We start from the raw sequence: 57,671 nt of genomic DNA on the forward strand, positions 1-57,671 counted from the left end.
ATACCTTGGGTAAAAGATTTTCAGCCACCTTGTGATGCACCAGTAAAGTGTCCAGGGCATTACACACTGTCGGTCTCTGCACTTTGGCATTGTAAATTACTTCAACCGCTTTTTCAATATTGGCAGTTTCATCCACAAACAAGTGACAAATTCCGACACCACCGGTGATTACCGGTATCTGACTATTCTCCTTGCAAAATTGATGTAGTTTTGCACCACCGCGTGGAATAATTAAGTCCACATAAGTATGTAATTTAAGCAAGTCTAGGACATAGCGGCGCTCAGGGCTGTCAATAAATTGAACTGAATGAAGTGGCAAACGATGCCGGTCTAACGCTTGCTGAATGATTTCCACGAGCGTTCGGTTACTTTCGATCGTTTCACTACCTCCTCTTAATATAACCGCATTTCCAGATTTCAGCGCCAGGCAGGATACATCTATAGTTACATTTGGTCTGGATTCATAAATAACCCCCAATACTCCTATGGGAACACGTTGTTTGTGAACCCTCAGTCCGTTTGGCAACGTTTGTTGTTCAAAAACCTCACCGATTGGATCGGGTAGCTCTACAATCTTTTGAATATCGGCTGCCATTCCACGCAGCCGTGAAGGTGTGATCAATAAACGGTCAATCATCGCTTCGGAAAGTTTCTGCTGCGAAGCGCTTTCAACATCTCTGGCATTGGCTGCTAAAATTTTCGCCTCGTTTTCTATTAGCAATTGACCAATTTCCAGCAAAACATCATTTCGTTGGCGGGAAGAAGCTATCGAAAGAGATCTTGCACTGGTTTTGGCATTTCTTCCAATTACACTTAAGTCAATCATCACAATTCCTCTCGGCAGATTGAATCATCACCAGATTATTTCGATGGACAACCTCATCTCCATAGGTATACCCTAAAATGGACTCGATTTCAAAAGATTGACGTCCAATCAATTGCCCCAAATCTCGCGCCGTGTAATTAGTGATGCCCATTGCGACCAGTTTTTCGTGCCCGCATACAATTTCAACCGCATCCCCTCGCTCAAAATCCCCTGCTACGCCGGTAATACCAATCGGCAGCAAACTTCTTCCCCGTAAAAGCGCTTTTTCTGCACCCGCATCTATAAAGATCTGCCCGTTGCGCCTTCCGGCAGTCAATATGTAACGTTTTCTTGCTTCGATTTTATTGGAAATAGGTGAAAAAAATGTACCTGTTGATTCGTTATTGGCTATACGCATAATATTAAATGGATCGGTACCCGATGCAATCACTACCGCACAACCCGATCGCCTTGCCAGATCTGCGGCCTGAAGTTTGGTAAGCATTCCACCCGTGCCAACTCCACTTACACTTCCGCCGGCTGCCGCCCACATGGAAGACGGTATTTCACTACTGTCCACTCGATGATAGAGATTAGCCTGTGGATTTTGCCGCGGATCTTGATCATATACGCCATCCTGGTCAGTCAGTAAAATGAGTAAATCCGCCTCAATCAGGCTGGCTACCTGGGCAGAGAGGTTATCGTTATCTCCAAAGCGGATCTCCTCGGTTGCTACGGTGTCGTTTTCATTGATTATGGGAATTACCGATTGGCTGAGTAATGCTTCGAGGGTGCTGCGGGCGTTCAAGTAACGTCTTCTGTCAGTTAAATCTGCTCTTGTAAGCAATACCTGCGCCACCTTTTCCTCATAAATGGCAAAAAAGCGCTCGTACATCTCCATCAGACGGGGTTGTCCAATTGCAGCCAGCATTTGTTTGGCAGGAATAAATTTTGGTAATTCTGGGAAACCCAATGCCTCTCTGCCTGCAACAATTGCTCCCGAAGAAACCAGTAAAACCTGCACACCGCTCTGCTTCAACTGACAGAGCGCCTTGACAAGATCCACAACCCGCGGGAGTGAAATGTGCCTTCCCCCAGCTGTCAGGGTAGAAGATCCTACTTTTATCACGACGCGTTGATAATTCATTCTTGTTCGGGTATTACGAGATCAGGTCCAACAAGGCGCGGGCAGCCAGAATGGGCCCTTCATGTTCCTTACCGGGCACACCCAATTGCGTTCTCAATTCTCCAACAAAAACATTCTGCTTAAACAACTGATCGAAATAACAAACAGCCAGCTCCTCATGTAAATCCTGATATTGGGGTGGGCCAAAGATATTGGCGAAGTAACTGTGCACCAGTCCTTTGGTGTTGGTGGTTCCTTTGCTCATCACAGCCCCGGAACGGAAGACTTCGAGGGCATCTTGGGCATTTTCAAAACGGCGGATAATCGGGTAATCCTGATCAACGACTTCGTAGTTATTGGCGTACAACAGAATATCAACAGGATAGCCGCGCATTACCTCATCATAGGTGGTAATCGGAATGACCACCCGGGCATTCGTCTGATCCGGGTTCATGATGATCGTTCGGTCAATTTGTCCCCATGCATAGCCGGATTGCAGGTCATCCAGCCGAACAAATGCGCCAATCTCGGTTCCATACCCCAACACCTTCCCGTTTGGATCAATCTGGAGGGAACCCATATCATCCGCAATGGGAATTAATTCTTCCACATCGTCTCCTGCAATTTGACGCAAAGCCTCCAACGTTTCAGATTTACCGGCGCCTGTATCACCAATGATCAGAACATTTGATTCTTTACCCGTGCGCATCCGAATATGGAAATAAGCCCCATGATATGGCAGCCGCCCTCTCTTCATCACAATGATATTGTGAAGGGTAAGTACCATCTTTTTGAGATAGCCGAAATAGCCAAATTCCTCACGATATGGTATAGCAGCCACCAGCATGTGATTTTCTTCATCGTCATAAAAGATGGTCTGACTTTGTCCTTCCAATAAACCAGGAATCTCCGGAACGCCAAACAAATAAACTGCATCTGGTTGTTGAAGAATTTGATCGCTCTCCGCTAGCTCAAAGAGATTACACAGCGAGAAACCCAATTCAAAAAAGCGCATTGAAAAATAAATCATAATAATCAGATCACCCACTTTAGCCGGGTAACACACCCATTCTTCTGGATCCAGATGCAATCCTCGCACCGGATTGAAATTCACACGCTCGAAGATTCCCTTTCTCTTATTGGAAGGTGAGTTAAAAATCATCGGCGGATAAATCATGATTTGTCGGATAAGAGATATATTTTTTAAAGCTGCATAATCGCCGTTCGGATAAGGTATAGGCGCCGGCAAAGCAATCGCTCCAATTTCAACCCCAGCGCTGACCTGCCGATACACACGCGGGTGAGTGCCGGTAATGTTTTCTTGAATGTCCCGGTAGGTACTCCGCACCACATGCATTAAGCGTTCCACCGTTTCTGCAAAAGTCCTGTAAGGACGCCGGTCCATCTCATCCAGGGTTCGATCACAGATCAGAACCCGGTGCAGACTGCGCCAGTAATTATATAAATTCTCCACAAAGTCATATATGAGGTCTTTGTCTGTTAAGAATTTTTTTGCTGGCTCATTCACCTTGATCACCAGCTCAGCCGGTAACTTGACCAAAAAGCGAAAGGTGTCGATCAACTCCGTGACCGCTTTTTCGGAAACCTGACGATTTGGGAAGATATTCAAAAAGCGGGAATCCCTTTTTTGCAAGTTGCGAATAAAATCCCATAACACATCCCGAAAAAGAGAACTTGTCAACAATTCTTCCGAATTCTCACAAATCTTTCCCCGCAATCGCAATACAACTTTGCCGTCATACATTTGATAAGTTAAAGCTTCCATTTTTTTCCTCGCCTGATAAGTTTAACCGTTGAATTTTACGGCTCGGTTTGAATAATTCCTACGCGTTCTTCTAACATACGGGTAGTCAATGACTTCGGACGCTCGATCGGCTTACCTAATGCGCGCGCCCAAACTGCATGAGCAGTCAAGCCAAGTATACGGCTCACACCAAACAGAACAGTATAAAAATCAACTTCCCGCACTCCGTAATAATACTGCAGACAACCATTGATTGCATCCACATTTGGTCTGGGATTCTTGATTTTTCCATTCTCTCCCAAAATCGAAGGCGCTAACCGGTAAACCTGTTTGACTAGTTGAAACAATGGATCGTTGGGTAGATAGCGTTCCGCAAACTCCATTTGAGCTGTAAATCGCGGGTCCGTCACCCGCAGAACAGCATGTCCATAACCCGGAATCACATATCCTGCAGATAATTGAGTGCGAATATATCCTTCTAATTCCTCATCGGAAGGCAATCTTCCAAAGACTTCATACACATTGATTAGCCAACGAATACACTCCTGATTAGCAAGTCCATGCAAAGGGCCCGCCAATCCGTTCATACCCGCAGCAGAAGACAGGTAGATATCCGAAAGTGCTGAACTGACCAGATGAGAGGTGTGTGCGCTGACATTGGCTCCTTCGTGATCGGAGTGGATGACCAAATACAAACGCATTAATTCCTGATATTGCCTGTCCGCTCCTTTTCCAATCATTTGGGCAAAACGGGCGCTCCAATCCAAATCTGGATCGGGCGATTCAATCTCCCCATTTTTATACTTCCAGCAGAAAATAAAGGCAGCAATTTTCGGAATTTTTGCGGTCAGGTTCAGGCTGTCCTCCAAATAATATTCCCAATATTGCGACTTTGGCAGCCCCTCAAGGTAGGCTTTTGCAAAAAGGGATTGTGGCTGAAGCGCCATGATTGCCTGACTGAACAGCGTCATTGGATGGGTTTCACGCGGCATTGCGCGAATGACATCCCATACATATTGCGGAACATCCGAACGGCTTCGCCAGATGTCTTCGACTTCTTCGGCTTCATCCCGATTGGGTAATTCACCCGTCAACAACAAATAATACAACCCGCCTGCCAACGGCATTTCAGAATTTTTCGCTTTGGGTAATAACGACAAAACTTGAGGGATTGTATAACCTCGCAAACGAATTCCCTCATAGGGATCCACATATGAAATATCGCTGATACTGATTTGCACGCCGCGAATACCGCTCAGGATCTGCTCAATCGTAACTTCCCCGACTACAAAATCACTATGATCCTTTTTCAAGCGCTGAATGCGTTCCATCCATTGCGGTATTTGTTCTCGGATTTTCTCCCTGATTTTCATTTCGAATCCATCCCCTCCTATTCTTAATGACTCAAGATTTGTGAAAGAAATGCTCGGCTGCGCTCGTGCGCCGGCTGATTAAAGAACCTCTCCGGCGTAGCCCGTTCAACAATTTTTCCGTAATCCATAAAAATTATCTCATCTGCTGCTGCGCGGGCAAATCCCATTTCATGAGTCACAACAACCATGGTTATCCCATCATCAGCCAGCGCCAGCATGACATCCAGCACCTCTTTAATCATTTCCGGGTCAAGCGCACTGGTAGGCTCGTCGAACAACATGATCTTCGGATCTTGAGCAAGTGCGCGGGCAATTGCCACCCGTTGCTGCTGCCCGCCCGAAAGTTGAGCTGGGTAGGAACGCGCTTTATCGGCAATTCCTACTCGTTCAAGGTGTTGCATAACAATCCGTTCGGCTTGGGATTTTGGAATTTTTCGCACAATTCTTTGCGCCAGCGTTACATTCTCTAAAACGGTTAAATGTGGGTAAAGGTTGAAGTGCTGAAATACCATTCCAATTTGCGAACGAATAGAATTCAATTGTTTTTGATTGCCGGTAATCTTTTGCCGCTCAATCCATATTTCACCTTCTGTAGGCGTTTCAAGATGATTAATGCATCTCAACAAGGTGGATTTTCCAGAGCCGCTTGGGCCAATAATGACGATGACCTGACCTTTGCGAACAGTCAAATTAACTCCATCTAAAGCCACCAAACGCCCAAACCTTTTTCTAAGATTGATTACCTGAATCATTTCATGTGCTTCGTTCATCTTGCCTCACCCTTCTTTCCAGCCATTTGACCAGAGCCGACAAGACCACCGTCATCATCAGATATAGTACAGCCAGCGTTACGTAGGCCTCCTGATATTGAAAAGACCTGCCGGCATATAATTTGGCAATTTGAGTGATATCTCTCACGGCCAGTACAGAAACAAGTGACGAATCCTTCAGCATTGATACGAAATCGTTGCCAAGAGCCGGCAGAACATTCCGAATTGCTTGCGGTAATATGATATAGCGCATCGCCTGCCAGTAAGTCATCCCCTGTGCGCGAGCCGCTTCCATCTGACCGCGCCCGATGGATTGGATCCCAGCCCTGAAAATCTCCGCCTGAAATGCTCCGTAGGTCACTGAGAGGGCAATGATAGCCCGGGTAGTCATGGGGACGGCATTATTTTCAATCTGGATCAGCGGCTGGGCAATAAAAAGTAATCCCAACTGCAAAAACCATTCACCAAGGCGATTCAGTAGACTGACCCCGGCAGGAACACCAACAAAGGCAATAAAAAATATCAACACCAGCATTGGTACGCCACGAATCAGTTCCACATATAACGTTCCTAAATTTTGAATCACAACATTATGTGAAATGCGCCCCAAACCGGTCAACAAACCAAGAATTAATGCCAGCCCGTACGCAATCAGCGTAGTCTGAACCGTAACCCCAATTCCAGCACGGATAAAATTAAAAGCGTCCTGATAACTGGGGCGAGTCAGAATGAGATGAGCTGTTAACACAAAAACACCCACCAACCCAATAATCCACCATGGGAAAAGACGGAGTTTTTCCTTAAAGTCCGTCCCAGCCAATGACGGAGAAGCAATATGTTGTTTCGCTTCTAGAGTTTCTTTCACCGCCATACCTGTTTCCTCTCGTGGGCTTTGGCCATCACCCAAATGGGGTAACAGCCAAAGCCCCCAAATCCCGAATCATTTAATGTCTTCTTCGGTTAAGCTGAACGATGGTCCAAAATATTTTTCGTTCAAAGCATCCAGGGTGCCATCCAATTTCATGGATTCCAGGGCTTTATTTACCGGCTCGACCAGTTCGCTGCCTTTTGGAAAAACAAACCCAAGCTCATCACTGGAAATCGAAGGACCGATCAATTCCAACTTTTCTGCGTTTTGACCCGAATAACCCATTCCAACAATCTCATCAATGATAACTGCATCCACGTCACCAGCGAGTAAGGCCTGAATGGCAAATGGAAATTGTTCAAAAGCCTTGATCCGTGATTCGGGTAAAAACTTAACCGCAGTTTCGTAATTTGTGGTGCTGACCTGTGTGCCCATAATCAGGGAATCGTTCTGGGCAAACTCCTCAATGCTTGAAAAGCGGTTCTCCCCTTTGCGCACTAGCAGCCGTTGTTGAATCTGGATATAACCAATTGAAAAATCCACAATTTTCTGCCGTTCAGGTGTATTGGTAATACCATCCGCAGCAACATCATACTGGCCGTCAGAAACCGCCTGAATCATCCCATCCCAAGCGGCTTCAACGAAAACAGGCTCACAATGCAAGCGGGTACATATTTCACGCCACGCATCGTAATCCCATCCACCCGGTTCTCCCGTTTGGATTGAGATATAGTTGAAAGGAAGATAGGCGTTTTCAACGGCAATAGTAACTTTACGGCAGCCCAAATCAACAATTGCAGTTTCTGCTGAACCCAAACAACCTTCAGCTTGGGAGGTCGGACTCGCGGGTGATGTCACATTTCCGCTTTCAGTTGAGGGTGTGTTCGTTTCCGAAGGGCTCGTACATGCGCTGACCAATAAAACAACGCTGATCACAACAATTCTTAATAATCGATTTCTCATTTCTGCCTCCTTTGGTCGAATAATTTATATTATGATATTTTTTGTCAAATTTCAATCACATATTTTTGTTAATTTCACACCTCCAGAATTAATGGGGTTGGGTTATAAAAAACCCTCCCGGTTTGGGAGGGTTTTTAGTTCTTGAAAAAGATGGAGTTAACCATGAACACTAAGCGCCAAAAACCGCTCCCTGTGGGCAGGTTCGGTTCTTTGGGTTACGCTTAGTAATTGGCTGGAAAAACATAGCAATTTTATAGCACCTTTGATAGGATATGTCAAGAACAAATTTCCGCCATTTTTCAAAAAAATCCCTTACACCTTTATACCCTTTCGTTAGAATTGTCAGGAATAGAATTTTCCTTGACTGATCACCAACATACGGCTAAAATAATCCCTCGGTTGTCTAACACAATATTCTAATTTATAGAGCGAGGGTAACCTGATAAAGGTGAGAGGCGCTCGAGGATGGAAATAAAAATGGAAAAGCTCGTAATTCAAGCAACCCGTCGATCGGTGACCGGCAAAAAAGTCGGAGCACTCCGAAGAGATGGCAAGTTGCCCGGCATTCTTTACGGCTATCAAATCGATTCCACTCCAATTCTTATGGAGTTACGTGAAGCCAGTCGGGTACTCGCCCATGCTTCTTCTTCTCAATTGATTACTATCAATTTGGATGGAAAAGAATTTGCCACTCTGGTTCGCGAAAAGCAACGTGATTTTATCAAAGGCACCTTGCTGCATGTGGATTTCCAGGTCGTTTCGTTGACTGAAAAAATCCGAACAAGTGTAGGCATTGAACTTAGTGGAACCTCTCCTGCCGTAAAAGATTTCAATGGTGTCATCGTACAGGAATTGGATGAGGTTGAGGTTGAAGCTCTTCCGCAGGACTTGCCGGATAAGTTTGTTGTGGATATATCCGGTTTGACAAAAATTGGCGACGCCGTTTTTGTGCGGGATTTGAATGTACCCAGCAGTATTGAAATTCTAAACGAGCCCGATGAGGTTGTCGTCATTGTTACCGGCGCTGCGCCAGAAATCAGCGAAGAGGAAGTATCTGAAGAAATTTCCGAGCCAGAAGTAATTGAACGGGGCAAGAAGGAAGAAGAGGAAATCGAAGACTGACACTTCTTTTTGTCGGGAATTGGAGCAGCACAAATCCATTTTTGTGCTGCTCTTTTATTAAACCGCTTAAATTACGGCACAATCCTTGCACCTTCACAATCATCATAAATCATATATATTTTAGGTTTTCACAAATGTCTCATCAAAGCCCGTACCCAACCCTAATTGATCTGCTCCTAAAAGTAAGTGATGATGCTGTTTTGATCTTTTCGCCATCCAACAAAAAACTCATTGGCTTTAATCACAAAGTAGTTGATCTGTTTTCTGGAGAATCGGTTGACGAAAACCTCCTCGAGCGATTGTTTTTCTTTGCTCCTTCTAGTCGTGATGTGATTACTTCTCGGAGCGGCAGCATTATCCGATTGAGAAATTTCAAAATCGGCAAACAATACTGCCACCTTGAAATGCGACTAAAAAATATTGAAGATAAAAATCTTGGTACGGTAACGATTGCAATCATAAAAGATCTAACCCAGCAGTTTAAGTGGCAAAAAATGCAGGAGGCGCTCGTCAAGATTTCCGAAAGTGTTGCGTCCAGCAAAGACCTATCGGAATTGTTAGTGGAATTCCATCAGATCATCAATCAAATTATGCCTGCCAGCAACTTTTATGTAGCGCTCTATAATCCTGATCAAAACCAGATTTCTTTCCCCTACTATGTCGATGAATTTGATTCCCCTCCTCCACCCCAGCCGCTTGGCAGAGGATTGACTGATTATGTAATTCGTCGAAAAACACCGCTTCTGGTGACTCCAGAAATTTTCGAAGCACTCATCAAAACCGGTGAAGTAGAATCAATTGGCGCGCCTTCAATAGACTGGTTAGGGGTACCTCTCCTTGCCCGGCAAGTAATTATTGGAGCAATGGCAGTACAAAGTTATCAGCATGATGTCCGCTACACTCAGGAAGACCTGCAATTTCTGACCTTCGTTGCTCCACATCTTGCCAATGCTATTCTGATTAAGCAATCAGAAACGGAACAGCGAAAGCAACACGAACTAGTCAAAAGTATTTTTGAATATTCACCGAATGCAATTGTATTGACCGATCTGAACGGGAACTTCATTGATTGTAATTCGGCTTTAATCTCCTTGCTGGGAGTTCAGTCCAAGGATGAAATCATCGGAAAAAATGCCCTGGAATTTATCGTCCCGGAAGATCAGAAACGCGCTATTCGATACTTCGATGAAATCATTGCTTCTGCTAATTCATTGGAAGATGAATTCACGGCAATGACTCCGCATGGAAGTAAATTGATTTTGAAAATTTCAGCTTCGCTAATTAAGAATGAAAATCAGCAGCCTCAATATATTGTTGGTATTTTCAACGATGTAACCCAACAACGAACCTCGGAAACTGCCTTGAAAATAAGTGAAGAAAGATACAAACTGGCCTCCGAAGGAGCGAATGATGGTATCTGGGATTGGGACTTGCTCGCCAATCGCATTTATTACTCGCCCCGCTGGAAAAAATTACTCGGTTTTTCTCCCGAGGAAATCTCTGACTCGCCCGAAGAGTGGTTTACCCGGGTTCATCAGGATGACCTCCCCAATTTAAAATCGAATTTAGAAGCTCATTTGTCTGGTTTGATTCCCCACTTTGAGTGCGAACATCGCATTCGTCACAGCGATGGCGAATTCCGATGGGTTTTAGCACGCGGAATGGCGGTTAAAGGCGAATTCGGAAATCCACACCGCATTGCCGGCTCTTTGACTGACATCACCCGTCAAAAGGTCAACGAGGATCAACTGATTCATCAAGCACTTTACGACAGACTGACCGGATTGCCGAACCGCATCCTCTTCATCGAAAGGCTTGACCAGGCAATTAAGCGTTCAAAACGACATGAACAACCCACCTTTGCCATTCTGTTATTGGATTTGGATCGGTTCAAAATCGTAAATGACAGTCTGGGGCATCGGATAGGCGATCAGATGATTGTTGAAATAGCCCAGAGATTGGATAATTGTCTGCGGGCTGAAGATACCATTGCTCGTCTGGGCGGTGATGAGTTTGCTGTCTTGCTCAGCGACCTCCACGACCCCTACGAAATCATTCAAATCATCAACCGCATCCAAAGAGAAGTCAATCGTCCGGTACTTGTTGAAGGAAATAAAGTGTTCACCACATGCAGCATTGGGGTTGCCATGGCTAATCCCGAAACAGAATCCCCCGAAGCCATGATGCGGGATGCCGATACAGCCATGTACGAAGCAAAAGCCCAGGGTGGGAATGGGTATATGATTTTTGACAAAATAATGCATGCAAAGGCTGTCTCTTTGTTGAATTTGGAAACCAATTTACGACAGGCACTTTCCAAAGGTGAACTGGTTGTCTATTATCAGCCCATTGTAGATGCGTTCACACAAAGGGTGGTTTATATTGAAGCCTTACTCCGTTGGAATCACCCCCAACATGGTATAGTTCTACCCAATCAATTTATCGACCTCGCCGAGGATACCGGTTTAATCCTGCCAATTGGAGAATGGGTTTTGCGGGAGGCATGTACCCAGCTCAAAAAATGGCAAGCTGCTGGAATGAGAAACCTGAAAGTCTCGGTAAATTTTTCGGCTCGTCAATTTCAGCAGACCGATCTGCCATCCATGGTTCGAGATGCCCTTCTTCAAACTCAACTTGATCCCGCCTCATTGGTCATTGAAATTACCGAAAGTCGAAATTTTTCTCAATTCGAGAAATTTGAAACGATGTTATGGGAACTGCGTGGATTGGGTGTAAAAATTTCGATTGATGATTTTGGAACCGGTTATTCTTCCTTGAGCACAATTCAACGCTTGCCCGTTCACACCATCAAGATTGGCCAGAATTTCATCTCTCAAATTGGAATTCATAAAGAAAATGACCTGATCATCCAATCCATGATCGAAATGGCACATCGTCTCGGTTTGAGTGTCATCGCAGAAGGTGTTGAAACCGAACAACAGTTGAGCATCTTAAGAAAGTTTCACTGCGACATGATTCAAGGCTTCCATTTCAGCAAGCCCGTAAAGGCTAATGAGCTTGAGTTTTTCCTGAAACCATCCGATTCTTAGGTTTGGTTGGGGATCAAGCCAAGTTTTTCCAGTAAATCTAACAGGATGCGAGCGGAAATCCCCCATAATTGCTCGCCATCATAGGGTCTGTAAAATACAACACCCTGACGAATACCAAAAGGTGAAAGCCAGTCACGAATGTGATAATTTTCTTTGCGGATAAGCCAGTCTAATGGGATCGTAAAAACCCTGCTAACTTCTAGAGGATTTATTTGAAGAACAAAAGGCCATTCGATCTGTGCAACGACAGGAAAAATGGTGTAACCGGTTACCGATTCGTGGGGGTGCATTGCACCCAAAACATGGACATACTCTGGTTTCAAACCGATTTCTTCATATGCTTCTCGCAAAGCAGTCGTAATTGGGCTCTCATCGGAAGGCTCAATTGCTCCGCCAGGGAACGAAACCTGCCCTTTATGATCATTAACTGATTCGGACCTGCGGGTAAACAGCACGCTCCATTTATTTTGGTCCAGGATCAAAGGCACTAAGACTGCCGCCTGTTTTCCCTTACCAGTGGGATTTATTTTTGGAAGTTCCGCCCTGTAGTTTAGCAAACTTTTAATTTTTTCGGCTGTTAATGAAATTTCCATTTGGGCCAAATCACCAACAAATCAGTCTTCGCTATCATTTTCCAATTCGTCAGTTTCTTCCAGTTCATTAATTTGCTCGTCTCCATTTTCAATCAGAACCGGACGGGCAAAAATTAAAAATCCGGTGTGAGCAACCATTCGGTCAACCGGTCGAAGGCGGTCCGGTTCAGGTTTGTAATAACGCAACAACACTTCACAAACATCCACAAACGCAAAATCAAATTGTCTCAATGCCAGTAATAATTTTGATACCTGATTGGCTGTTGGCAGAATACAACCGAAAAAACCGCCCATCTTCAGTGCTTTTCGGGCATGATGAATGTAATCATAGGGGTTGGGTAAATCAAGAAATAGTGCATCCACCCCCTCCTCATCAAATCCTTGCTCCTGAGTCAGTTCTCTTAACTTAAAGTCAACCCGTTCTTCAAGCCCCAGGCGACTGATGTTCTTTCGTGCCAGTTTTTGCATTTCTTCCCTGGCTTCATATGTAATCACTTTTCCCCGACTGCCAACCGCAAATGCCATTGCTGAAGTCAACGATCCCGAACCCGTACCAGCCTCAAGAACAACCTGTCCTTCTCCAATACCCATTTGAACAAGAATAAAACCAATATCTTTTGGATAAAGGATTTGGGTATTTCGAGGTAATTCTTTAAGCAAGTCTCCCAGTGCAGGCTGCAATACATAAAAGGGATTTCCCATGTGACTTCTGATTCGGCTGCCCCATGGTTTACCGATGATGTCATCAAATTTAACAACCCCTCGATGAGTCTGCAACTCACCGCCTTGTTTTACTCTTACAATGAAACTCTTATGGCGAAGCCCAACCAATTGGGCTAGATCTCCATCGTTGACGGTTGTACCGTGTAAATTCCAGCTCAAAGTGCCCTCACAATTTTTTCCCGGCCTTACGTTCTGGCTCAACCTGCACCAGGCTTAACCAATATCCAATACCCATAACGATGATACTTCCAATGGTTGCTGTCCCAAGATTCAATTGCCCTACCTTTATAAATTCCCATCCAATCAGATTCCCCAGCCAATGACCGCCCCAAAAACCAGTCCAGGCAAAAACAAGATAAAGCCCAAAGCGCATGAAACTCCCACCTCGCCAGAGGTGAAACGCCGCCCCATATAAAGTTGCGATAACCATCCCAAATAAAACAGATTGAAGAATCATGAGAATGTCTCCTCTCCGTTCAAAACCGGAATCGCCTTGCGAATCATTCCTCCGCCAATAACTTCCTCGCCATGGTACAATACCGCTCGCTGTCCGGGAGTTACATCTCGCAGGAATTGCTCAAATTGAACCCTTATGGTATGGGTATCTATCACCTCTATAGAAGAAGGAACCAGGCGTGCCTTATAGCGAATCTTGACATCTGCTTGAAATTGGGAAGCGGGTGGTGTTCCTGCTATCCAGTTTACACCATCAGCAATTAAACCACCAAAGCGCAATTCCGATTCTTCACCCACGATCAAAACATTTTCTTCGACATTTTTACCGACAACATAGAAGGGACGAGGAGCCTGCATCCCTAAGCCCTTCCGCTGACCGATTGTGTAAAACCCTAATCCCTGATGCTCTCCCACCACCCGGCCATCGGTCGTTATTACCTTTCCCGGACGAATAACATCAGGCGCGTGCTTTCGAAGAAAATCCCGATAATCTTGACCGGCAAGGAAACACAGATCCTGACTGTCTTGCCTTTCTGCAACAGGCAAACCAAACTCTCTGGCCATTTGACGTACTTGCGGCTTCGTGAACTCCCCTACAGGCAATAGGGTATGCTGTAATTGATCCTGACCTAAAACACTCAATACATAGGACTGATCCTTATTCTCATCCAGACCTTTAAGAAGTTTCACAAGCCCATTATTGGCTACACGAAGTCTGGCATAATGTCCGGTAGCCATCTTCTCAGCACCCATTGCCTGGGCATGTTTCAACAAATAATCCCAGCGGATGAACCGGTTACAAAGGAGACACGGATTTGGAGTAATACCTGTCCGATACCCCTCAAAAAAATGCTCTACAACTACCTGTCTGAAAATTTCTTGGGCATTTACCGCGTAAAAAGGGATTTTTAACTGCGCTGCAACACGCCGGGCCTGTGCCATTGCATCGGGTGTACAACAGCGATTGCTCTCCTCTTTGCCCGGCTCGCTCCACAACCTTAACATTACCCCAAATACCTGAAAGCCCTGCTCCACGAGTAAAGCTGCCGCAACCGAACTATCTACTCCGCCGCTCATCGCTACCGCAACTGTCGCACCCTTCATCTTCAACGCTTCCCAATTCCTTCATTCAACTTTCTAAAGTTTTGAATTACCACCGGTAAGGAGTTGACAAAGTTTTCGACCTCATCAGGAGTTGTATATTTTCCCACCGTAACCCGCAAAGAACCCAGCGCTAATTGTGAAGAAATGCCCATCGCCAACAACACATGCGAGGGTTTGGGATCACCAGTCTTACAGGCAGAGCCGGATGAGCATGCAAAACCAGCAGCATCAAGGTGAATCAGCAATTGGTTGCCATCCACCCCTTCGAAAACAAAACTGGCGTGATTGCTCAACCGATCAACAGGATGCCCAGTTAAATACGCCCCTTTAATAAATTCTTGCACCGAGACAATAATCTTATCCCGCAATTGCATCAGGAAGGGTTGCATATTTTGCAATTCCATTTGAGCCAGCTCAAAGGCCTTTGCCATTCCGACAATGTAGGGAACATTCTGTGTGCCTGCGCGCAATCCAAATTCCTGCCCACCGCCGGTTTGTATTGGCAGGATAGATGTGCCTTTCCGAATAAATAAAGCCCCCACTCCTTTTGGCCCATAAAACTTGTGCGCCCCGAAGGATGCCAGATCGCACCAGTTACCGAGTCCTTTCATTGAAAGGTGAGCTGCTGCCTGTACGGCATCTGTATGAAATGGTATTTCGTTTGCCCTGCAAATCTGCCCCAATTCCTCTACCGGGTTGATGCTGCCAATTTCATTGTTTCCATAAATTACCGATACGATAGCCACATCCCGGTCTATCTTTCTACGCAAGTCATCAGGATCAACTATCCCATAAGAATCCACTTTCAAATATTCCAAGCGAAAACCAAAATGATCGGCTAATTGCTCAGCAGTATGACTAACCGCATGATGTTCAACCGGTGAAATGAGGATGCGGTCAGCCCTGGTTTTAGATTTTCGAGCCAGTGCCACACCCCGCAAAGCCAGGTTATCACTTTCTGTGCCACATCCGGTAAATACTATTTCACTGGAATGAACACCCATCTGTTGAGCAATGATTTCCCGGGCATCCTCAAGCGCTGCCTCTGCTTCCTGGCCATACAAATGAATTGAGGAGGGATTGCCAAATTGACCGCTGAAATAGGGAAGCATCGCTTCAAGCACCCGTTCATCAACCGGTGTTGTGGCGGCGTAATCCATGTAAATCTTTTTCATTGATGGTTTCATCAATCAAATCCTAATTCAGACAATCCGTGTAGATTATAGCACGCTTATTCTTAGACATTCATTTTGTGTCTGATTAATCACCTGTTATAATTGAGGAAGATTGTTATTATTCTCACATGCTTGATTCGGGAGGAGAACTTCATGCCGCAAAAAATCAAGTTCGGAACCGATGGTTGGAGAGGTTTTATTGCCGAAGATTATACCTTTGCTAACGTGCGTCGCTGCGCACAAGGATTTGCCCGTTACTTAATCGAAAAGGGCAAGCAAGGGCAATGGGTCGTAATCGGTCATGACAAACGGTTTTTATCAGAGAACTTTGCTCTCGCAGCTGCAGAAGTGCTTTGCGGAAATGGTCTAAAGGTTTATCTGACGCAATCAGCCACTCCGACACCAGTGATTGCTTTTTCGGTTGTTAATAAAGGGGCTGCAGGAGCAATTAACATCACCGCCTCTCACAACCCGCCTACAGACAACGGATTCAAGGTCAGAGACCAAAACGGCGGTGCAATTGATCCTGAAGGCCTCAAACAAATTGAGGCACTTATTCCAGATTCGGAAGCAGAAGTAAAGCATCTTTCTGCCGAAGAGGCCGAAAAGAACGGTCAACTCCTGCGCTTTGATCCTGCCCCAAATTACATCAAGCATCTGCAATCCTTAATTGATCTACAGCCCATTCGCGATGCCGGCTTGAAAATTCTCGTTGACCCCATGTGGGGAAATGGCGCAGGTTGGTTCACTCACCTCCTAAGCGGCGGTAAGACTCAGGTAATCGAAATTCACAACCAGCGCAATCCCATTTTCCCGGAAATGACCCGCCCGGAACCAATCCCGCCGAACATTGACGCTGGATTGAATGAAACAGTCAAACAATCTGCCGATGTCTTGATTATTACCGATGGCGATGCAGACCGGGTTGGGGTTGGTGATGAAAAAGGTCATTTCATCAATCAGTTGCAGGTTTATGCGCTCCTCGCCTTGTACTTATTGGAGGTTCGCGGAGAGCGCGGACCAATCGTCAAAACACTTTCGACCACCAGCATGCTCGAAAAGCTGGGGAAGATTTACGATATTCCCGTATATGAGACCGGTGTTGGGTTCAAGTATGTTGCCCCCAAATTTCTTGAAACCAATGCCTTAATTGGGGGTGAAGAGTCGGGCGGTTATGCCTTTCGCGGTAATGTCCCCGAAAGAGACGGGATCCTTGCCGGTTTGTACATTTTAGACATGATGGTACGCTTGAATAAAAAACCATCTGAATTAATTGACATGCTCTTCTCCAAAGTGGGTGCACACTACTATGACCGGGTTGACTCACGTTTTACTGGCGACCGATCCGAAAAGGAAAAAATGATTCTCGAGGCCAAACCTCAAACCATTGGAGGCCTGAAGGTCACAGGCTTAAACACAATGGATGGCTTTAAGTTTATGTTGGAGGATGGCGGCTGGTTATTAATTCGTTTTTCCGGAACAGAACCCATTATCCGTGTTTATTGCGAGACCACCCATCAAGATCGTGTAAAACCGATTTTGGAAGATGGACTCAAGCTGGTTGGATTGCGAAATTGATTGCCTACCAAGATACTCATTGTCATCTGAACCTTAACCAATTCGAAAATGACCTGGAGCAGGTCATCTACCGCGCTCAACAGGAAGGCGTTGATCGAATTCTGGTTCCGGGAATTGATTTAGAAACCAGTCGGAAGGCAGTTGAAATCAGCGAGAAATATGAATTCGTGTACGCGGCAGTAGGTGTTCACCCTAACAGTGCCTCCACCTGGCAAAGCAATAGTATCGAAAATTTGAAGGAACTTATCGGCCACCCAAAGGTGGTTGCAATTGGAGAAATTGGTTTGGATTACTATCGGAATTACGTAGAACCGGCACTTCAAAAGGAAATTTTGGCGGCTCAAATGGCGCTGGCTGCCGAAAGTTCAAAACCGTTGGTGATTCATAACCGAAATGCTCTGCCCGATTTAATGCCGCTTCTCGAAGAATGGGTAAAGTCCTTACAGAGAACGGGCAATAAACTGGCAAACAAGCCGGGAGTCCTTCACTCTTATGAGGGCGACGTAGTTGCTGCCAATCAAGCGATTCAGTTGGGATTTTATATCGGGGTTGCCGGTCCGGTCACTTTTAACAATGCAAAAGAGCGCCAGAAAATCACGCGGGAAATTCCTTCCCAGGCAATGATCGCAGAAACCGACTCTCCATTTCTCGCTCCGCACCCTCATCGAGGTCAACGAAATGAACCGGCATGGGTCAGTCTGGTTGTTCAAAAAATCGCAAAACTTAAAGCACTTTCATTGGAAGAAATTGCAAACACGCTAACAAATAACGGTAATCAATTATTTGGATGGAGATCGTCCGATTGAGCACTACAACATCCTTTTTCATACCCGTACAGGAGGAAATTCATCAAGTTGAGAACTTGATGCAATTTCAAGCAGAAGGTCACCACGTTGACTTACAGGCAGCCCTCAAACACTTGCTGGCATCCGGAGGAAAACGTATTCGGCCAACAGTAACTTTATTGGTGGGCAGAATGCTTGGAGCACCTCAGGAAAAATTAATTACACTGGCTGCAGCCATCGAATTACTGCATACAGCCACCCTCGTCCATGACGACTTGATTGACGGTGCATTGCTCCGGCGTGGGATTCCGACCCTTAATTCTCAGTGGTCACCCGGCGCAACTGTACTGACTGGAGATTTTCTCTTCGCCAGGGCTGCAAAACTAGCTGCCGATACCGAATCGATACCGGTAATGAGTCTGTTCTCCAATACGCTAAGCGTCATTGTTAACGGAGAAATTTCCCAATTGTTCTCCAGCCGTTGTCAGGCTGACCGGGAAGGCTACTATCAGCGCATATACGCCAAAACCGCTTCCTTATTTGAAACTTCGGCCACTTGTGCCGCGCTGATCAGTCCAGTTTCGGCAGATACGATTCAAACCATCCGCTCGTATGGGTTCAACATCGGTATGGCATTCCAGATCATGGATGATGTTCTGGACTTTATCAGTGATCCTTCCAAATTAGGCAAACCCGTTGGCAGCGACTTACGACAGGGATTGATTACCCTGCCAACTCTGTACTATATAGAAGAACATCAAGAAGATGAACTGGTTCAACAAATTCTGGAAGGGAATTGCCCACATTACGAAGAGGATATCAAAAGACTGGTTGAGCGCATCCGCAACAGCCATGCTATTGAGCAATCCATTCTGGAAGCGGAACGTTATGGTCAAGAAGCATTTCACTGCTTGCAAAAACTCCCGCATTGTCCTGAAAGAACCCATCTCGAAGAACTGACCCTTTACATCACCCGGCGGGAAGTATAACCCGAGAATGAAAAAAGCCACCTAAAACTAGAGGTGGCTTGTGCGCTGGGTGGGAGTTGAACCCACACGCCTTTCGGCACATGGCCCTCAACCATGCCTGTCTGCCAATTCCAGCACCAGCGCAATCGGCTTCGATATTATAATCTGCTCTGGTGGTATGTCAAGAAATCCGCCAATAAACACCCAACCCAACGGAGGAAGCTATGACCATAATTTTGGATGCAATGGGCTCAGATCAATTCCCACATCCGGAAATTCAGGCGGCTGTCATTGCAGCTCGAGAATTTTCAGAAGAAATTATTCTGGTTGGAGATGAAAATTTAATCACACCCAGATTGAAGGAGCTGAATGCGGCAAATCTTCCTATCCGAGTCGAACATGCCCCCGATTTAGTGGAAATGGGGGAAAAACCAGTTGAAGCTGCCAAACGTAAACCTCGAAACTCGATGGCAGTTGGGCTTAACCTTGTCAAAGAAGGTCAAGGAGATGCATTTGTCACTGCCGGCAACACTGGAGCAGCAATGTTCAACGCGTTGCGCACACTTGGCCGAATCAAAGGTGTGGCACGCCCGGCACTGACCGCCTTATTTCCTGTAAAAGGTGGGCATTGTGTAGTATTGGATATTGGCGCCAACGCGGATTGCCGTCCCGAGTTTCTGCTTCAGTTTGCAGTCATGGGCAGCATTTACGCAGAAAAGGTACTCAAGAAACAGAATCCGCGAGTTGGGTTGTTATCCAACGGAGAAGAAGCAGGCAAGGGTAATCAATTGATCAAAGACACCTATCCAATTTTGGAAAAATCCGGTCTCAACTTCATTGGTAATGTCGAGGGCAAGGAACTTTTTGGTGGTGGTGCCGATGTAGTTGTTACGGACGGATTCACAGGCAACATCCTCCTAAAATCCAGCGAGGCCGTTGCCAAATTACTCACGGATACTTTGAAAGAAGAATTGATTTCCTCTCCAATAACCAAAATCGGCGCTTTGTTAGCCAAACCCGCCTTCCAAAAACTAAAAGCCATGATGGATCCGTCCGAAGTTGGCGCTGCCCCACTCCTAGGCATTGATGGACTGGTTTTTGTGGGTCATGGACGCTCCGACAGCCGCGCCATGTACAGCGCCATTCGAATTGCTCAACAGGCTGTCCAATCAGATCTGTTACCTGCTTTACGTTCCGCAATCCAGGAACGCCTTGAAATGGTCGAAATTATTTCCAGAAATACTTTGAACCAATCCTGAATCGAGGTTTATCCATGAAGATAGTTTCCAACACCAAGTTGATTAAACGCAACAAAAAAATTGGACAGTTTTTGACCATAGGAGCCCTATTGGTACTTGCCATCGGCTTGTACTTTTCTTTCACCCAACCCGAACAAATTACCATAACGTTTGGGGCTCTTTTATTCGGCTTTCTGATGACCCAAATCGGAATCTACTTTGGCAATCGGTGGGGAAGATCCCCCCGTCCGGATGAATTACTCACCTCTGGATTAAAGGGTCTTGAAGACAAGTACACCCTCTATCATTATGTCACCGATATCCCGCACGCACTCATCGGCCCGGCCGGTATTATTGCGCTGATTCCTGTTTCGGTTGGGGGAACAATTATTTATGATGAAAGTAAAAACCGCTTTCGTCAAAAGGGTGGCAACCTTTACCTGAAAATTTTTGGTCAGGAAGGATTGGGAAGACCCGAGGTGGATGCTCAATACACCACGAGCGATTTAGCCAAATTCCTCAAGAAAAAATTTCCCGAGTTGGAAATTCCAGAAATTCAACCCATCCTGGTTTTCACCAACCCCAAAGCCAAATTAGAAACCAGCGATTCTCCAATTCCCGCCCTGTCATTAGAAAAACTCAAAGATTTCATTCGTAAAAAAGGGAAGGAAAAGCCGGTTGTACTTTCTCTTATCCAGCAAATTCAAAAAGGTTTACCAGAGGAGGATTTGGACTGAGTCTGCTTTTTTTCTCTCGTAAATTTGTATTTCGGAGATCCCTCTTTTTGGGGGATTTCTCGTCTTTGTTGAATGGTTCCAGTAAGTTCTCTCACCTCAGCCGGGTTGAGGTATCGCCATTCGCCCGGTTTGAGATTTCCCAACTTCAGGTTGCCAATCCGAACCCTGAGAATCCGATTCACAGGCAAACCGATGGTTTTCCCGATTTCGCGAATCTGTCTCTTTTTACCTTCACGCATGATTACGCGCAGCCAGACCCCTTTTCCTGCTTCCCCTTCAACAGTAACCTGCGCGGGAGCGGTACGGCTTCCATCCGGGAGAACAACCCCTCGTCGCCAGATTTCCAGCTGCTCTTCATCGGGTTTAGTGAAAAGCAAAACCCGGTATTCTTTTTCATGTCCGTATCGCGGATGAGTAAGCCGATTGGCCAATTCACCATCATTGGTTAAGAGAATCAATCCCTCGCTGTCGTAATCCAGTCTCCCCACCACAAATAAATGTTCCGGCAAAGGAACAAGGTCAAACACCGTCTTTCTTTCGGTACCCTTTACATCATCCGAGAGCACTCCGCGCGGTTTGTGCAGGGCAATGTAAATTTTCTTTCCACTTGGTTTTGGAATTGGTTGTCCATCTACAGTAATTTCATCTTTTTCAACATCTGCTTTTGCACCAAGCGAAATCAATTCTCCATTGACCTTTACTCTACCATCGGCAATTAATACCTCACAGGCTCTCCTTGATCCGAAACCTGCTCTGGATAAAATTTTTTGCACTCTTTCTTCCGCCATTGATTAATCCTTCAACAATCTTTGTTCTTCTGGACTGACACCTTCTTGCTCAAGCAGCTCGAAGGGAGGTAAATCATCTAATGAATTCAAACCAAAGTGCTGCAAAAAATCCATCGTCGTGCCGTAAAGAATCGGGCGTCCTGGACCTTCTGCCCGGCCAATTTCTTGGACCAGCCCTTTTGAAAGCAGACTTTTCAACACACCATCGCTGTTCACCCCTCGCACTGCATCGATTCCCGGACGTGTAATTGGCTGACGGTAGGCAATGATCGCCAGGGTTTCTAAGGCCGCCCTGCTAAGGCGACTGGTTGCCTCTAAACCTAAAAATCGCTCGACTAAGGATGCCAGATCCGCAGCTGTCGTCAGTTGATACTTTCCTTGAAAAAATTGAATACGCAACCCACGCCCTTGCTGAAAAGTTTGCGACAACCTTCGTAAACCCTGTTCCACTTCTTCTGTGCTTACCCCAATCGCCTCAGCAAGCTGATGGACATTCACTGGCGAAGGTGCAACGAACAACAAGGCTTCCAGTTTGGATTCCAACGGATATTGATCCTTGGGTAGGTTCGCTTCACTCATGCTATAATATGCCTGTTCAATTAATCTTGGCTGATTATACTTGAATCAGATAAAAACGAATACGATTGCCAGTCTTGTGACCAAAACTCAACTCAACAGAGGGCTGAATTATTTCCTTTTCCACTTCTTCGGAGTGGTAGTTACGCTATTTTCCTTGACGGCCTGTAACTCACCTCAAACCAATGCCGCTGATAGGGTTTCGGTTACGGTTGTGGACATCAACAATCGCATTGAAGCAGGTGTTCCATTTGGGTCATCTGTTTTAGACGCCTTGCAAATTGCAAAAATTGAGCTGGGTGCACTGGATCGAACTGACCCGCCTTCATTTTCACTTATAACTGAACCGGTGACCATCACAATTACCCGCGTTCGCGAAGAATTTGAGCAGGAAGAAATTGTTATTCCGTTTGAACGGCAAACCGTAAAAAATGAAAACCTCCCGGAGGGTGAATCCTTATTGGTTCAACCGGGTGAAAATGGCATTCAGCAAGTAACTTATCGTCGTTTGATTGAAAACGAGGTAGAAACCTCTCGTTCCATCTTTAAGATCGAAATTATCAAAGAAGCCAAACCAGAAATTTTAATGATTGGCATTCAATCACCATTCGTTCCAATAGAAATTCCGGGAAAACTTGCCTACCTGACCGCAGGTAATGCCTGGCTCATTGAACGAGACACTCGTCAACGGCGTCCCATTATAACCTCTGGCGATTTAGACGGACGGGTATTCAGCTTATCCCCGAATGGGGAATGGCTTTTATTTACCCGTAAATCAAACACAGAAAATGAAATTAACTCTCTCTGGGTAATCAATTTAGACCAGGAAAATGCCCAACCCATTAATCTCAATGCAGCAAATATCATTCACTTTGCGGAATGGCTGCCTAATCGGACGGCTACTATCTTGTACTCTACTGTTGAACCCCGCCCAACCGCACCCGGCTGGCAGGCCAACAATGATTTGAGACGATTGGTGTTCAACGCTTCTGGCAGGGTAGTTCGTGATGAAAGCATCATCGAAACAAATGCAGGGGGTATTTACGGATGGTGGGGTACTTCTTTCCATATTTCTCCGTCGGCAAATTCAATTGCTTATTCGCGGCCAGATGCTGTTGGACTGGTTAACGAATCCGATGGCACCCTCGACCCTCTCATCACCCTATTACCTTTTCAAACGCGCTCCGACTGGGCATGGGTGCCCGGTGTAGAGTGGAGTCCAGATGGAAAAGTCCTCTTTCTGGTCAACCATGCCCCAATGTCTGGCATCAACGAACCTGAATCCTCTCCACTTTTTGATTTGAATGCGTACATCCTTCCATCAGGACCACTGGTAAAATTAGTTTCACAAACGGGTATGTTCGCTTACCCGAGCATGTCTAAAGTCATGAAAGAAAACCAAACCTGGCTCGCATACCTGGAAGCAATTTTTCCAGAGCAGAGCGAAAACAGCCGTTATCGTTTGGTTGTCATGCAACCTGATGGCTCAAACCGTAAGGTAATTTTCCCAACCGAAGGGGGTACCGGATTAGATCCACAAAAAGTCGTTTGGTCACCCGCAACATCTTCTTCGATTCAATCATTTGTCGGCTTTATCTATCAAGGAAATGTCTGGCTTATCTCCACGGAAGATTGGCAGCCCAGACAGGTTACCGGTGATAACCTGATTACCCGTATTGACTGGAAATAATTTATGATCAGAAAGGTTTCAAACCCATGAGAATTTTAGTAACCGGAGCAGCAGGATTTTTAGGTTCCCATCTTTGTGAACGATTGCTCAGTGAAGGTCATTCAGTAGTTGGAATGGACAATTTTATTACCGGCAGTCCAGATAACCTTGCCCATCTTGCCAACAATCCCCGTTTTGAGTTTATCCGTCACGATGTGGCAAATTTTATTTTCGTACCGGGTAAAATTGATGCCGTTTTACATTTCGCCTCACCTGCCAGCCCCAACCCGTCTTCCCCTTACGGTTATACCAACCTGCCCATTCAAACCATGAAGGCTGGAGCGTTGGGCACTCACAATACCCTTGGAGTGGCACGTGCCCAAAATGCACGTTACCTGCTCGCTTCAACCAGTGAAATCTACGGTGATCCCCTTGAACATCCCCAAAAAGAAACCTATTGGGGACATGTAGATCCAATTGGAGTCCGTTCAGTATATGACGAAGCCAAACGCTTTGCCGAAGCACTGACCATGGCCTACCACCGCTACCACGGAATTGATACCCGAATTGTCCGCATTTTTAATACTTATGGCCCAAGAATGAGATTGGACGATGGGCGGGTTGTTCCGAATTTTATCCAGCAAGCCTTACGTGGAGAACCCCTCACGGTTTATGGGGATGGTTCACAAACGCGTAGTTTCTGTTATGTGGACGACCTGATTGAGGGAATTTACCGGTTATTAATGTCCGATGAACATTTACCGGTAAATATTGGCAATCCTGCTGAAATTACAATACTAGAATTTGCAGAAACCATAAACCGCTTGGTCGGCAACCAGGCTGGCATCATCAGGAAAGATCACTTGCGTTTAGGGGATGATCCCCAACGACGCCGCCCCGACATTACCCGAGCAAAGGAAATTTTGAAATGGCAGCCAACAATTTCATTGGAAGAAGGCATCAAAAAAACAATTCCTTACTTCAAAAAGAAACTGGGATTGGAATGATTTTGACAAATACCCGTGAACGGACCCGTTTCATTCGTTTTGCGATTGTTGGAGCGGTTGGGGCAGTCATTGATTTTGGCGTTTTTAATTTTCTCACCCATTCTTTTCCTTACTTTCGCGATAACGCGGTCTTTGCACAGGCAATTTCCTTTACCCTGGCCGTTTTCAGTAACTTTACCTGGAATCGGCTGTGGACCTACCCGGACTCTCGTAGCAAATCTCTCATTCGACAATGGACACAATTTGTGATTGTCAGTGTAATCGGTTTAACGATCCGCACTCCAATCTTCTTATGGTTAGAAGGCTTCTTGATACGCTTGATTTCAGGTTGGTTTCCAAAAGATACGGTAACGCCTGTTGTGATTGCACACAATATCGCTTTGGCGGTCGTTATTGGAACGGTAATGATATGGAACTTCATTGCCAACCGATATTGGACTTACAATGATGTCAATGCTTAAAGAATAGATCAAAATGACGGAAGCGCCAGCTGATAATTCTTCTTTCACCCCTACCAATATTCGCTCCTTGCGGGAATTAATTGATCTTGTTTCCGGAAGGAGCATCAAAGAACAGATTCCCCAAGAAGATGCTGGCTACGCCGAAGTTTTACCGTTTCCCTTTCTGGCATTGGTCGGTCAAAGGGAAATGAAAATTGCCCTCTGCCTCACACTTATCAATCCGGAGATTGGCGGGGTTTTGCTCATTGGTCCGCGTGGTACTGGTAAAACAACCGCCGTTCGCTCCCTGATCGATTTGTTGCCGCCAATTGAACGAAGTGCCTGTTTTTATGGCTGCCTGCCCGAGGACATTGAGGCATTTGGAATGGATGGCGTTTGTCCCGATTGTGCCAAAAAATTTGCCGAGGGTAAACCGCTAACCATTCAAGACCGCGTAAAACTGGTCGAACTACCGCTCAATGCCAAGCTGGAAGACGTGATTGGCGGTATTGATGAACGGGCCGCAGTACATGACCGATTGAAATTAAAGCGCGGCATCCTCGCCCATGCCGATTTGAACATCCTCTATGCTGACGAGGTCAACCTTCTGGCAGATGAGATTATTGACGCCATATTAGATGCGTCGGCCAGCGGCAATTACACCGTTCGTCGCGGCCCGGTCAGCGCCACTTACCGGGCAAGATTCACCTTGATTGGTTCCATGAATCCAGAAGAAGGCAATCTACGCCCACAAATCATGGATCGCTTTGGATTGCGAGTGATCGTCAAAGGATTGGATGAACCCCAAGAACGACTGGAAGCCTATCGCCGTACACATCTATACCGCCAAAATCCGCGGAAGATGGTTTCCCTCTATCAAGCCGAATCGGCATTGGCAGCCGAAGAAATTGCACTTGCCAAACAAATTCTCTCCAGTGTTGAACTGCCAGAGGAGGTTGCCAGACAGGGCATTCAACTGATTCAAAAAATGCAAATAGACTCACTCCGCGCCGAAATCACATTATTTGAAGCGGCCCGTGCTTACGCAGCTGCCGATAATCGAATGATAGTAACCAGTGAGGATTTGCGTCAGGTTGCCCCAATGGCATTGCGTTTGCGCCGCTCCCGTTTTATGAATGATTACTTTCAGGGACGAAAAGAAGAAGAACAGGAAATTGAAAAGCAAATTAGTGAAGTAATAAAAGAATCGATTAGAGAGGGTTGAGAATGAGCGAAATTTCACATCGAAATCGGATGGAAATTTGTCTAAGCGGCGACCTTGCCGATCGTCCTCCGGTAGCTCTGTGGCGGCATTTTCCTGTGGATGATCAGAAACCCGAATCTCTTGCAGCTGCAATTACCCAATTTCAAAACATCTATGATTTCGATTTTATCAAGGTGACGCCGGCTTCTTCATACTGTATCAAGGATTGGGGGGTTTCGGATGTGTGGCGCGGCAACCCGGAAGGCACCCGCGATTATCAAGAACCAGTCATTAAGAATTTTGAAGACTGGGAAAAATTAGAGGTGTTAAATCCGCGCCAGGGATATTTGGGCCAAATGCTTGATTGTCTCAAATTGCTCATCAAGGAATTTTCAAAGTCAACCCCAATCATCCAAACCATTTTCAGCCCTCTTTCGCAAGCCAAAAATTTAGTCGGCAAGCACGATTTGTTATATCATATCCGCGCCTGCCCAGAGGCGGTCGAAAAGGGTCTTGAAATTATCACGCAGACGACGCTGGCATTTGTGGAAGAATTGAAGAAAATTGGTATAGATGGGATTTTTTATGCCGTTCAACATGCTCAATACAATATCTTATCGGTTGCAGAATTTCAAACCTTTGGGCGTTATTACGATTTACAGATTCTCGACGCAGCTAAATCCCTCTGGTTAAACATAGGTCATATTCACGGCGAAAATATCATGTTTAATCAGGTTGACGATTACCCTGTGCAAGTACTCAACTGGCATGATCGCCAAACCCTACCCTCACTGAGCGAAGCCCAAAATCATTTTAAGGGGATTGTTTGTGGGGGATTAAAACAATGGGAAACGATGGTTTTAGGTACACCCGAAGCAGTATTACAGGAAGCGAAAGAGGCTATTTCCCAAACTTCAGCCAGGCGTTTTATTCTGGGTACAGGCTGTGTAATTCCTGTAATAACTCCTCATGGCAATATATTAGCCGCCCGGCGCGCAGTCGAAACGCAAAGGCAATGAGTAACCCTCGCATTATTTCCGGGAAAGCGAGAGGAATGCGCTTGCAGGGTGTGCCGGGCAACATCACACGGCCGATCACTGACCGCGTGAAAGAAGCCCTGTTCAATATCATTGGAACGGACATCCAAAACGCATCATTACTGGATTTATTTGCCGGCACCGGCAGTGTAGGCATAGAGGCTCTGAGTCGAGGGGCATCCTTTGTTCACCTGAATGATATTCATCGGCTGGCTGTTGCAACCATTCGTGCCAACCTGGAACACACCCGGCTCAAAGAAAACGCAAAAGTAAGCCAGCAGGATGCTTTCTCCCTTCTCTCCGGTGTCCCTTCACAACCATTTGACTATATTTTTATCGCCCCCCCGCAATATAAAAATCTTTGGAAAGAAATTTTATTCAAACTGGATCAAAACCACGAATGGCTGGCCAGTGATGGCTGGGTGATCGTTCAAATAGATCCTGTGGAGTATGAAGAACTGGCTCTCAATAACTTCAGCGAGTTTGATCAGCGTCGTTACGGCAGCACGCTGCTTGTTTTTTATGAAAAAAGCAAGAAGTAATCAATTCGAAAAATCGATTCTCAGACGCTCGTGCTCATCATACCAGTAATGCGCAAAAAAGATTTCTCCACCCTGCTCGGCTTTTAATACTTTGGGGATTAGAATCGGCAAATCTTCCACCAAAGGATATTCGGTCAAGTGATCCACGGGTATCCACTCCAATTTACCTTCTTCGGAATTTTGGAGAGATTGTTGATCGGTTTCCCCCCGAAAAACAAATAATCCGATCCCAGTATCCTCCCCTGCATCAACCATCACGATTCCACACAGCCTTAGTTCCGCTACATCCAGTCCGGTTTCTTCCTTCAGTTCGCGCCTGGCTGCGGCGAGAACATCTTCTCCGCGCTCGATATGTCCCCCAATGCCGTTGTACAGGTTCGCCCAAATTCGCTTTTGTGGATGGCCTTTAATCAGCAACAATCGGTCTCCCCGTGTAATGAAGATCAATGTACGCGGGATTATACGAAACCGATTGTTGCTGACACCTTGGTCTTTTTTGGGCATGATGAGTTTTAACTCAAGAACATGGGAACGCCCATAAAATCCCGAATTTTTGGTTTGTAATTTTCAATATCATAATAGGCAGGAACATCCACTCGTTTTCTACCCGCCAGAACCATCTCAATCGGTACGGTGGTGTATTTTCCACCATGTAAGGCTACCATTTTACCGGTTTCATTGCGTCGAATCAGTTGCACTGCCATCGTGCCGAAAGACATTGCCACCATTCGATCTAAAGAGTCAGGGGCACCTGAACGCATCAAATATGCCAGTTGCTGATACATGGTATGTTGACCGGTCAGGCGTTTGATCTCCTCACATACAATCTGACCGATCCCCCCCAATTTGCGGTGCCCAAAGGGATCCGCTTCTCCGCTTTCGACAACTTCCCCGCCTTCCATGACTGCCCCTTCGGAAATTGTCATTATTGCATAATTGGAGGGGTTACGGCGCTTGTCAGCCATCAGGAAATCAGCCAACTTTTGCATGTTAAACGGTACTTCAGAAATAATCGCACGGTCAACGTAAGCCAGGTAGGCTGTGATAAGACTGGTTTCTCCAGAATTTCTCCCAAACAATTCAACCACGCCGATTCTCTCGTGAGAGCCAACCGAGGTACGCATATTGGTGATAAACTCAACGCTACGGGTTACTGCAGTTGAGAAGCCAATACAGTAATCAGTGCCAAAAATATCGTTATCCATCGTCTTCGGGCATGCCACAATCGGAAAACCCTCTTTGTGCAATCGGACTGCAAAGGATAAGGTATCATCCCCGCCAATCGGCACCAACACGTCAATCCCTAAATTTTCCAACACCTCAAGCACATAATCGGTGTAATCAATTTTTTCTTCACCGGCAACTTTTTTGCCGTAACTGGAGTTTTTGAGAAAGTCCGGTGCATCTTTTGGTGATACTCGCTGAGGATTCGTACGGGAAGTATGTAAAACAGTTCCACCTGTTCGGTCTATGGTGCGAACATCTTCCTCATGCAATTCCCGCACATAATACTCGCGTGTGGAAGGCTCGTTCTGGTTGTAATGCAGTAATCCTGCCCATCCTCGTCGAATACCGATTACACGGTAACCCTGCTCTAAAGCGTTCATCACAACCGCCTTAATGCAGGGGTTCAATCCCGGCACATCACCACCGCCGGTCAGAATACCGAGAGTCTTTGTCATGTTTACCTCCACATGGAAAAATAATAATGTCTTATGATGTCTTTTGGTGAGAATAAGGAATCTGGAAGGTTACAACTGTGCCGCTCCCAATACGAGACTCAAGATTAAAATAACCACCCAGCATCTCAACTCGTTCTTTGATCAGCTTCAGCCCCAACCCCCTGCCGCTCATTGCTTTGGAAGGATCAAATCCCTTTCCGTCATCTCTCGCCTGTACCTTGATCAATTTTGGTTCCATTATGATTGAGATTTCAATCTTCAATTTACGGGGTAAATCCGCATTATGCCGTGCGGCATTTCCAATGATTTCCTGCAAGGAACGGAAAATCAACACTTCAATATAGGGTTCTAAACGCCCTTCTGACCCCATGACATCAAGTTTTGTTTCAATTCCGCTTTCGTTTTGAAAATTCTCGATGTATCGCCTCAGCGTTGGGAATAAGCCAATGTCATCCAGCATCATTGGTCTCAAATCCGTAATAAACAAACGGACTTTTTGAAATGTGCTCAATGCAGAAGCCTTGAGATTCTCTAATTCCTGTTTGGCCCGAGTCGGATCAATTTCAAACAATCGGCTGGCAATCTCGGTTTGAACGATAAAGTTCGAAAGTGCCTGTGCAGGCCCGTCATGCATTTGCCTTGCAAGTAGCTGACGCTCTGCTTCCTGAGCATCAATTAATTTTTCCAGCAATGCAGTACCTCGTTGGGCACCAAAACTGCCAGTACCTTCTTCCAGGAATTTTTTTGTATTCTCAATAAAAGCCAGGATTTCTTCCAAATTTTTCTTTTCTATTTGCAGTTTTTCAAACTGGTTTTTTTTGATGAACATGTTTCGCTGCGAATCGATCATTTCATCATACGCCCTGGTAATATCTTCTTTTGACATTTTGTCAAGTTGGGCTTTAACCATGTTCAATTGGGCCGTTTTTTGCCTGTTTAATTCACTTAACTTATTGAGTTCTAAATTTAGTTGATTGAGCATCAACTCATTTTCTTTTAATTTTTCTTGGTATTTGCTGTCCACCGCTTGTAATTCAGAAATATATTCAGTTTGAAAATCCTGGCTGCTCAAATGATCACTCATAGAAAACCTCTTTTCTGAACAACTTGAAAATCATGCCAAGTATAGCATAACCTGCGATTGGTGTTATAAATTTTTAGAATAATTCCTTGCCAGATGAAACTCAATCCGCGCGCGGAAGTATTAGGAAAATATGGACATTATTAAAAGTTTCAAGGTATTGCAAGTTGCTGGAATCTTTCGGGTTTTGATACAGGTCAATCAAATTTTCCTGATCCTGTTCCAATAAAAGATAGCTGGCGCCAAATTTGCTGGCCGCTGCAAGCGAATGGTTTATATCCCCATCAGGGATGACAATACTGGGCATCCTGGTCGCCCAGTAATAACCGGGCGGATTGTTGACCATACCCAACGCATCGTTGGTTATACGAAGTTCGCCTAATCTTTGTGCGACCTTCTGATATCGCTCAATACTTCGATTCCAGATCGGATCATTCCCACCCCCCAATACACGTTGTTGGAAAAACCAGATTGAGATGCCGGTATTTACCAAAATCAGAAAAAAACCAAACAAGGAAATCGCAAAGGATAAATTCCAGCCACGGATCTTTCTCATCCACAAAATCCATTGTTCAAGACCAACAACTGCCATGACCCAGAAGAAAATCTGAGTCGCTGCACCAGAATGTAAAAAACCACCGCGGGAACCCGCAAAGGGAAAAACAATCGTCATGATTCCTAAAATTACACCCCACATTAGTATTCCAAACTTTACCATGGCCAGTTTTCTTCTGCTCCAAATCGCCAATAAAATGAGTGGAACAAGGACTACTGACCCCTGAACCGCTAGGAAGTTCTGAAGATTTATTCCCAACGCATTCACCCTCGCCTTGAAGATGGCTTCCCATCCCGATTTCAGCCAGTATGAAAAATTCAAATGATCGTTTGGATAAGAATAAAGTTCATTGTAATCAGTCAACCAGAGACTTTTAGTATTGCCGGGCGGGAACAATCCCCCAAAAAACAACCAATTTCGATAGTACCACGCTCCGGTCAAAACAAGATATCCAGCAAGTAAAACAACAGTCCCCATTATGGCTACGCGCAATTTATCTGGCAAATTCCACGGATATGTCCTCCCAATCACAATCCCCGCTGCTGCAAACAACCAGAGCAAGCCGTCTGCCCGCGTCAAATGCATCCATCCGGCTATCAAACCCAACAGGAAAAATCTTTGTAAACTATCCCAATTTCCCAACCACCTGAAATTCGCCAGGAAGGCAACGATGACGAACAGACCTCCTCCAATCATGTACGGAACAAATGTTTCCGGCAGCGGCAGGTAGATTATGTAAATTCCGGGTATTACCGCCAGCCCGCCTGCAATCCATGCATACCCCGGGTTTTTTAATAAGCATCTTGCCATATAAACACTCAACACGGGCAGCAAACCGGTCAATAATATAAATGGCAGTTTAGCCCAGAAGAATAGAGCCGAACGCCCAATCCACATGCCGAAAAAAGCAAGCAAAGAGGGCAACGGCATCCAGTAAGTAAAGGCTGGAAATGGCAAACCTTTTGGCTCGGACAAATAATTCCACAGATACGGTTCGACAAAACCTTTTCCTTCAAAGATCTGCAGACCGCCAACCGTGTAATAAGCCACATCCATGTAACCCGGTCCCTGTTGAAACAGCGAACTGATTGCGACAAAAAACACTCCCGCTGAATACCAAAACCAATAGGTATAAAGGACTCTTTTTACAACCTTCCAACCCCTCATGGCTTTTCCCTGAATTGAATAATTTCCAAATCACCGATCAGAGTAAGGTTAGTTTGCAGGTAATTTTTGGATAGCGCTTCAAGCACTGGATGTTGTTGTCCAGTTTGCTCAAATTCTTCAATCGCTTTTTTAAAGACCACAAAAAAGAAACTATCTTTCCCCTCAATTGCCTTTGAAAAATCTTTGACCGGATAGATTCCCATCGCATGTTGAGTAGCCATAGCCAAAGTATCATTAGGAGAACCCGGCTCATCTGCCAGAAAGGCAGCCTCACGCTCCTCATCATAATATCGCATCGGAAAATAACTGAGTTTATTATCATGCAAAACAAACAGACTGCTGTTTTGCGGAAGATTTAGATAATACACTGCCTGGCGAAAAGGTGAACGCGGAAATTCGTTGAACGTATAAAAAGAAGGCAAGGAAATAAGCGCAGTTAACAGATAACCACCGAGAAGGAACGCGCCGATTCCTCGCTTCCATTTCAGAATAATAAATCGTGAAGCAGCAAGGCAGTAAATGACATTGGAAAGAATAAAAACCCGCGTAACAAAGACTGGTTGCATTAGATAAGAAAGAATAAATAATGTCAGTGGAAACCCTATCACAAGCAGACCCACCAAGTCAATGAAAGAATGATTATTCCGATCTTTCCACAATTCCCAGAGGATAACAAAAAATAATTGGGCGCTGACTACCGCAACAATTGGAAGTAAAATACCCTTCAGGGGCAGATTAGCATGAAACAAGATCACCGATTGAAGAATTTCTACAATCCCCGGCCGTGGAGTCCAGAACGCTCGTTGAACTTTGGCAATTTGACCGGGTAGAAAGAAAGCCCATGGCAAGTACACCAATCCAATCCACAGTTGAGCTTTGATCAGCTGAGTGTGATCATTCCACCGCTTCTTCCCCAACAAGTAAATGTTACCCCATATCAAACCAAACCCTGCCAGCGCATGACTATAAAGGGCAATGATTCCGCTGATAATCAACCCAATCCAAAGTAATTTTCGTGAATTTTTCTCCTCGAATATTCGATAGAAAAACCAGTAATAGGCCATCTGCCCTACCATCAGTAAGGCATACATTCTCAGGTCCTGACTGTGATAAATTTGTAAAGGCGAAAAGGCGAGTAAAAGGCTGGCGACAAGCGCAGCGCGCACTCCAAACATCCGCCGGCAAAGATCAACGGCTATCACCCAACCAATTAGGGATAAGCCAACACTAAGCAATCTTAAAACCGCCAGCTCGCTGCTCAAACCCAGCCAAAAATGAAGTAAAAAATAATACAAGGGAGGCATGGTGTCAGCCGCTGTCCCTTGAATGATGTTTCCCAAACTCTGACGGGCAAGAAAGATGCTGAATGCATCATCATATTGGATTTCCCGACTGTTAATTCCAACCAGACGCAATCCAATTGCCAGCAAAAAAGCAAAAATGAAGAAAAGCTGCTCTTTTTTATTCATGCCACTGGTTAGGGGGCGTTTTGTTGTTGAAGCGAATCAAACCATAAATGTGGCGGCCTGACCGCCCACCAACGATTCCAGTAAAGACAGATTAATAAAAATATTGGTAAAGGTAAGAACATGACCGGGCTTTGGATCGGTTGATAATTCATCTCTACAGTAGAGAGAAAAATCTCCCAGATTCCAATAAAAAGCAGGAACATGGCAATGACGGAAATCACAACTCCCCGATTCTGCCATCGTTCAACCCAAACCGCGAAAGTCAATACCAGTGCCGGATAAGCCACAATGAAATTACCCGGATCGGTTTGCAGCCCAACCCAAAAACTGAGTGTCAAGGTAAGGCAAACAGTCCACACAAAAGCCCGGAACTCGCTTTTCCGGTTAATGAACCACTCCAAGATCAGAATCAACACGGCAACCCCCGAAATGACCCTGCCAAGGCGTTCACCACCCTGCGGAATGATTGCCTCCATCGCAGCCGGTAAGGTGCCGGGCGGATTATAGGATGGATATCGCAGTATTTCCCGTAAATTCTGGAGGATCCAGTCTGGAATCAAAATTACCGCAAGCCCAATCAAAAAACCCATACTGATCGAAAACCACACGATAATTTTCCAACGCCGATGACTGGCAGCCCAAATACACAAAAAAACAATAACAAGCAATACTACCTGAGGTTTGATGGTAATTAATCCCATTAAGATGCCAGCCAATTCATCGTTGCCCGCACGAACGGCAAGTAAAATTGCCACAATTGCCAAAGCAATCAATATGACTGCATTTCCCAAAATCACAGGTCGCAAGGCGTGGTACCAAAAAACCGAAAAGAGTAAAAAGATGGTCAGAATAAGCGGTCTGGGTCGCCAGCGGACCAACCTTAAAGAAAGGAATGCCATTAAAATTAAAGCAGATTCGAGAACTGCCATCCACACAGCGCGGGCAAGGTTGTAATCCGATATCATTGCAAAGGGCAAAAAGATAAAAATCGAATAAAGCGGATAGGCAACCCGTAATTCGTGTTCACCTGGTTGTGCGGCTCGACCGTACACCATTGTTTGAATTCGAAGAGCTACTTCATCCGAATAGGGGCTTAACCCATCCTCAAAAAATGATTTTGTCCCCATCCAATGAACCAGGAAATCATTACCTCCTGGATTTTGTGTCGTATAACGGTAATTACCCCACACCAACAAACCAAATAAGCCAATGCCCAGAACCAAAAGCACTATAATTAAGAAGGATGAATTTCGTGACATTGTATTGGATTCTCCTCAAAGTGCTCAACATCCCCTGATCAATTATAATTCACGCCAGAATGAATACCAAAATTTCACTTGCCCAATTTGAAGTTCAAATCGGAAAGCCCGAGCAAAACTTTCAAACTGCTTTGGGACACATAGAACAGGCTGCCAGTTATGGATCTTCATTAATCTTATTGCCTGAATTGTGGAGCAGCGGTTACGACCTTCAAAACAGCCGGGATTATGTGGACATCAATCAAGATATCATCAATCGGCTGAAATTGCTATCGCGGAAGTTTAATATCGCCATCGGTGGTTCTTATATCACCTGCGACGAAGCGGGCTGCCACAATACTTTTCTGATTACCTTGCCCGATGAATCCGTAACTTCTCCTTACCATAAAGTCCATTTGTTCCGTCTGCTGGATGAACATCAGTATTTTAAGGCGGGCAACCAATTCGTAAGCGTTGATTTTGACTGGGGGAAGGCCGGCCTGGCAATTTGTTACGATCTTCGCTTCCCTGAACTGTTTCGCTTCTATTCAAAAAGCGGTGCATTTTGCATTTTGATTGTCGCCCAATGGGGGGCAAAACGAGCGGAACACTGGCGAACATTCCTCAAAGCCAGAGCAATTGAAAATCAATTGTTCATTGGAGCGGTCAATGCCATTGGAATGGTTGGCAACAATTCTCTGGCTGGGTATAGCGCGGTGATTTCCCCTTGGGGAGATGTTCTGGTGGAAGGTAGCCCCGACAAAGAAGAATTAATTACTGCCGAAATGAACTTTGATCTCATCGAGGAGGTCAAACAACACTTAAATTCCGGGCAGGATCGCAGGGATGATTTATATAAGCGTTGGTTTAATCAATTTATCTAAGGTGTCGAACTCTGTTCACGAACGATCACAACGCTGACCGCATCCCGATAATACTCTTTCCATCCGCTTTCGATCAGCCTTGTTACAACTGGTTGTTGAGGTTCGATCAAAAACCATCCAATTTCCCATTTTTCCACAAGTTTTTCCCATCCATCATTGGCATTGACAATCTTCAGCCATTCGATGAGAATGTCGTCACCGAATAAATCAGTCCTTCCGTCCACAAAGACCGCAGTTTCAGGTAAATTCCAGATCAAATAACCACCCCATCCGTAACTATTCAACATGTTTCCTGGCGGAATACCTTTTGCCTTCAAGTATGCAACCGCTCTTTGAGGATAAAATTGAGCTTCATAGGTTGTCATTACAATTGGATGAGTAACATAATACCATTTCAGAATTGCAATCACTCCCAACAATCCGACAATCAAAAAATTTACTGTATAACGAAAGCCCGCTGACAGGGTTGATTGACGAATGATTTTATGGCCAAACCTATCAATCCATATTTGCTTCAGGTTACTACCAATATCCGTCAAAATTTCCGGCAGGTGATTGGCAACAACCAGCGTAGAAAAAACCGCAAATGGGGCAAAATTGCGCTTCGCAACCAGAGCCAGATAAGCAAACCCTAAAAAGCCAGCTAACTCAAAACCACTTACGTTCTTATGGGTAAGCGCAAAGGAAAAAATAACCGCAAATAACAACAGAACGAATGGCTGCATCGCAAGTTGATGGAAATTGGGAGAAGCCCACTCGTCAATTAAGGTTTGCAGCACTTCTACTCCCACGGTCCTGAATGGAATGATCAAGGTATTAAACCCATTAGGATTGATCACAACCCCAATACCAGCCAATAAAATCCAGGTAAAGAATTTTTTCAGTCTGTGGAGATTTTCCTGGCTACGGCGAGGAGACAATATAAAAGTTTGAAAAATTTCTCCAACAAAAAGGAAAATCAACAATAGAATACCCAAACCATAGCCACCATGCAGATTCGACCAAAGAACAAACAGAGCAAACATCCATCCCAGCGCTGGGCCGCCTGATCGATCGCGGTATTTCAAAACTAATCCCAGTAAAATGGTGAACATCAATTGAGAAAAAATTTGGGGTCGAGGTGACCAGATGAAGGAACTGATGATTGCAGACAGTATGACAAACCACGCCTTGAAAATAGCCCCTCCCCGTATGGTGCGGTACAGGATAGCCATCGTAGCGGTCGCAGTCAGGGCAACAACAAATCCCAACCCCCAAAAGCCGCCATTTTTATAAAACCAGTAGAGGATTACCTCCCCTAACCACGAATGATTAATCCACACTTCCCCCTGCCTTGAAAAGGAAAATATATCTCTTAGAAGTGGAACCCCCGTTTCCAGCATGTATTCCCCAGCTTTTAAATGCCACCATGTGTCACTATCCAACGGTACGCGAATCGCAATAATGAAAACCAACAAGAGTGTCACCCAAAACATTAGATTTTCTAGATTTTTTTGATTGGCCTCAGTGGGGTTCATCAATTCTGGTTACCTGCCTGAACAAATAGTTTTTCAAATTCAACAATTCTCAGGGGACGAGATAGGTCATAATAAATCAGAAAATCACCAATTTGTTTTTCATTCCACCCGATTCCTTTGTCTTTTAATAGCCAACGCAGTTTTTCATCCAATGCAGGATTATGGGTAGTGATTAACGCCACCTTATCGGATGCCTCAACTTGCTTGGTGTAGAGAGGATAACGATCATCCCTCTCGGTATATCGTAAATCGGGGTGATATGGAAATCGAGGGCTGAAAATAATTTCCTCGTTCGTGAGGAATGCCAGAGGATAAGCCACCCAATAATTTGAGTAACCTCTTACTTCTCCCTGTTCCTTCAGGAATTGAATCACTTCAGGCATTGCCCGCATATCTACCCGTGCGGGCGCATAAAACTGCGTTGTCAGACCGGGAGGGTTTATTAACGCGCATTGAATATTTCCCCAAAAATTAAACAGCGAAATCACGCCGATCAAAGCAAGACTTGAGTTTTTTTTCTTCCCCCACTCATCGAAAACCTTCCCTGCCGAGAGACTCATAATCATCCATAAGGGTAAAAAGTATCTGCCGCTTGGGTCAACCCCAAAAGAAGTGAACACAAAACCAATGAACAAAGTCAGAAAAACACCTTCAAGTATCCACTTCAATGATGAGCTCTGAGGCAATTTAAACCAATTCCACAATATTTTTCCCCACAGAATCAATACAAAGGGAATTAAAGGTAAGCCAAGCCAGCTGACATCCCAAGGCGGACGCAATCCCATAGCCGCCGGCAACCCTAACACAATGAAGTAGAAAAGATGGTTGAGTGACCGCAGAAAAAAAGGTTCGCTTTCAACCGCTACCGCAGCGCCAAACAGCTCAGTAATTAAGTTGCTCCACCCGTTCTGTATAGCAAAAATCCACCATGGTAAAGACCCAAGTAATAATCCTCCCACCAGCTGGAGGATAATGGCAACTTCAAATCGCCATTTCCTACCCTGTAGAATATGAAAGCATAACCACGCCCCCGCTGGAATACTGTAAACAAGGGTTAATCCATTTGCCCATAATCCAAAGCCGCACAGAAAACCCCATGTAAACCATAGCCAAGCCGAGTTCTTTTTATTCTTCTCTTGCAACATACGGGTATTGATCAGGATTAAGTTCCCAATTAATAATGCTTCTCCATAACCGCCGAGACTTACTGTGGTGTAGAGTGTGGTGTTTACCGGCGGAACAGCCATCAGGAAGGCCGCGATCAATCCCGCGCGATAAGAATCGAAAAATAGATAACCCACCCAATAGGAAGTTAAAATGGTAAAAAGATATAAAATTATCTGAACAAGCCTGATTCCCCACACACCCTGACCAAATATCTTGAAAACACCCGCCACAAGAAAAGCATCCAAACTCCCCATGTATGCCTGACCATAAAAAAAGATTGGTTTTTCCCCCATCAAAATGTGGCGCGCCATGAGACCAACAATCGCCTCGTCTGCGTTGAACGGAAAGACATCCGCCAGGAGCAAAGCAATTTTTAAGGATAAACCAAGCAAAATTACAAAACCTAAAAGAAAATATCGTTTCATTGGAATAATGGAAAACTCGAGTATTCCCTTTTAGAAAGATGGTTATATTATTGTATTCAGGTTTGGGTTTCTACGCCAAACACATTTGTCAGGGCAAAATCGGATGAGTAAAAACTTTCAGACCAACGCCCCACTAATCTTCATCATTTTTCTGTTCAGCATCTTGTACTTTTTGGGAATCATTGAAGTGCCTTTTCATCCGGACGAAAGCACCCAAATTTTCATGAGTCGAGATGTCCAGATATTCTTATCTCAACCTTCATTATTATTTTACAATCCAGACCACCCCGAACATTTGCGCCAAAAATACCGATTGATCGATCCACCTCTCAGCCGATGGGTCATCGGTATTGCGCAATTGATTTTTAATTTACCGCCGCTTCCATCCGATTGGGATTGGTCAAGAACCTGGGAAGAAAATTTACAAAATGGAGCATTGCCATCCAAAGACAACCTGTTTATTTCTCGTTTATCAGTATCTTTCGTTTTCCCTTTATTACTTTTTCTCGCTTTTCGCACAGGTGAAAGAATTGGTGGCAAGTCAACTGCATGGCTGAATCTCACTTTTACTGCAACCAATGCGCTTATCTTACTTCACACCCGCCGCGCGATGGCGGAGAGTCTGCTCCTGTTTTTCACAAGTCTTTCAATTTATTTTTTTATTAAAGAGAAAAAGTCTGCATGGGTAACTGCTTGTTTTGTTGCGCTGGCATTCAATGCAAAATACTCCGCAGCACCATTATTCCTGGCGGGTTTGATTGGTTGCCTCTTGATCCCCATAAAACTGCGAGTTCCTATTCGTCAAATCCTGAAAAGCGTTGTATTATACTCAATCATCTTTGTTTTGATTACCTTACTTCTCAACCCCGTACTGTGGTCCACTCCCTTTGAAGCCATTAAGGCTGCTTTCACAGAACGCCAGTCTTTGTTATTTGCCCAAACTGCAGCCATTGGCGGATACAATCCAGCCCAAACCCCGCAAACCATTCCGGCCCGCCTTTTAGCATTCATTGCTCAGGTGTATATTGCCCCGCCAGCCATTGCGGATGTAGGTAATTATCTGGCAGCTACCGAAACGCAAACCAAAATTTACTTTTCCCGCCCATGGAACAACTTAACCAATGGATTTTTTATTGGGGGATTCTTTTTTGCCCTTTCACTAATTGGCCTGATTTGGATGATTCGTGATGCATGGCGTTCAAGGCAAGAACTTGATAATCCTGTTATCCTTCTTTTGATTACATTCGCATTGCAACTGGCCGGTATTGTCACAGGCATCCCTCTTTCGTTTCAACGCTACTACATTCCCTTGTTACCTTTCCTGACCATATTTATGGCTTTCGCTATCACCAGCGGAATTCATCTAAGCGTGAATAGCGCCAAAAGTAAGAAATGGTAGATTTAAATAAAAACAGGCATGGTTCAAAACCTGAAACCATGCCAGAAAATCAATCCCCAACAATTGAAGTCTAAATCATCTCGCCTATCAAATATGCTTATAGTAAACCCGATGATTTTTATAGGGTATACCGCCCACATTGATCAAATCCTTCCGCATTTGAACCGCAGTTTCCGCTACCTGGGTTAACTCAAAATGTTCAAATCCAAATTCTTTAATGGTTTTATCCATTTCAGAATACAACAGGGCATTTCCACCCCGCCCCTGATATTCTGGCAAAATTCCAGCACCATTTAATGAAACCCACTTGGTTCTTTTCATTTCTGCCAGTAAATCAATAATTGCCCACGGCGTAAGTCGTCCTTTGGCTCGCTGCAAGGCAGCAGAAACATCCGGGAAACCGAACAGGAAACCTACTATTTTTTCCCCGTAAAGGATAACTTTGATCAAACGTGGGTCGGCAATGGTTAACAAATTTTGAACCACAAAATCAATTTCCCGTTGAGTCAGGGGGTAATACTCCCAATTGTTTACGAAAGTCTTATTGTAAGCCTCTCCGATCTGATAGGCGTATGCTTTCAATTCCTTTCTATTGGTGAAGGTTACCACCCGAAAAGTACCCTTTTCCTTCACACGTTGAGCAACCAGATGCACCTTTTCGGGCATTTTGAAAGAATCTCGATGAAGGTAGCAGGAAACAAAATCCACTTCCTTTTGGAAGCCAAGGTTCTCGACCAGTTTGACGTAATAAGGAGGATTGTAATTCATCATCACCATCATCTGACGGTGTTCAAATCCTTCAATCTGGATACCGTAGCCATCAAATGGACTTAAACCCTTTGGGCCGACGACTTCATTCAAGCCGCGCGCATGCGCCCATTCAAACACCCGGTTGAAAAGTGCATTTGCCACTTCCTGATCATCAACACATTCAAACAAATAAAACTGAGCCTGACGGGTGTCATGATACTCATTAAAGGGTTTGTTCTCTAGCGCACCGATCCGGCCGACCATCTCGCCGTTCATACGGGCAACAAAAAACTCCCCTTCAGAATGCTCATAAAAAGGGTGTTTTTTGGGATTCAGCATTAACTTGATATCACTCAGTATCGGGGGAACCCACTGAGGAATGTTTCGGTAAATTTTGAATGGGAATTCCACAAATTCATTGACCGCTTTCTTGCTGGATAAATCCACTTTTTCAATTGAAATCATCTTTCACCTCGCGGGTATAAATGATGAATGAAAAACTAATGATTGAGTATACTCCGATTCTCCTAATCAACAAGATGAAAAATCATTCGAAATTATTTTTGCTCTGTAATTTATTAGATATTTTTGGTATTATTGATAAAAAAGGTATTCTCATGACCAATCGTTTAATTCACGAAACTTCCCCCTACCTCCTGCAACACGCCCAAAACCCGGTGGACTGGTATCCCTGGGGCGATGAAGCCTTGCAAAAAGCCAGATTAGAAGATAAACCCATCTTTCTGTCCATTGGATACGCAGCCTGCCACTGGTGTCATGTCATGGAAGAGGAATCCTTCGAAGATTCGATTACTGCCAGTTACCTCAATCAACATTTTGTCCCCATAAAAGTTGACCGTGAAGAGCGCCCGGATCTGGATAACCTCTACATGAGCGCAGTAGTTTCCATGACCGGTCAGGGTGGTTGGCCGATGAGTGTATTTTTAACTCCAGACCTGAAACCATTTTATGGTGGAACTTATTTTCCACCGGTTCCACGCTACGGTATGCCATCATTTTTGGAAGTTTTACAGGGCATACAGCATGTTTGGCAAACCAACCGACATAATATTGATTCAGTTGCCCAAAAAGTCACTGAATATCTGCAGGAAACTAATCAATGGAGGACCTTCGCCGAACCCCAAATCCAAACCGACTTTTTAGAACAAGCTGCACACGCACTGATCCAGCATTATGACCGCCAAAACGGTGGTTGGGGCAGAGCGCCAAAGTTTCCCCAACCAATGGTCATAGAATTTCTTCTCCACCGTCATTTGAGAAACCAACCTCAAGCAATGGAAACTGCACGCCACGCTTTGGATGTCATGCAAAGAGGCGGTTTATGGGATATGGTTGGCGGTGGTTTTCATCGCTACAGCACAGATAGCCGGTGGTTAGTGCCACATTTTGAAAAGATGCTCTATGACAATGCATTGCTTGCTCAAACCTACCTTCATGCTTACCTGTTAACCGGTGATTACTCCTACCGCCGCACCTGCGAACGAACCTTGGAATTTATTTTACGTGAAATGACCCACCCATCCGGAGGTTTCTACTCCAGTCTGGACGCCGATTCGGAAGGTGAGGAAGGCAAATATTACCTCTGGACAAAGGCAGAGATTCTGGAGACTATTTCAAAACTTCCAGAACAAGAAATTTTCAAATCCACTTTTTCCCTCCCTGAAGAAGGTAATTTTGAGGGCAAAATCATTTTACAAAGTGTGCTGCCCCTCAAGACGCTGGCTAATCAGTTCGGTCTTTCAATCCAGGATTACCTTAAGCACTTAGACCAGCCTTTGGAAAAATTGCGCATTCTTCGCGAAAATCGTGTTCGACCTCAAACGGATGACAAAGTGATTGTTTCGTGGAACGCCCTTGCTCTTCGCGCCTTTGCTGAGGCAGGTCATTTTTTGCAGCGGCCCGATTTTTTACAAGCAGCCCAAAGTAACGCCGCCTTTCTGTTGGAAAACCTTGTTTCTGAAGATTTTCTCTATCGCACCTGGCGCAATGAAAAATCTGCAACCCCTGCTTTTTTGGAAGATTACGCCGGATTGACAGTTGCCCTGTTGACTCTTTATCAATTTGACGGCAATTCCCGCTGGTTTTCCGAATCGCAGAAGATTCTGGAATGGATGATCACCCGTTTCAGAGATCCAAACGGCGGATTCTTTGATACCTCCACTCAATCTTCAAACACCATTGTCTTGCCAAAATATCCACAGGATAATCCAATTCCATCGGGAAATGCGCTGGCAGCTCATGCCATCATGCTCTACTCAGCATTTGAGGAAAATTCCCCTTATATGGATTTAGCCCTCGAATTGCTGGCCACCTTACAACAAACCGCAGCGGAATATCCCACAGCCTTTGCTTACTGGCTGCAAGTTCAGGATTATGCTGCTGGCCCGATTCAACAAATTGCATTGGTATACCCAACCTCGAAAAATCAACCCCATTTAGAATGGTTTGACCCCGAAGTGACCCCTTATCATCCCCGCCGCATTCTGGTACATTCTTCCCTGCCCCTTGCAGAAAATGCACCCGGCGTATTGGAACACAAACCGGCTTTACAGGGTCTCCCGACTGCCTATATCTGTCAAAACTTTGCCTGTAAACAACCTTTGGTAGATTTAGAAGAATACAGCCGCACCATTTCCGAAGGGTTTGCATAAAAGCGCAACATCACTTCATTGAATACTTGTGGTTGATCGACTGGTAAGGCGTGACCAGCATTCTTAATAATGACATGCCCACAATTGGGTAATAACTCAACCAGGCGGCGCTGCAAATACAACGGGACGGTTGTATCACTTTCACCGCTGATTACCAGCACCGGATTGGTGATTTTGCCTGCCAGTTTACGACCATCAAAACGACTCAATTCAAGCATCGCTTTTCGATAAACCTTTGGATCAGCCAGTCTAATACTTTCGATAAACATCGCTCTGTAAAGACTTTTATCTTCCCCTGGAAAGACCCGCTTAGCGACAAGTTCTGCCTGAGCCTGTGGTGAAAGAAAAAACGCCCGCAGTCCCCGGCGTGTAAAGTAGTGGAATTCGCTCCATCCTTTAGGTCGTAACGCAGCAAAGGTATTCACCAAAATAGACATTTTGACAAATTCAGGATGCTCAGCTGCCAACTTTAACCCCAAAACCCCGCCCATCGAAATTCCCAGCACCCCGATATTTTCAATTTGTTTTGAACGTAGAAGTTTAATCAAAGATTCAGCAACCCAATCGAAGTCCCAGCGCTTCCCATCAAAGCGGGATTTGCCAAATCCCGGTAAATCTGGCGCGAGAACACGATAACCCGCTTCCACCAGCGCAGGAATCTGAAGATACCATGACTCAGCATTGGCCCCTAAACCATGAAGTAAAAGAACTGGAAAGCCGTTTTGTTGACCCTCGTCTATAATATTCATGCAGTCCCTCCCATTGCGTTGTTTTTCACAATTTTAAGCTCGTATCTTGCTTCATCAAGTTTATAATACTATCAACACCTATGGAGGAACAAATGGAAAAATTTATTATTGAAGGCGGACATCCCTTACACGGTGAAGTAACCCCAGCCGGCAATAAAAATGCCGCACTGCCTTTACTGGCTGCCTGTTTGTTGACTGATGAACCGATTGTTTTACGCAATGTCCCTGATATTCTGGACGTGCGCACCATGCGCGCCCTGTTGGAAAGCCTGGGTGTAGAAATCAACCCACTCGAACCGCACACCTGGCGGATTCAGGCAAAAGTAATCCGCCCTGCCGATTTGGATCCCGACCTGACTCGAAAGATCCGCGCCTCCATCCTGCTTGCCGGACCAATGACTGCCCGCATGGGTGAATTGCGCCTGCCCCCGCCGGGGGGTGATGTCATCGGGCGCCGGCGGGTGGATACCCACATCCTTGCGCTTACCAAACTTGGCGCTAAGGTTACCTACGATCGTTATTTTTACTTCTCAGCCAACGGCTTAACCGGGGCCGACATTTTACTGGATGAAGCCAGTGTTACTGCAACCGAAAACGCCATTATGGCTTGTGTAACCGCCAAGGGACAAAGCATCATCCGTAATGCTGCTTCCGAACCCCATATTCAGGAACTGTGTCATTTTCTCAATACCCTTGGTGCAAAAATTGAAAATATCGGCTCAAACACGTTACACATCACCGGTGTTGAAAAACTCCATGGCGGTGAATTTACTATTGGACCGGATTATTTAGAGGTGGTCAGTTTCATTGGGGCTGCCGCTGTTACCCATGGTGAAATCTGGATTCGCAATGCCGGCAACCAGTACCTGGATATGATTCGATTGGTTTTCGGACGTTTGGGCGTACACTGGGAAACCAGTGGAGATGATATCTTCGTCCCTTCGAAGCAGAAACTGGTTATTGAGCCCGATTTGGGGAATGCAATTCCAGAAATCAGCGTAATGCCTTGGCCGTCCTTCCCAACCGACTTGATGAGCATTGCTCTTGTGGTAGCCACCCAATCGAAAGGTACCGTACTTTTCCATGATTGGATGTATCCCAGCCGTATGTTCTTCACCGATAAACTCGTTGGTATGGGTGCTCAAATTGTCTTATGTGATCCGCACCGATGCATTGTTCAGGGACCTACCGAACTTTACGGCGAAAAAATGGAAAGTCCCGATATTCGCGCCGGTATGGCGCTGGTACTGGCTGCCCTTTCGGCGAAAGGCACATCGGTCATTCGCCATATCGGACAGATTGACCGTGGTTATGAGAAAGTAGATCAGAAGCTGGCAGCCTTGGGCGCTAACATCCAACGAGTGGTTGAATAACAAATCAAAAAATCCCGGAACCTTCGGGATTTTTTGATGATCATCTGTTTTAGTTCTTCTTGGCAGAAGCGTTTTGTACTACCTCTAAAAATTGATCCAGTATTTCGCGCAGCATTCCCTCGGGTAAGGCGCCAACCTGACGGTGAATCACCTTGCCGTTGGCAATAAATAGCATCGTAGGAATGCCCTGAACCCCATAACGCATTGCCCATTCGGGATTTTCGTCGGTATTCACTTTCGCGACAATTAATTTTCCAGCATATTCCGCAGCAATTTTATCCAGGATTGGGGCAACCATGCGGCAGGGGCCGCACCAGGGTGCCCAAAAATCAACAATCACCGGCAAATTTGACTGAAGTACCGTTTTTTCAAATGCTGCATCCGTTACGTGTACTGGTTCTTTAATCATTCCTTTCTCCTCTCATCAGTTTTGATATAGTATACCATTTGAAAAAAATTCATGCTAATTTTGATGCTGAGTGAATTCAAAAGTTGCATAAAATATCAGACCTCTCAGATTTCGAGAGGTCTGAAAACAATCCTTAAAACCTGATCCTGAAAATCACTTGACTTTTACCGAAATGGTCTTCGGACGCATCTCCTCGGCTTTGGGTAATACCAGCGTGAGAATACCATTCTCATATTCGGCTTTGGCTTTTTCTACAACCACATCCACCGGCAATTGGATGGAACGGGTAACCAAGCCGCTGCGCCGTTCGCGGATATGGTAGGTGGCATCCTCCCGGACTTTTTCCTCCTTGACTTCTCCGCGAATGGTTAACACCTGGTTAGCCACGGACACCTGGATATCTTCCGGTTTTACACCCGGCAAGACGGCCTTGACTACCACTTCATCATTGGTCTGGTACATATCCACAGCCATCCAATCATATCCGCGCCAACCTTCCAGTTGACGGCTTAACATGTTGTCAAAAACTTGATCTACCATCGAACGTAAAGTTGCCATCTCTCGGAAGGGATCAAACAGGGTCAAGTCTGCCATACTCCACCTCCTTGATCATTAAGTCGGCTTATCCTTTTGTATAAAACATAAAGATAAGAATATGACAAACGAAATATTAAAGATTTATAAAAACATTGCCGCTTAATCTGAATCTTTTTTGGATCCCTCGCGGGTAAAATCCACAAACCGATAGCCTACCCCTCGTTCTGTAAGAATATACTTTGGGTTTGCCGGATCTTTTTCTAATTTTTGACGAAGGTAATTGATATAAAGTCGTACATAGTGGGGTTCATCTCGATATTCATAACCCCACACCTTTGAAAGCAATTGATCATAGGTCATCACCCAGCCAGCATTTTGCACCAGGTGATAAAGCAGACGGTATTCGGTTGGTCGCAGCTTAACCAGCTTGCCATCCACCCAGACTTCACGCCTGCCAAAATCAATTTTCAACCGATCATCAATCTCATAAACTTCTTTCGAACTAAAACCACTGGCTTCAGTTCGACGCAAGACGGCCCGCACACGGCTAACCAATTCTCTTGGGCTGAATGGTTTGGTTACATAATCATCCGCCCCTAATTCAAGCCCCCGCACGCGGTCATCCTCTTCTCCCTTAGCGGTCAACATGATCACCGGAACATTACTGATTTCACGAATCATTTTTAACACTTCAAACCCATCCAAATCCGGCATCATCACATCCAGAATGACAACGTCCGGCATCGCATCTCGCAGTTGATGGATGGCTTCCAAACCCCGATGCGCTTCTACCACCCTGAAACCATCGTGTTCCAGGTTTAAGCGGATGAAGCGCGCCATGCGTTCCTCATCATCCACTACGAGAATTACGCGATTCTTAAAATCCTCATCTTGAGACATGGGTTTATTCCCTTACGAAGGTAATGATTTCCTCTTCCTCGCTGGTTGGTAAAACCTCGATGAAGGTTACGCGACTCATAGGCCACATGACCATGGTTACATTTGGTTCAAGGTAATGTAAATCTTTCCCGTCCCTCTTTCTAGGATTTTTGAGGATTACCAAATTGTCAGCCGGTGACGGCAAAGTATCCACCTCACCAACAACAGGATCTTCATTTACGATGTGGAGAATTAAGGTTGGCATTGCACCATTCCATTTATTTATGAATGATCAACTGAAATTTTAGCTTTCCCAATGCAATTACATCCCCATGCTTCACAGGGTAATCCACATGTGGGACAATTTTTTGCCCATTTACCCGTGTCCCGTTCGCCGACCCCAAATCCATGATCGAAACGCGCTGCGATCCGATTTTGATTGCAGCATGCAGCCGGGATACTCCCTGAGTATAAGCTTCAAATTCAGACAAATCAACATCCGGTAAAATAGGCTGCCCTTCAGCAATGCGTCCGAGCGAAAACTCGGAGCGGCCAGTGAGGTGGATTGTTCTCCCCGAATCGATCATGTGCAATGAAACGACCGGCTCAGCGCCTTCAACAACCGCCGTTTCAATTTTCACCTCTGGAATAGGGACGCTGGAAAAAACAGCGCTACCGTTGAGCATATCAGAATTGACTTTTTCTAAATTCTGAGTAGTTAACGTATCAACCGAGGTCAATTGTGCGCCGCATTCGCTACAAAACAAAGCACCCGGTAATTCCTGATGCTGACAATTAGGGCAACGAATCATGGCTCCCTCCTCGCCGGACTGGGCAACAAAAACAACGCGCGTGTACCATACTTAATTTTCTTATCCCCTTCTTTGCTGAAAGAATGAGTTCTCTGGATGTGATCGGCCTCAACCAGAACGGTTTTTGCCAGTTCACGATCACCCTGGGCAAGTAAATGAGTTGCTAAATGCTGCAGATGCCGCGTTGCTTTCCCAATATCTCCTGATTGCACTTCCAACCGGGCTTTTTCTTGCAAACGATACAGCGTAATTTTTGACATTGCCTGAAGGATTGACGTGGGTGGCTTTTCCGTCTGCCAGTTTTCTCTGGTTTGACGGAAAAGATGCACCCCATAGCGCCCAAATGGATTGGCCAGGGATGGAACTTGCATTTGAATAAAACCTTTCAAGAGTTCAACTTCGGTTCGATTGTTGGCGAGCGGGGGTAGTTTGAATTCTAATATAATACTGGTTTTTTTTCCATATTCAATTGTACCCAAAGGTATGGGCGATTCGTTGCCCAGCGGGGTGATGTCGGGATGAATACGAAAAACATACCGCAGTTCTATCCCTTCTTCCAAATTGAAGAACCACTCAATTTTTCTTGCATAACTGACCGAAATGGATTGCATTTTACTTTCGATAAATTGGGTAAGGTCTTCATTGCGGTTGACGTATACCGCATTACCTCCGCTTAATGCCGCTATTCGATCCAAAAAAATATCATTCCACTCATCCCCTATCCCCAGGGCATTAATCGGCACCCCTTCCTCGCGTGCCTGGGCAGCCAGATCGATACAGTTTTGTTCATCCCCATAGGTATGGCCATCTGTAATCAAGATCAACTGCTTGATCATTCCTTCCCGGCTAAATCGTTGAATCAAGTCATAACCGGTAGAAAGTCCTTGAAAAATTTCGGTTGCTCCACCGACCTGTAATTTACCCAGCACACTCTCTACAGATGCTGGATCTTCAAGTTCCTTCGGAGGTAAAATTACCTCTGCCCGATCGCTGAAAGCTACAATGGATAGCCGATCTTTGGGTCTTAATTTTCGGGTTAAAAGGACGATATTCTGCCGCACCATCTCAATTCGCTCACCGCGCATGGAGTTGGACCGATCAACAATTAAACACACATGGATGGGTGGCAGATCTTTGGGGTCTGGTTGTTTGGGTGTATCCAATTCCAGTAAAACATAAAAGAGTTGAGGTTCATCTAACAGCGGAATTTGCGACCGCCCGTAGGTTATGGAAATATTAACCTCGGGTAGTTCTTTAAACTCCGCCGGTAGTTGTTCGTCATAAGCCAAACGTTTTTTGGGATTGGAGAGTACTTCGTAGGCTTCTTGAATTTGTAAAAATTTTTGCTTGGCAAATGGATCGGGGTTCACATCCGGATGAAAACGCCGGGCAGCCTCGAAATATGCCGTTCGGATATCTTCCGCACTGGCATTGAAAGGAATTTCAAGGACTTGATAAAAACTCGTCTTCATCCCAAAACTCTTAGAAATACTGCACTAACACAACACTGATGTTGTCCGGTCCTCCACCAAGGTTTGCTGCATCTACAAGATTTTTACAAGCCACAGAGGGGTTTCTCGCACTGGCGATAATTTGGAAAATTTCAGCCTCTGGTACTACTCCCCACAAACCATCACTGCAAATCATTAAATATCCCGGGTGAGGCATGGGCAAAGATTGGATATCGGGGCGAAATGGCTCTGCCTGCCCAAGCGCTCGATAGAGCACATTTCGATTGGGATGGACGGAGGCTTCCTGTTCGGTAATTTGCCCCAGTTCTACCAGACGCCGTACAAGAGAATGATCTTGAGTGATCAATTGCATTCGTCCATCAGGAAAAATGAAATATGCCCGGCTGTCCCCCACATGAGTTATCGTTACCTGTTCCCCAATCACCAGTGCTGCCGTAAGCGTTGTCCCTCCGCCAGGCGCGCGGCGGGTAACCGCTTGTTGCGCCCTTGTAACTGCAATTTCCATGATTTCCTGGAGGCTTTCACCGCTTGATTCCCCATCAATCCCAATGAAGGGAAGATAAATTTTGCTTAATATGGTTTCAACAACTGCTTTTGCAGCAACACTGCTCGCCACCTCGCCATACTCATAACCTCCCATTCCATCCGCAACGAGGAACAAACCAAAGGGAATCTCATTATTTCCATCTGCCAGCGTTGCCGAAAGCGAAAATAAGGCGTCTTCGTTATGTTCTCGCTGTCTGCCAACAGACTGACCACAACCCACCAGAAAATGCGGCGGAGACATGGAAACGGTAGGTATTGAAACAACCTGTAACTGTTCCTCAGTCAAAGGAGCGGTTTGAATATTTTCCGCTAAAGGGCGGGTCTGAATATTTTGATTTTTTTCTCGAACAAAGAGGTTCTTTATAAATTTCAGCACAATTCCTCCAAAAAATTCTCGCCATTTAGACCAAAATAGCGTAGAAAATATGGTCTGCAGATCCAAAATAGACGGTATCGTTGAAGATCAAGGGCGTACTGGTAATCGGACCTTCGGTCGCAAACTTCCACCTTAATCGCCCGGTTTTCAGTTCCAAACAGTACAGATTTCCATCCGCGGAACCACAAAAAACGATGTCCTTATGCACCATCGGTGAACCACTGACCTGATGATTGGTCTGGTACTTCCAGATTTCGCGGGAATTATTGGCGTCAATACAATAAATATTTCCATCTGCTGACCCAAATAATAAGTAATGGTCAACCCGGTATGGCGAAGAAACCGAACCTTTCATCATTCGATACCGCCAGATTACCCAACCACTTTTCGCATCCAGAGCATAAACCGAGCCATCTAGCGAGGTGAAATACACAATTCCCTGTGTAACAAGAGGAGAAGAGGTGATTGCTCTTTTGGCGCGAAACCGCCATTTTAGCTGACCGCGAAAATCCACACACAGGAAATCACCACCCTCATTACCAAAATAAATCAAATCATTCGCAACGGCTGGGGAGGAACGAATTGCCATACCGGCATCCACTTTCATCACCCGCCGCATGGACACAATGTTCACACCATAAAAGAAACCATCATCACATCCAAAAAAGACATGCCCTTCAACGATTCTTGGAGAGCTGCGAATTGGACTCTCCAGCGGTAAGGTCCATGCCATTTTGCCCGTCTTTGGGAGAATGGCATATAAATTTCCGTCTTCCGAACCCACAAAAATCAAATCGTTCGTAATCGCTGGCCGGGTAACAATTCCCCCATTGGTGGGAAATTTCCACTTGAATTCACCACTGGCTGCGTCCAGGGCATATAAATTGTGATCATAAGAACCCACGTAAATGATACCGTTATCGTAGGAAGCCGAACCTCGAATTTCATCCTCGCAACGAAAGATCCATATCGGTTTGACAACCTGTTCAGAAACCACCGCCGGCAAGCTGATTCTGGACAATGCGCCAGTTTTCTTAGCAGCATTTAAAAGCGCTTCTTTCATCGCTGCCGCCGATTGAAAACGTTCTTGCGGGGAATACTTTAAGGCAGTCTGGATGACGGTTTCCAACTCAATACTTACCGCCGGATTGATTTGACGGATTGGCCGTTCGGCAAATGAAAATGGCGGTTCCATGCGCGGATCTCGCTTTGTCAGCAGGTGATGCAGGGTTGCCCCAAGTGCATAGATATCCGCCAGTGGTGAAGCTTCACCTCGATACTGTTCAGGTGGAGAGTACCCCTCCGTTCCGATCATGGTTCCTTTTTGACCTTCACGAAACATTTTTGCAATCCCAAAATCAACCAGCACAACATGACCTTGCTGATTGATCATGACATTCGAAGGTTTCATATCGCGGAAAATGATCGGTTCGGGTTTGTGATTATGTAAATATTCCAGCACGTCGCAAATTTCAATAGCCCAGGCAATTACCTTATCTTCGGCAATCGGCCCTTCACTTTCATTGAGTATCGCCTCTAAATCCTTGCCATTGATATATTCCAACACCAGATATGAACGTTCTTCGTGAGAAAAGTAATCGAAAATCTTCGGAATCGAGGGATGGTTTAGCGTGACGAGAATATTGGCTTCCCGTTCAAAATTTTGCACAACCGTTTGGCGCACCAGCGGATCCCGCGCCTGATTGATCATCTCTTTGACTGCTACCAGTTTGATCACATTAGGAAAATGCAGATCGCGCGCCCGATAGACAGAGCCCATACCCCCAACACCAATTACGTCCTGAATCAAATACCGATCAACCAGAACGAAACCTGTCTGCAATTGTTTGACAGGTCCTTGTCCGCCACTAAAACTTTGAGTGATACGATGAGTATCCAGTTTGACCTCCCGGGACCTAAATCACCTTTCCCCCGAAAACCTGAATTTTTCAGTAATAATGAACAAGTATAACCCTGATGATTTTCGTATTTTGTTGGGATTTTTGACAGCCTTACGTATTGTTAAAATTATATCTACAAAACTTCTTTTTGCAACAAAAATAGCCCTTGCATTCACCAAACAAATTTAAAATTGCCTGTCAAGCAAACTGGACTTCCCCTAAACTTTTGGTTAGAATTTAATCAACGATGCGATCAATCAGTGGAAATAAACGGCTTTTTCTCAAGGATTTCACCTTGAGGGAAAGTCGTATTTATTATCAAAAGGCAAGAATCCAATCAGGAGAGGGAAATGTTTGCTAACATTGATCAGGCTCAGGCTTTCGTCAAACAACACGGCATCCGCATGGTTGATTTAAAATTCATTGACTTATGGGGGCGCTGGCATCATGTAACCATTTCGGTTTCCGAATTTAACCCTTCGCTCATGGAAAACGGCGTGGGGTTTGATGGTTCAAGTGTCGGATTCAAGTCCGTTCGGGCCGGCGATATGGTACTCATTCCAGATCTTTCTACAGGTTTTATGGATTCATTTTGGGAAACCCCCACCCTCAGTTTTATTTGCAACACCATGGAAGCAGACACCAAAGAACTTTTCGCTTTTGATCCCCGCGAGATTGCCCGACGGGCTGAAAAGTATCTAATCGAATCAGGAATTGCAGATAAATCCATTTGGGGACCGGAATTTGAATTTTATATTTTCAACAAAGTAACCTTTGAAAACGGTGTTAATGTATCTGTATATCGTGTCGATTCGATCGAATCCAACTGGAACAGCGCTCAGGGTGGTCATGGCCATTTCATTCCCCTGCACGGTGGTTATCACGCCATCCCGCCGCGCGATCAACTGTATAATCTTCGTTCTGAAATTGTCACAACTCTCGAAGAAATTGGGTTAAAGATCAAGTATCATCATCACGAAGTGGGTGGACCCGGCCAATGCGAAATCGAAACTCCTTTATTAGATATAATGTCAGCCGGCGATGCCTCAATGCTGATAAAGTATGTTACCAAAATGGTGGCACTGAAACAGGGGCAGACCGCCACTTTCTTGCCAAAACCACTTTTTGGCGAAGCGGGAAACGGAATGCACTTTCACCAACTCCTTCGAAAAGGGGAAACCAATGTCTTTTATGACCCTGCCGGCCCTCACCTTCTCAGCAATACCGCCCTATATTACATTGGCGGATTACTTACCCACGCCCCTGCCATTTTAGGCATCACAAATCCCAGCACCAACTCCTATCGCAGGTTAGTCCCCGGTTTTGAAGCACCTGTAAACTGCTTCTTTTCCAGTGGCAATCGCAGCGCAGCCATCAGGGTGCCAAAATACGCAACTGAGCCAGACAAAGTCCGTTTTGAATTCCGACCACCAGATGCAACCTGCAATCCCTATTTAGCAATGGCAGCCATGTTGATGGCAGGAATTGACGGGATCAAGAAACAGATAGACCCATCAGCAGCCGGTTTTGGACCTATCGACGAGGATATTTTTTCCTGGCCTTCGGAAAAACGCGCGTCAATTCTCAGCTTACCGACCTCCCTTGATATGGCATTAACTGCCCTCGAAGAGGACCACCAGTTTCTTCTTGAAGGCAGCGTCTTCAGCGAGGAAATGCTTAAAGAATGGATTCGAGGCAAACGATGCGAGGAATCTCAAATTCGGATCAGACCCCATCCTTACGAAATCGAATTGTACTTCGACCTATGATGATTAATTTGACGGGCGGCAAATTGCGCAGGGGCACAATTTTCGTAGATATTGCCAGTTAAATATCCCAAAATGATGGCCATCTTCCCATTCAATGGTGATAGCATAACTGCCTACAGCTTCCAACTTTTTCATTCGTGTGGCCGCAGATTCGGGAAGATCAATCTCAAAGACTTCTTCATCCGGTTCTGAACGCATGTTTTCATGGCCGCCACGGCAGGATGCACATGGACAGGCAGCCCTTAACAGCCCAAACGGATATCGAGAAAGATGTCCATCTTCCCATTCAATGGTCAAGACACGAGTTGTGCGATTTGCAGAAATCTTTTTTGGAGAATATTCCATTTTATTTTACGCCCTCAAGGTTGAGATTCGGTACCTAAATCAATTACTCTGAGAAAACGAGAGGCTGCCCAGCCGCTGCGTTTCTCATCATAAGGCGCGGTGAGATACCACCACGTAAAACCATCCGCTTCTTTGGGTCCATCCACTACTTTGAACACCTCCGATTCATACCCAAGAAACAAAATATCCGTATTGGTGCCTGGCTCCCGCCGAAGGCGCAATCCATCTCCACCCGTACCGAATATTTGCACAAACAAACCAACCCGGATGCCGTCTATTGTAATAGAAAGCGCCGGTTGGGTCGCGGTTGGGGTAGCAAAAAGGGACATTTGCCCACCGATGGTTGAGGTTGGGGCTGGCACTATGGTCAGTACAGCTGTCGCTTCCTGTGTCAATTCAACCTGTGTGGGTCTTAATAACAGTGTTCCAGCAATTATGGCAGCACCAATTAACAGGGCTATCAAAGCCGACAAAATAATCGTCCCACAGCCAGATGCCGGCAAATTCCTCATCGGTCATCCTCCCGTTGGCAGCAGGAAAAAACCAATTCCGAGAATTAGATACACCCCCAGTAATGTGGCTCCTTCCAGCCAATTCGATTCTCCGTCGAAGGCCACCATCGCCGCTATCACAACTCCTCCTCCCAGGGCGAGCAATTCAAAGCGGTTGAAAATTAAAGTCAGGGGATTGCCCATTAATAAACTGACAAATACCAGCAAAGGAGCAACAAACAGGGCAATCTGCAAACTGGACGAAACAGCAATTTCCATGGAAAGGTCCATATTGTTCCTGACCGCCACCGTTACGGACACCAAATGCTCTGCAATATTACCAATTAAGGGGATTAAAATCACACCCAAAAAGAATTCCGATACACCAAGGGAAACCACCACTTCTTCAACTGAACCGACCAAAAATTCACTCATGACAACCACTCCCAGGGTGGATAGCGTCAGTACCGCTATGGCTTGTGATGGTTTCCGGTGCCGGCTTACTTCAGTTTCTACTGCAACCGAAGCTACCGCAATCGGACTCCTGGTCATTTTGAGGGTGTAAATTAGGCCAGCAATATACAGGGCAATCATAACCGCTGCCACCCCCAGACTCAACGATTCGACCCCCCAACTCCCCTCAGCACCAATGGAGTGGCTGAAAAAAGAAGGAATTATTAAAGCTACAATAACCACAACCAGCATTACAGCATGGTTTGCGGCTTGTTGCCGATCGAACTTTTGAATTCCATTTTTTAGTCCTCCCAGAAGCATGGAAAGACCCATGACCAGCAATAAGTTCCCTATAATCGAACCCGTGATGGAAGCTTTCACCAATTCCAACAACCCCTGGCGGATTGCCATAATGGTAATGATTAATTCCGCCGCATTCCCCAGGGTGGCATTCAGCAATCCACCGATTTTTGGTCCAGTGTAAGCAGCCAGCGCCTCGGTCGATTCCCCAATCAAGGCCGCCAAAGGTACAACAGCCAATGCCGAAAAACCAAAAATCCAGATGGGTTGCCAATGTAAAAGCTCTGAAAGAATACTAACCGGTATTGCAAATAACAACATATGAACGGGATGTTTTTGGATATAGGAGATCAACGATTTCATAATGATTTTCCTCAACAAGATTATGTAGATTATAACTCCGATACCTGACAAGAAATTTGACATCAGAGGGTGTGATATAATTCAACCAGTAAAATTCGGACATGGAAGATTCAAAAACCGTTGTACCCATTTTAGGCAACCGGTATCAACTGCTCCAAACCATTGGAACTGGGGGTATGGCAGTTGTATATTTAGGTCGCGATACCATGCTGGAACGACCGGTGGCTATCAAAATCCTCCGGGAAGATTATTCCAAAAACGAAGCCTTCCGGGAAAGATTCCGATTAGAAGCAAAAGCGGCTGCTAATCTCTCCCATCCAAACATTGTAACCGTCCATGACTTTGGTTTTGATTCCGACCGTCTTTACCTCGTCATGGAATATTTACCAGGAACAGATCTGAAAACCATCTTGCGGGAGAGAACCCG

54 protein-coding genes and 1 tRNA gene (1 of these 55 running past the window's edge) are annotated in these 57,671 nt (G+C 45.3%); 19 read left to right on the forward strand and 36 right to left on the reverse strand.

Annotated elements, in window-relative coordinates; all coding sequences use genetic code 11:
- From VAE48_RS12115 to VAE48_RS12145, 7 genes are all read right to left on the reverse strand, one after another.
- Nucleotides 1-826: glutamate-5-semialdehyde dehydrogenase (locus VAE48_RS12115; RefSeq protein WP_322793585.1), on the reverse strand; the 826-nt coding region annotated here is incomplete at its 3' end.
- Nucleotides 819-1,952, reverse strand: coding sequence for a glutamate 5-kinase (gene proB, locus VAE48_RS12120; protein WP_322793586.1), 1,134 nt, complete (start codon nucleotides 1,950-1,952; stop codon nucleotides 819-821). The genes proB and VAE48_RS12115, both read right to left, overlap by 8 nt.
- A 13-nt stretch (nucleotides 1,953-1,965) precedes the next feature.
- Complete coding sequence (locus VAE48_RS12125) at nucleotides 1,966-3,717, reverse strand: hypothetical protein (RefSeq protein WP_322793587.1); 1,752 nt, start codon at nucleotides 3,715-3,717, stop codon at nucleotides 1,966-1,968.
- 35 nt (nucleotides 3,718-3,752) lie between these two features.
- The gene (locus VAE48_RS12130; RefSeq protein WP_322793588.1) at nucleotides 3,753-5,069 is read right to left on the reverse strand and encodes a citrate (Si)-synthase; all 1,317 of its coding nucleotides are present in this window, start codon (nucleotides 5,067-5,069) and stop codon (nucleotides 3,753-3,755) included.
- Between the two features lie 23 nt (nucleotides 5,070-5,092).
- Nucleotides 5,093-5,821 (reverse strand): amino acid ABC transporter ATP-binding protein, encoded by a 729-nt coding sequence (locus VAE48_RS12135; RefSeq protein WP_322793589.1) that lies wholly within the window; start codon nucleotides 5,819-5,821, stop codon nucleotides 5,093-5,095.
- A 1-nt stretch (nucleotide 5,822) separates the two neighbouring features.
- Nucleotides 5,823-6,710, reverse strand: a complete 888-nt coding sequence (locus tag VAE48_RS12140; RefSeq protein WP_322793590.1) for an amino acid ABC transporter permease — start codon at nucleotides 6,708-6,710, stop codon at nucleotides 5,823-5,825.
- Nucleotides 6,711-6,779: 69 nt separating this feature from the next.
- The gene (locus VAE48_RS12145; RefSeq protein ID WP_322793591.1) at nucleotides 6,780-7,670 is read right to left on the reverse strand and encodes an ABC transporter substrate-binding protein; all 891 of its coding nucleotides are present in this window, start codon (nucleotides 7,668-7,670) and stop codon (nucleotides 6,780-6,782) included.
- 477 nt (nucleotides 7,671-8,147) lie between these two features.
- Between VAE48_RS12145 and VAE48_RS12150 the strand changes: the two genes are divergently transcribed.
- Together VAE48_RS12150 and VAE48_RS12155 are read left to right on the forward strand one after the other, a co-directional pair.
- Nucleotides 8,148-8,792 (forward strand): 50S ribosomal protein L25, encoded by a 645-nt coding sequence (locus tag VAE48_RS12150; protein WP_322793592.1) that lies wholly within the window; start codon nucleotides 8,148-8,150, stop codon nucleotides 8,790-8,792.
- Between the two features lie 134 nt (nucleotides 8,793-8,926).
- Nucleotides 8,927-11,842 carry an EAL domain-containing protein gene (locus VAE48_RS12155; protein ID WP_322793593.1) on the forward strand — a complete coding sequence of 972 codons (2,916 nt, stop codon included), beginning with the start codon at nucleotides 8,927-8,929 and terminating at the stop codon, nucleotides 11,840-11,842.
- Here VAE48_RS12155 and VAE48_RS12160 read toward each other — a convergent pair.
- From VAE48_RS12160 to VAE48_RS12180, 5 genes are all read right to left on the reverse strand, one after another.
- Nucleotides 11,839-12,435 carry a CoA pyrophosphatase gene (locus VAE48_RS12160; RefSeq protein WP_322793594.1) on the reverse strand — a complete coding sequence of 199 codons (597 nt, stop codon included), beginning with the start codon at nucleotides 12,433-12,435 and terminating at the stop codon, nucleotides 11,839-11,841. The genes VAE48_RS12155 and VAE48_RS12160 overlap by 4 nt on opposite strands.
- A gap of 21 nt (nucleotides 12,436-12,456) precedes the next feature.
- The gene (locus VAE48_RS12165) at nucleotides 12,457-13,317 is read right to left on the reverse strand and encodes a tRNA (adenine-N1)-methyltransferase (RefSeq protein ID WP_322793595.1); all 861 of its coding nucleotides are present in this window, start codon (nucleotides 13,315-13,317) and stop codon (nucleotides 12,457-12,459) included.
- A 7-nt stretch (nucleotides 13,318-13,324) separates the two neighbouring features.
- Entirely contained in the window at nucleotides 13,325-13,531 is a 207-nt protein-coding gene (locus VAE48_RS12170) for a hypothetical protein (protein WP_322793596.1), read from the reverse strand.
- Between the two features lie 80 nt (nucleotides 13,532-13,611).
- Nucleotides 13,612-14,718: a tRNA 2-thiouridine(34) synthase MnmA gene (gene mnmA / locus VAE48_RS12175; protein ID WP_322793655.1), complete on the reverse strand. Its 1,107-nt coding sequence runs from the start codon at nucleotides 14,716-14,718 to the stop codon at nucleotides 13,612-13,614.
- Nucleotides 14,719-14,720: 2 nt separating this feature from the next.
- Entirely contained in the window at nucleotides 14,721-15,893 is a 1,173-nt protein-coding gene (locus VAE48_RS12180) for a cysteine desulfurase family protein (protein WP_322793597.1), read from the reverse strand.
- Nucleotides 15,894-16,046: 153 nt separating this feature from the next.
- Between VAE48_RS12180 and VAE48_RS12185 the strand changes: the two genes are divergently transcribed.
- From VAE48_RS12185 to VAE48_RS12195, 3 genes are read left to right on the forward strand one after another with little or no spacing between them, the layout of a single operon-like run.
- The gene (locus VAE48_RS12185) at nucleotides 16,047-17,471 is read left to right on the forward strand and encodes a phosphoglucomutase/phosphomannomutase family protein (RefSeq protein WP_322793598.1); all 1,425 of its coding nucleotides are present in this window, start codon (nucleotides 16,047-16,049) and stop codon (nucleotides 17,469-17,471) included.
- Entirely contained in the window at nucleotides 17,468-18,277 is an 810-nt protein-coding gene (locus VAE48_RS12190; RefSeq protein ID WP_322793599.1) for a TatD family hydrolase, read from the forward strand. The genes VAE48_RS12185 and VAE48_RS12190 overlap by 4 nt, the downstream gene beginning before the upstream one ends.
- Before the next feature lie 59 nt (nucleotides 18,278-18,336).
- Complete coding sequence (locus VAE48_RS12195; RefSeq protein WP_322793600.1) at nucleotides 18,337-19,245, forward strand: polyprenyl synthetase family protein; 909 nt, start codon at nucleotides 18,337-18,339, stop codon at nucleotides 19,243-19,245.
- Nucleotides 19,246-19,286: 41 nt separating this feature from the next.
- Here VAE48_RS12195 and VAE48_RS12200 read toward each other — a convergent pair.
- Nucleotides 19,287-19,368, reverse strand: a tRNA-Leu gene (locus VAE48_RS12200).
- 92 nt (nucleotides 19,369-19,460) lie between these two features.
- Between VAE48_RS12200 and plsX the strand changes: the two genes are divergently transcribed.
- Both plsX and VAE48_RS12210 read left to right on the forward strand, forming a co-directional pair.
- The gene (plsX, locus tag VAE48_RS12205; protein WP_322793601.1) at nucleotides 19,461-20,483 is read left to right on the forward strand and encodes a phosphate acyltransferase PlsX; all 1,023 of its coding nucleotides are present in this window, start codon (nucleotides 19,461-19,463) and stop codon (nucleotides 20,481-20,483) included.
- 14 nt (nucleotides 20,484-20,497) lie between these two features.
- Nucleotides 20,498-21,199, forward strand: coding sequence for a hypothetical protein (locus tag VAE48_RS12210; protein WP_322793602.1), 702 nt, complete (start codon nucleotides 20,498-20,500; stop codon nucleotides 21,197-21,199).
- On the opposite strand, the gene VAE48_RS12215 is transcribed toward VAE48_RS12210, so the two are convergent.
- Nucleotides 21,166-21,987 (reverse strand): pseudouridine synthase, encoded by an 822-nt coding sequence (locus tag VAE48_RS12215; RefSeq protein ID WP_322793603.1) that lies wholly within the window; start codon nucleotides 21,985-21,987, stop codon nucleotides 21,166-21,168. The two genes, VAE48_RS12210 and VAE48_RS12215, sit on opposite strands and share 34 nt — an antisense overlap.
- Nucleotides 21,988-21,990: 3 nt before the next feature.
- A complete protein-coding gene (gene scpB / locus VAE48_RS12220; RefSeq protein WP_322793604.1) occupies nucleotides 21,991-22,566 on the reverse strand; it encodes an SMC-Scp complex subunit ScpB in 576 nt (191 codons plus the stop codon).
- Nucleotides 22,567-22,606: 40 nt separating this feature from the next.
- Here scpB and VAE48_RS12225 point away from each other — a divergent pair, with 40 nt between their 5' ends.
- Genes VAE48_RS12225 through rsmD form a run of 6 tightly spaced genes read left to right on the forward strand, consistent with a single transcriptional unit; the run spans nucleotide 22,607 to nucleotide 28,462 of the window.
- Nucleotides 22,607-24,253, forward strand: coding sequence for a G5 domain-containing protein (locus tag VAE48_RS12225; protein ID WP_322793605.1), 1,647 nt, complete (start codon nucleotides 22,607-22,609; stop codon nucleotides 24,251-24,253).
- A gap of 26 nt (nucleotides 24,254-24,279) precedes the next feature.
- Complete coding sequence (locus tag VAE48_RS12230) at nucleotides 24,280-25,239, forward strand: UDP-glucuronic acid decarboxylase family protein (RefSeq protein ID WP_322793606.1); 960 nt, start codon at nucleotides 24,280-24,282, stop codon at nucleotides 25,237-25,239.
- The gene (locus VAE48_RS12235) at nucleotides 25,161-25,700 is read left to right on the forward strand and encodes a GtrA family protein (protein ID WP_322793607.1); all 540 of its coding nucleotides are present in this window, start codon (nucleotides 25,161-25,163) and stop codon (nucleotides 25,698-25,700) included. The genes VAE48_RS12230 and VAE48_RS12235 overlap by 79 nt, the downstream gene beginning before the upstream one ends.
- Nucleotides 25,701-25,713: 13 nt before the next feature.
- Complete coding sequence (locus VAE48_RS12240) at nucleotides 25,714-26,904, forward strand: hypothetical protein (RefSeq protein WP_322793608.1); 1,191 nt, start codon at nucleotides 25,714-25,716, stop codon at nucleotides 26,902-26,904.
- A 29-nt stretch (nucleotides 26,905-26,933) separates the two neighbouring features.
- A complete protein-coding gene (locus tag VAE48_RS12245; protein WP_322793656.1) occupies nucleotides 26,934-27,902 on the forward strand; it encodes a uroporphyrinogen decarboxylase family protein in 969 nt (322 codons plus the stop codon).
- On the forward strand, nucleotides 27,899-28,462 hold the full coding sequence (gene rsmD / locus VAE48_RS12250; RefSeq protein ID WP_322793609.1) for a 16S rRNA (guanine(966)-N(2))-methyltransferase RsmD: 564 nt from the start codon (nucleotides 27,899-27,901) through the stop codon (nucleotides 28,460-28,462). Before VAE48_RS12245 ends, rsmD begins: the two co-directional genes overlap by 4 nt.
- On the opposite strand, the gene VAE48_RS12255 is transcribed toward rsmD, so the two are convergent.
- The 6 genes from VAE48_RS12255 to VAE48_RS12280 all read right to left on the reverse strand — a co-directional run bounded on the left by VAE48_RS12255 (nucleotide 28,463) and on the right by VAE48_RS12280 (nucleotide 35,676).
- Nucleotides 28,463-28,966 carry an NUDIX hydrolase gene (locus VAE48_RS12255; protein ID WP_322793610.1) on the reverse strand — a complete coding sequence of 168 codons (504 nt, stop codon included), beginning with the start codon at nucleotides 28,964-28,966 and terminating at the stop codon, nucleotides 28,463-28,465.
- Between the two features lie 8 nt (nucleotides 28,967-28,974).
- On the reverse strand, nucleotides 28,975-30,144 hold the full coding sequence (locus VAE48_RS12260) for a 6-phosphofructokinase (RefSeq protein ID WP_322793611.1): 1,170 nt from the start codon (nucleotides 30,142-30,144) through the stop codon (nucleotides 28,975-28,977).
- A gap of 31 nt (nucleotides 30,145-30,175) precedes the next feature.
- Nucleotides 30,176-31,228, reverse strand: a complete 1,053-nt coding sequence (locus tag VAE48_RS12265; protein WP_322793612.1) for a sensor histidine kinase — start codon at nucleotides 31,226-31,228, stop codon at nucleotides 30,176-30,178.
- A 100-nt stretch (nucleotides 31,229-31,328) separates the two neighbouring features.
- Nucleotides 31,329-32,948, reverse strand: a complete 1,620-nt coding sequence (locus tag VAE48_RS12270; RefSeq protein WP_322793613.1) for a hypothetical protein — start codon at nucleotides 32,946-32,948, stop codon at nucleotides 31,329-31,331.
- Nucleotides 32,945-34,363 carry a glycosyltransferase family 39 protein gene (locus tag VAE48_RS12275; RefSeq protein WP_322793614.1) on the reverse strand — a complete coding sequence of 473 codons (1,419 nt, stop codon included), beginning with the start codon at nucleotides 34,361-34,363 and terminating at the stop codon, nucleotides 32,945-32,947. Before VAE48_RS12275 ends, VAE48_RS12270 begins: the two co-directional genes overlap by 4 nt.
- Before the next feature lie 62 nt (nucleotides 34,364-34,425).
- Nucleotides 34,426-35,676 carry a glycosyltransferase family 87 protein gene (locus tag VAE48_RS12280; RefSeq protein ID WP_322793615.1) on the reverse strand — a complete coding sequence of 417 codons (1,251 nt, stop codon included), beginning with the start codon at nucleotides 35,674-35,676 and terminating at the stop codon, nucleotides 34,426-34,428.
- A gap of 59 nt (nucleotides 35,677-35,735) precedes the next feature.
- Between VAE48_RS12280 and VAE48_RS12285 the strand changes: the two genes are divergently transcribed.
- Nucleotides 35,736-36,539 (forward strand): nitrilase-related carbon-nitrogen hydrolase, encoded by an 804-nt coding sequence (locus tag VAE48_RS12285; RefSeq protein ID WP_322793616.1) that lies wholly within the window; start codon nucleotides 35,736-35,738, stop codon nucleotides 36,537-36,539.
- Here the strand turns inward: VAE48_RS12285 and VAE48_RS12290 are convergent.
- Complete coding sequence (locus VAE48_RS12290; protein ID WP_322793617.1) at nucleotides 36,536-38,056, reverse strand: hypothetical protein; 1,521 nt, start codon at nucleotides 38,054-38,056, stop codon at nucleotides 36,536-36,538. The genes VAE48_RS12285 and VAE48_RS12290 overlap by 4 nt on opposite strands.
- Nucleotides 38,056-39,648 (reverse strand): glycosyltransferase family 39 protein, encoded by a 1,593-nt coding sequence (locus tag VAE48_RS12295; RefSeq protein ID WP_322793618.1) that lies wholly within the window; start codon nucleotides 39,646-39,648, stop codon nucleotides 38,056-38,058. The genes VAE48_RS12290 and VAE48_RS12295 overlap by 1 nt, the downstream gene beginning before the upstream one ends.
- Nucleotides 39,649-39,751: 103 nt before the next feature.
- Here VAE48_RS12295 and VAE48_RS12300 point away from each other — a divergent pair, with 103 nt between their 5' ends.
- On the forward strand, nucleotides 39,752-41,047 hold the full coding sequence (locus tag VAE48_RS12300) for an ArnT family glycosyltransferase (RefSeq protein ID WP_322793619.1): 1,296 nt from the start codon (nucleotides 39,752-39,754) through the stop codon (nucleotides 41,045-41,047).
- Between the two features lie 87 nt (nucleotides 41,048-41,134).
- Here VAE48_RS12300 and VAE48_RS12305 read toward each other — a convergent pair whose 3' ends face one another.
- A complete protein-coding gene (locus VAE48_RS12305; protein WP_322793620.1) occupies nucleotides 41,135-42,262 on the reverse strand; it encodes a hypothetical protein in 1,128 nt (375 codons plus the stop codon).
- A 152-nt stretch (nucleotides 42,263-42,414) separates the two neighbouring features.
- Between VAE48_RS12305 and VAE48_RS12310 the strand changes: the two genes are divergently transcribed.
- Nucleotides 42,415-44,469, forward strand: a complete 2,055-nt coding sequence (locus VAE48_RS12310) for a thioredoxin domain-containing protein (RefSeq protein WP_322793621.1) — start codon at nucleotides 42,415-42,417, stop codon at nucleotides 44,467-44,469.
- On the opposite strand, the gene VAE48_RS12315 is transcribed toward VAE48_RS12310, so the two are convergent.
- The gene (locus tag VAE48_RS12315; RefSeq protein ID WP_322793622.1) at nucleotides 44,394-45,218 is read right to left on the reverse strand and encodes an alpha/beta hydrolase; all 825 of its coding nucleotides are present in this window, start codon (nucleotides 45,216-45,218) and stop codon (nucleotides 44,394-44,396) included. The genes VAE48_RS12310 and VAE48_RS12315 overlap by 76 nt on opposite strands.
- A gap of 92 nt (nucleotides 45,219-45,310) precedes the next feature.
- On the opposite strand from VAE48_RS12315, the gene murA reads away from it, so the two are divergent.
- On the forward strand, nucleotides 45,311-46,591 hold the full coding sequence (murA, locus tag VAE48_RS12320) for a UDP-N-acetylglucosamine 1-carboxyvinyltransferase (RefSeq protein ID WP_322793623.1): 1,281 nt from the start codon (nucleotides 45,311-45,313) through the stop codon (nucleotides 46,589-46,591).
- 49 nt (nucleotides 46,592-46,640) lie between these two features.
- On the opposite strand, the gene trxA is transcribed toward murA, so the two are convergent.
- From trxA to VAE48_RS12360, 8 genes are all read right to left on the reverse strand, one after another.
- Nucleotides 46,641-47,000, reverse strand: coding sequence for a thioredoxin (trxA, locus tag VAE48_RS12325; RefSeq protein WP_322793624.1), 360 nt, complete (start codon nucleotides 46,998-47,000; stop codon nucleotides 46,641-46,643).
- 153 nt (nucleotides 47,001-47,153) lie between these two features.
- Nucleotides 47,154-47,594: an Hsp20/alpha crystallin family protein gene (locus tag VAE48_RS12330; RefSeq protein WP_322793625.1), complete on the reverse strand. Its 441-nt coding sequence runs from the start codon at nucleotides 47,592-47,594 to the stop codon at nucleotides 47,154-47,156.
- Between the two features lie 102 nt (nucleotides 47,595-47,696).
- Nucleotides 47,697-48,437, reverse strand: a complete 741-nt coding sequence (locus VAE48_RS12335) for a response regulator transcription factor (RefSeq protein WP_322793626.1) — start codon at nucleotides 48,435-48,437, stop codon at nucleotides 47,697-47,699.
- A 4-nt stretch (nucleotides 48,438-48,441) separates the two neighbouring features.
- Nucleotides 48,442-48,681: a hypothetical protein gene (locus VAE48_RS12340; protein ID WP_322793627.1), complete on the reverse strand. Its 240-nt coding sequence runs from the start codon at nucleotides 48,679-48,681 to the stop codon at nucleotides 48,442-48,444.
- Nucleotides 48,682-48,694: 13 nt separating this feature from the next.
- Nucleotides 48,695-49,228, reverse strand: a complete 534-nt coding sequence (locus tag VAE48_RS12345) for an FHA domain-containing protein (protein ID WP_322793628.1) — start codon at nucleotides 49,226-49,228, stop codon at nucleotides 48,695-48,697.
- A complete protein-coding gene (locus tag VAE48_RS12350; protein ID WP_322793629.1) occupies nucleotides 49,225-50,700 on the reverse strand; it encodes a VWA domain-containing protein in 1,476 nt (491 codons plus the stop codon). Before VAE48_RS12350 ends, VAE48_RS12345 begins: the two co-directional genes overlap by 4 nt.
- Nucleotides 50,701-50,710: 10 nt before the next feature.
- Complete coding sequence (locus VAE48_RS12355; RefSeq protein ID WP_322793630.1) at nucleotides 50,711-51,688, reverse strand: PP2C family protein-serine/threonine phosphatase; 978 nt, start codon at nucleotides 51,686-51,688, stop codon at nucleotides 50,711-50,713.
- Nucleotides 51,648-53,522 carry a serine/threonine-protein kinase gene (locus VAE48_RS12360; protein WP_322793657.1) on the reverse strand — a complete coding sequence of 625 codons (1,875 nt, stop codon included), beginning with the start codon at nucleotides 53,520-53,522 and terminating at the stop codon, nucleotides 51,648-51,650. Before VAE48_RS12360 ends, VAE48_RS12355 begins: the two co-directional genes overlap by 41 nt.
- 351 nt (nucleotides 53,523-53,873) lie before the next feature.
- Between VAE48_RS12360 and glnA the strand changes: the two genes are divergently transcribed.
- Nucleotides 53,874-55,292, forward strand: coding sequence for a type I glutamate--ammonia ligase (glnA, locus tag VAE48_RS12365; RefSeq protein WP_322793631.1), 1,419 nt, complete (start codon nucleotides 53,874-53,876; stop codon nucleotides 55,290-55,292).
- A 3-nt stretch (nucleotides 55,293-55,295) separates the two neighbouring features.
- Here the strand turns inward: glnA and VAE48_RS12370 are convergent, their stop codons facing one another.
- Genes VAE48_RS12370 through cax form a run of 3 tightly spaced genes read right to left on the reverse strand, consistent with a single transcriptional unit; the run spans nucleotide 55,296 to nucleotide 57,244 of the window.
- Nucleotides 55,296-55,637: a DUF971 domain-containing protein gene (locus VAE48_RS12370; RefSeq protein WP_322793632.1), complete on the reverse strand. Its 342-nt coding sequence runs from the start codon at nucleotides 55,635-55,637 to the stop codon at nucleotides 55,296-55,298.
- Between the two features lie 14 nt (nucleotides 55,638-55,651).
- Nucleotides 55,652-56,149: a hypothetical protein gene (locus VAE48_RS12375; protein WP_322793633.1), complete on the reverse strand. Its 498-nt coding sequence runs from the start codon at nucleotides 56,147-56,149 to the stop codon at nucleotides 55,652-55,654.
- 3 nt (nucleotides 56,150-56,152) lie between these two features.
- Nucleotides 56,153-57,244, reverse strand: coding sequence for a calcium/proton exchanger (gene cax / locus VAE48_RS12380; RefSeq protein ID WP_322793634.1), 1,092 nt, complete (start codon nucleotides 57,242-57,244; stop codon nucleotides 56,153-56,155).
- A gap of 101 nt (nucleotides 57,245-57,345) precedes the next feature.
- Between cax and VAE48_RS12385 the strand changes: the two genes are divergently transcribed.
- Nucleotides 57,346-57,671, forward strand: the 5' end (the start) of a protein-coding gene (locus VAE48_RS12385) for a protein kinase domain-containing protein (protein ID WP_322793635.1). Its footprint extends 745 nt past the window's final position; 326 of the gene's 1,071 nt are visible here — the first part of the coding sequence; the start codon lies at nucleotides 57,346-57,348; its stop codon lies off the right edge, out of view.

The organism is Bellilinea sp., from assembly GCF_034432615.1.
In the GTDB taxonomy this organism is placed as follows: domain Bacteria; phylum Chloroflexota; class Anaerolineae; order Anaerolineales; family Anaerolineaceae; genus Bellilinea.

Coding starts and splice junctions, on each gene's coding strand:
- proB (WP_322793586.1), bottom strand. CDS start 1,952: ATGAATTATCAACGCGTCGTGATAAAAGTAGGATCTTCTACCCTGACA.
- VAE48_RS12125 (WP_322793587.1), bottom strand. CDS start 3,717: ATGGAAGCTTTAACTTATCAAATGTATGACGGCAAAGTTGTATTGCGA.
- VAE48_RS12130 (WP_322793588.1), bottom strand. CDS start 5,069: ATGAAAATCAGGGAGAAAATCCGAGAACAAATACCGCAATGGATGGAA.
- VAE48_RS12135 (WP_322793589.1), bottom strand. CDS start 5,821: ATGATTCAGGTAATCAATCTTAGAAAAAGGTTTGGGCGTTTGGTGGCT.
- VAE48_RS12140 (WP_322793590.1), bottom strand. CDS start 6,710: ATGGCGGTGAAAGAAACTCTAGAAGCGAAACAACATATTGCTTCTCCG.
- VAE48_RS12145 (WP_322793591.1), bottom strand. CDS start 7,670: ATGAGAAATCGATTATTAAGAATTGTTGTGATCAGCGTTGTTTTATTG.
- VAE48_RS12150 (WP_322793592.1), top strand. CDS start 8,148: ATGGAAAAGCTCGTAATTCAAGCAACCCGTCGATCGGTGACCGGCAAA.
- VAE48_RS12155 (WP_322793593.1), top strand. CDS start 8,927: ATGTCTCATCAAAGCCCGTACCCAACCCTAATTGATCTGCTCCTAAAA.
- VAE48_RS12160 (WP_322793594.1), bottom strand. CDS start 12,435: ATGGAAATTTCATTAACAGCCGAAAAAATTAAAAGTTTGCTAAACTAC.
- VAE48_RS12170 (WP_322793596.1), bottom strand. CDS start 13,531: ATGCGCTTTGGGCTTTATCTTGTTTTTGCCTGGACTGGTTTTTGGGGC.
- mnmA (WP_322793655.1), bottom strand. CDS start 14,718: ATGAAGGGTGCGACAGTTGCGGTAGCGATGAGCGGCGGAGTAGATAGT.
- VAE48_RS12180 (WP_322793597.1), bottom strand. CDS start 15,893: ATGAAAAAGATTTACATGGATTACGCCGCCACAACACCGGTTGATGAA.
- VAE48_RS12185 (WP_322793598.1), top strand. CDS start 16,047: ATGCCGCAAAAAATCAAGTTCGGAACCGATGGTTGGAGAGGTTTTATT.
- VAE48_RS12195 (WP_322793600.1), top strand. CDS start 18,337: ATGCAATTTCAAGCAGAAGGTCACCACGTTGACTTACAGGCAGCCCTC.
- VAE48_RS12210 (WP_322793602.1), top strand. CDS start 20,498: ATGAAGATAGTTTCCAACACCAAGTTGATTAAACGCAACAAAAAAATT.
- VAE48_RS12215 (WP_322793603.1), bottom strand. CDS start 21,987: ATGGCGGAAGAAAGAGTGCAAAAAATTTTATCCAGAGCAGGTTTCGGA.
- scpB (WP_322793604.1), bottom strand. CDS start 22,566: ATGAGTGAAGCGAACCTACCCAAGGATCAATATCCGTTGGAATCCAAA.
- VAE48_RS12230 (WP_322793606.1), top strand. CDS start 24,280: ATGAGAATTTTAGTAACCGGAGCAGCAGGATTTTTAGGTTCCCATCTT.
- VAE48_RS12235 (WP_322793607.1), top strand. CDS start 25,161: ATGGCAGCCAACAATTTCATTGGAAGAAGGCATCAAAAAAACAATTCC.
- VAE48_RS12240 (WP_322793608.1), top strand. CDS start 25,714: ATGACGGAAGCGCCAGCTGATAATTCTTCTTTCACCCCTACCAATATT.
- VAE48_RS12245 (WP_322793656.1), top strand. CDS start 26,934: ATGGAAATTTGTCTAAGCGGCGACCTTGCCGATCGTCCTCCGGTAGCT.
- rsmD (WP_322793609.1), top strand. CDS start 27,899: ATGAGTAACCCTCGCATTATTTCCGGGAAAGCGAGAGGAATGCGCTTG.
- VAE48_RS12255 (WP_322793610.1), bottom strand. CDS start 28,966: ATGCCCAAAAAAGACCAAGGTGTCAGCAACAATCGGTTTCGTATAATC.
- VAE48_RS12260 (WP_322793611.1), bottom strand. CDS start 30,144: ATGACAAAGACTCTCGGTATTCTGACCGGCGGTGGTGATGTGCCGGGA.
- VAE48_RS12265 (WP_322793612.1), bottom strand. CDS start 31,228: ATGAGTGATCATTTGAGCAGCCAGGATTTTCAAACTGAATATATTTCT.
- VAE48_RS12270 (WP_322793613.1), bottom strand. CDS start 32,948: ATGAGGGGTTGGAAGGTTGTAAAAAGAGTCCTTTATACCTATTGGTTT.
- VAE48_RS12280 (WP_322793615.1), bottom strand. CDS start 35,676: ATGTCACGAAATTCATCCTTCTTAATTATAGTGCTTTTGGTTCTGGGC.
- VAE48_RS12285 (WP_322793616.1), top strand. CDS start 35,736: ATGAATACCAAAATTTCACTTGCCCAATTTGAAGTTCAAATCGGAAAG.
- VAE48_RS12290 (WP_322793617.1), bottom strand. CDS start 38,056: ATGAACCCCACTGAGGCCAATCAAAAAAATCTAGAAAATCTAATGTTT.
- VAE48_RS12295 (WP_322793618.1), bottom strand. CDS start 39,648: ATGAAACGATATTTTCTTTTAGGTTTTGTAATTTTGCTTGGTTTATCC.
- VAE48_RS12300 (WP_322793619.1), top strand. CDS start 39,752: ATGAGTAAAAACTTTCAGACCAACGCCCCACTAATCTTCATCATTTTT.
- VAE48_RS12305 (WP_322793620.1), bottom strand. CDS start 42,262: ATGATTTCAATTGAAAAAGTGGATTTATCCAGCAAGAAAGCGGTCAAT.
- VAE48_RS12310 (WP_322793621.1), top strand. CDS start 42,415: ATGACCAATCGTTTAATTCACGAAACTTCCCCCTACCTCCTGCAACAC.
- VAE48_RS12315 (WP_322793622.1), bottom strand. CDS start 45,218: ATGAATATTATAGACGAGGGTCAACAAAACGGCTTTCCAGTTCTTTTA.
- murA (WP_322793623.1), top strand. CDS start 45,311: ATGGAAAAATTTATTATTGAAGGCGGACATCCCTTACACGGTGAAGTA.
- trxA (WP_322793624.1), bottom strand. CDS start 47,000: ATGATTAAAGAACCAGTACACGTAACGGATGCAGCATTTGAAAAAACG.
- VAE48_RS12330 (WP_322793625.1), bottom strand. CDS start 47,594: ATGGCAGACTTGACCCTGTTTGATCCCTTCCGAGAGATGGCAACTTTA.
- VAE48_RS12335 (WP_322793626.1), bottom strand. CDS start 48,437: ATGTCTCAAGATGAGGATTTTAAGAATCGCGTAATTCTCGTAGTGGAT.
- VAE48_RS12340 (WP_322793627.1), bottom strand. CDS start 48,681: ATGCCAACCTTAATTCTCCACATCGTAAATGAAGATCCTGTTGTTGGT.
- VAE48_RS12345 (WP_322793628.1), bottom strand. CDS start 49,228: ATGATTCGTTGCCCTAATTGTCAGCATCAGGAATTACCGGGTGCTTTG.
- VAE48_RS12350 (WP_322793629.1), bottom strand. CDS start 50,700: ATGAAGACGAGTTTTTATCAAGTCCTTGAAATTCCTTTCAATGCCAGT.
- glnA (WP_322793631.1), top strand. CDS start 53,874: ATGTTTGCTAACATTGATCAGGCTCAGGCTTTCGTCAAACAACACGGC.
- VAE48_RS12370 (WP_322793632.1), bottom strand. CDS start 55,637: ATGGAATATTCTCCAAAAAAGATTTCTGCAAATCGCACAACTCGTGTC.
- VAE48_RS12375 (WP_322793633.1), bottom strand. CDS start 56,149: ATGAGGAATTTGCCGGCATCTGGCTGTGGGACGATTATTTTGTCGGCT.
- cax (WP_322793634.1), bottom strand. CDS start 57,244: ATGAAATCGTTGATCTCCTATATCCAAAAACATCCCGTTCATATGTTG.